A 57,671-nucleotide genomic window follows, 5' to 3' on the forward strand; every position below is an offset into this window, starting at 1 on the left:
CATTCCCGGTCCGTTTTACCACCAACATGGTTTTCACGCCCGGGCAGTCCTCCATGGCCTGGTCTACGATCGCTTTCAGGTCTATGGTCTTCGCTCCCCGGAAAGATCCATCGGAAGTGATCACAACCCTACAATCGCTATCATTGATCCGGGTGGCCAGGGCATTGGCAGAGAACCCGGCAAATACCACCGAGTGTATGGCCCCGATACGGGCACAGGCCAGGACAGATATAGCCAGTTCCGGGATCATGGGCAGGTAGATACAGACCCTGTCCCCTTTCTTGACCCCCTTATCCTTGAGCACATTGGCCATTTTGCATACTTGTTCATGAAGCTCCCTGTAGGTGATGTGCTGTGCTTCTTCCTTTGGATCGTTGGGCTCAAACAAAATGGCTGTCTTATCTCCCCTGGTGGGCAGGTGACGGTCAAGGCAGTTTTCGGTGATATTTAGTTTAGCGCCTTCAAACCATTTTACATCGGGCTTGTTGAAATCCCAGGACAAAACATTATCCCATTTTTTTCTCCAGACAAAATGTTCTTCAGCGATCTCCTCCCAGAAAGCCTCAGGGTCCCTGACCGATTTGCGGTAGACCTGGAAATATTCCTCCAGGTGTTTAATATGATAATTACTCATGTATTTTTGGTTGATGGCCCGGATTCTCAGCAACCGGGCCGTGTATTAATTAATGTTCTACAGCCTTTTCTGCCCCGGAAGGAATCCGGATCAGTTCTACCATGTCCTGTATCTCAGGAGGTGGTGCCTTGGTAAAGGAAGCGACCGTGATAGCCACACTAAAGTTAAGCAACATGGCCACAGTTCCAAAACCTTCCGGGGAAATCCCAAGCCACCAGTCTTCAACTCCTCCGCCGCCGAAGAAATCGAATTTAAACTTGAGCATATAGCCCAGCATAGCTAATATTCCAACCACCATCCCGGCAATTGCGCCTTCTTTATTCATACGTTTATAAAAGATCCCTAAGATTATAGCCGGAAAGAATGAAGCTGCAGCGAGCCCGAAAGCCAGGGCCACTGTGGCCGCGACAAAATCCGGTGGATTAATGCCAAAATAACCGGCAACGCAAACGGCTACTACTGCAGATAAACGTGCAGCGATAAGTTCGCCCTTGTCCGAAATATTAGGTTTGATCTGTTTCTTGATAAGGTCGTGCGAGATAGAGGTAGATATCACCAATAACAAGCCGGCTGCGGTTGATAAAGCCGCCGCAAGACCCCCGGCTGCAACTAAGGCGATCACCCAGTTGGGAAGGTTGGCAATCTCCGGGTTGGCCAGTACCATGATATCTGCATCAACGGTCAGTTCATTGGCATCCTTATCGGCAAGGTATTGAATAGTCCCGTCCCGGTTCTTGTCATCAAATACGATCAAGCCCGTGCTTTCCCATTTGGAGAACCATGCAGGCATCTCGGTATAGGGCTGGTCACTCACGGTTTCTATCAGGTTGGTCCTGGCAAATACCGCGATGGCTGGTGCCGTGGTGTAGAGGATCGCGATAAATAACAAGGCATAGCCGGCTGACTTCCGGGCATCGCGGACCCGGGGCACCGTGAAGAAGCGCACGATTACGTGTGGAAGTCCTGCCGTCCCCACCATCAGGGCTGCGGTGATAAAGAAAATATCGATCATGGGCCGTGATCCTTCGGTATAGGCATTAAAACCCAATTCCTTGGATAATCCATCCAGCTTATCGAGTAAAGAGACTTGCTCCCCTAACACATCAGACCCCATACCTATTTGAGGAATAGGATTACCCGTCATTTGTATGGATATGAATATTGCAGGTACCATAAAGGCAAAGATGAGTACGCAATACTGCGCCACCTGGGTATAAGTGATTCCTTTCATTCCCCCAAGTACCGCGTAAAACAGGACGATCACCATCCCGATCAGTACCCCGGTATTGATGGGAACTTCCAGGAACCTTGAAAATACCAGTCCAACCCCGCGCATCTGCCCTGCTACGTAGGTAAAGGATACCAGGAGTGCGCAGATAACGGCAACAGTGCGAGCAACATTGGAGTAATACCGATCCCCAATAAAATCCGGAACTGTAAATTTTCCGAACTTACGCAGGTAAGGTGCCAGTAATAGGGCCAGTAGTACGTAACCCCCGGTCCAGCCCATGAGATAGACCGATCCGTCATAACCATTAAAAGAAAGCAGCCCTGCCATTCCCAGGAAGGATGCGGCAGACATCCAGTCTGCTGCCGTGGCCAGCCCATTGGCGATCGGGGGCACACCCCCGGAAGCTACATAAAAGTCAGTGGTAGAATTAGCCCTGCTCCAAATCGCTATCCCGATATAAAGGGCAAAAGTGAGACCTACGATCAGGTAGGTCCAGGTCTGTACGTCCATGAAGTATTGGTTTGGATTTGGTTGAGTTTGATTATTTTTCCCGGTAGCCGTATTTCTGATCCAGTTTGTTCATCAGTCTTACATATATGAATATCAGGATGACAAAAACATAGATAGATCCCTGTTGGGCAAACCAGAATCCTAGCTTAAATCCTCCAATGGAGATGGCATCCAAAGTATCCTTTAATAGGATTCCGAATCCATAGGACACCAGGAACCATATGCTTAATAGGACGAGGAGGTATTTCAGGTTGGTTTTCCAATACCCCTTGTGATCAGGTATTTTATCCATTAGTCGGCTATTTTATCTAAATATAGACAATATTGAAAAATGCGGATAAAAGCTACTCAAAAAGTTGAGGTATTGAACCCCACATAAACAGGGCCTTTAACACGAAATTTGCATTTAGGGTTTAATTTTTAAACCTTTGTAAAAATCTGTGTACTATGAAGTTGATCAAAATTGTAAGAAGCACGAAAGAAGAAACCCGGTTTACTCCCAAGATGGGATTACTGCAGACACGGGTAACCTACATCAGGAAATCATTCGCAGGGATACCCCTGAAAACCCTTCACAAATACAGGAATACCTACTACGGTAAAATAAAGGACTGTAAGGCCTGTGAACTAACGGCCTAGAGCTCCTCGTAATTCTCAATTACAAACAGGTATCTTTCATTCTGCTTGTGTAGCATTTCCAGGCAGAACACCCCGTCTTTACATTGATTTGTTAATTGCGATTCGCCATAACCGGTCGCGGAGAGTATACTGCCACGATCTACTCCATTCGCGATCAAGTAGTCCTTGATCGCATCGGCCCGTGCTTGCGACAACCTCTGGTTAGTAGATCTTCCTCCCCGGCTATCGGTATGTACAGCAATGCTGAATTTGATTCCTGGGAACCTGGACATGGCGTCGACCACCTTGTCCAATTCGGTCTGTATTTCCGGAGTCAGGTCTGTACGACCACTGGAGAAAAAGAATTTCCTGAGTTTGAATAAAGTCTTATCATCAGAACGTTCTACAAGGTCATCCAGGGCAACTATTCCCATATTATACCCTATCCCCTGTATTTCTTCCATTTCAGCCGCATCATAGGTTGCCGAGAAAACTGAAAACTTTTCCTTAGTAGCTTGTACGGTCAGTTGCTCCTGCCATGGGATCTCAAATCGGAATGATCCATCGTTGGCTGTACTGAGTTCCGTGAGCACATTACCTTCACCGTCAAGCACCCTGACCTGTGCCCCGGGCACCTCATCGTTATCTGCAATATTCATCACTGTTCCCCGAAGCGCAAATGTTTTAAGTCCGGGTTTCTTGTCGGCTGTAAAGCCATAGAGATCGTCGTTACCGTCTCCGCCCTGCCTGTTGGATGCAAAATAACCCAGTACGCCCCCACTATCCTGGCTACGGATCACCAGGCCAAAATCGTCTACTTCGGTATTGATCCCTGAACCTAAATTAACCGGGATGCTAAAAGTACCGTCTTGTTGTATATCCGACTTGTAGATGTCCATCCCGCCCAGGCCGTAGAAGATGTCGGAAGAATAGAAGAGGCTTCCATCATAGATATACGGAGCGATCTCATTCCCCGGCGTATTGATCCGAGGCCCAAGGTTTATAGGGGCAGACATAATCAACCCGTTGTTGGTATACACAAAATAAATATCGGTTCCTCCCAGGCTGTCATCAAAGTTAGCCGCGAAGTACAGCTTCCCGGATTCAGCATCGTAGAAAGGATAATAAAAAGAGATGTTGAGATCCTTCAGCAGGTAATTGGATGTCCTGTCATCGGAAGCCATGGTAATGGCCAGGGTGTTCTTCCCACTTGGACTGAATTTCAGCTTCCCTTTTTCCACATTGGAACTGATATAGAAGATCTTGTCCAACTCCTTGGAATAAAAAGGTGTGGCCTCGTGGAATTTCGCCTCCGGGATACCGAAGAATGGATTTGGATTAGCCAAGTTACCATCGGGTCCTATACGCGCTACCCAGATATCGAGGAACGATTCCCCGGAAGGGCCGTAAATCGGTTTGGATTCTAAAGCCCTGGCCGTGGTAAAGAGCAACCTGTCTTTGTAGAAGGTTGGTGAAAAATCGGATTGATTGCTGTTCCCATTGGCATGGAAAACTTTATAACCGGGATTGCCGGCATCTTGATCATCCAGTAATACCAGGTTAAAGTCGGCATTCTCTATCAATTCTTTAGGCAGGGTATGTTTTTTGGTATCCAGGAATGCTTTAACTCGTTCTTTACCCGATGCCTTTGCCATAGCCTGTAGCATATTGTTGAACTGGTGATCAGACATGGTGCTATCTTTCTTAAACACCTGCAGGTAAGCTTCGGAGGCCTTGTCATAGTTCCCCACCTTCAGGTAGGATTGCGCCAGGTTCTGCTGTTGCTTTACAGTCAGCGGGCTTCTCCGTTGTTCTTCCAGGTATTCTGATATCGCATCCTGGTAGGCGTATTCAAAGAACAGTATATCTGCCTTAGATCGTTCTTCCTGCCCATGAGTGATGACAGCCCCGCAGAGGAAAAATAATACTGCTAATAATCTTATGTCTGCTCGCATGCTCATATTAAAAGAACCTTGGTGAATCTATTTGCTTTGGTTTTCCTTTTTCGCCTTTCATTCGCTCTTTCTTGCTCTTAGCAAAATCCCTGCCGAGGAAGAATTTAACGATTATCTCGTGAGATCCCTGGCTGTATTCCCCTAAACTGTTGGTGGTATAGTCATAAGAATACCCGATAAAGGCATTTGGTGACACCTGGAAACCTGCCAGTCCGCTTACCGCACTACCCACCCGGTAGGAGGCTCCTGCCGTAAAAGTCTCGTTGATCAGGAAATTGGTCGATAGGTTAAAGGTAACCGGTGAACCGCTGAGATAGTTCGCGAGGACGGCGGGTTTAAATTTCAGGCTTTCGGATAGGTCAAATACATATCCCCCGATGAAATTGAATTGTAATTTATCATCCACGATGGTCGCAACCTCCTCGTTATAAATATCGTCTGTCAGGAAATTGGGAACAGACACTCCCAAATAGCCATCTTCCCCATACATAAAGAGTCCCGCCCCTACCGTAGGGTAGAATTTACTGATGGTCTCCTGGTCCAGTATAGGTTCCCCGGGATTCTCAAAAGTTCCCTTTGAGAAGTCGACGTTCAGGAAAGATCCTCCCACGTCCATCCCGAAAGATAGTTTTACATAATCCGAAAGGTTCACCTGGTAGGAGTAAGCTACGTCTACGAAAGTCTGTGTTGATGGTCCGATCTGGTCGTTGATCACGTTAAAACCCAGTCCCATGGTCTCGTTGTTAAAGGGGTGGTTGATCCCGAACCTGATGGTCCTGGGAGCTCCTTCAATATCGACCCATTGCGCCCGGTAAAGGGCAGCAATATCGGTAGTTTCCACAGAGCCGACATAAGCCGGGTTAAAACTCCCGATATTATACATGTACTGAGTATACTGTGGCTCTTTCTGCGCATTACCAAGGTGTATAGCACCGAAGAACAGCAGGGCCATTAACCAAACTCCGGTTTTTCCGGACATCCGAATATGTTGTGTCATTAATATGCTCATCTTATCAGCTGTATCCAGCCTTTCCTGACTTCTGAACCATCGCCCAGGTCCAGGATATAAAAATAGGTTCCTTCGGCTACGTCAACGTTATTCCGCCTGCCATCCCAGATAGCGCTGTCTGTCATTTCACGGGCTTCGAAAACTTTATTCCCGTATCGATCAAAAATGACGAGGGAATTACCGGGGAACTGTTCAATATTATTGATTCTTAAAATATCATTGGTTCCATCTCCGTTGGGCGAGAATTGGTTGAATATAAAACCGGGCTCATCGCTAGACCTTTCACTAACTACAACACGAACAGAAGCCGAGTTATTTACAATATTCCCATCCACGGGGTTAGAGCTCAGTATAGTTGCTGTATTGGTGAAATCCCCAATCCTCGGCACCAATACCGTAAATGCAAGGCTTGCTTCTTCCCCAGCTGCTAATGACGGGATATTCCAAATACCCGTAAGCGGATCATAGCTTCCATTGGTAGCAAATATGATATTCTGGAAAATAAAGCCTCCTTCCTCTGTAATAATGTCTTCAACACGGATACTGTTAACCACCGTTTCATCAGAAGATTCATTAGTCACAGAAATTCTGAACAATATCTCTTCTCCTACCAATGGCCTGGAAGGTATTACTTCTTTCCTCAGAACCAGGTCTACCCCTTCTACAGGGTCCGGGTTCACTGTCACTGTAGCCGAATTGTTAGCGTCGTTATCATCAACCGGACTGGAAGACAAGAGTTCTGCTGTATTGGTGAATACACCTTCACTACGAACCGTTGCGGTCACTGCCAGGGTAGCCGTACCCATTCCCTCTAATTGATCGATCTCCCAACTACCTGTTTCAACATCATAAGTACCTACAGAGGTATCCGCGGAAATAAATTCGAACCCGGATTCCAGCAGGTCGCCCACCACGATATCAGATGCTGCGCGCATGTCTGTATTGTTCAGGGTAATGGTGAAAACCACTTCTTCCCCGAAAGAAGCTCCAGGGTTATCTACTTCTTTCTGCACTTCCAGGTCTATAGGCTGAGACTGGCAGACTTCGTTGTCGGCATTGGGGACACACGGATCGCTGTTGGCAGGATCCAATTGATCCGTAACGCCGTCGTTATCAGCATCCGTAAGTAATGATTCCAAAGCGTCTATGATGCCGTCGCCATCCTCGTCTGAAGGGTTGTCCAGGTCTGATCCAACCTCGATATTGTCATTAATGAGATCACCGTCTGTATCGATATTATTGGGATCGGTACCCAGGGTGGCTTCCTGTCCATCGAGCAGTCCGTCCCCGTCCGAATCCACATCACAACTGTTTACCGTGATGGTCAGGTCTACCGATTCGTTTACACAGGGTTGCTGTGCTCCTGTAGTGGTATAAGTGAAAATATAGGTGCCTGAAGGGCGATTATTGAAATTAACCGTATTTCCGGATTCGATAGTCAACACCCCGGATGGATCCTGGCTGATACTCCATTCCCCGGCATCGTTCCCGGTAATAAAATTATCCAGGTCCCTTAGACTTGGACCATTCTCCGGCACATTACAGGCCCCGGTATCATTGGTAGTACCGGCGCTGACCGGTGGTACCACGGTTACCGTAACCCCTTCTCTTTCGGAGGTACAGTTGTTAGCTGTAGCTTCTACAAAATAAGTGGTGGTCACCGTTACATTAGGCGTAAAAGTAGCGAAATTACCCAGCACCTGTGTGCTGCTTGCGGTGGCATACCAACGGTAACTGGGGTTCTCCGGGCTGTCCGGGATATCCCCGGTAACGGTTAGAGTCGCCTGTCCGGGACCACAGAGTTCATCTCCCGTAGTCCCAGTAATTACCGGGGTGGTATTTACGGTCAGGGTGACCTCAAGGGTTGGACTCGCACAATCGTTGGTAGCGTCATAAAAGAAGCCGTAATAGGTTCCCGGTGCAGGATTATCAACCTGTGCCTGGGTGAGGTGGTTAGCCACGATCAGCGGATCGGGGTTTGCACTCCATGTAAGGGTTGTTCCTGCAGGAGGCGTGCTGTTGGTATAATCATTCAATCCCTGGGTGATCACATCACAGAATTCGTCTGCCACATCGGTATCCCGTACCGGTGCCGTGTTCCCTGCATCACAAGGTGGGGTACAATCGATCACCGTAATGGTAAGAGTCACCGAATCCTCCGTACATGGTGCCTGGGCATTATCCGTAGTATAAGTAAATACATAATTTCCCAAGGGCTGCCCGGCAAAATCGACATTATTATTACCTGGGATAGAGACATTTCCTCCGGATGGCTGACTGGTAACTGCCCAGTTGCCGGAATCCTCCCCGGTGATCTGGTCGTCCAGGTCAATTTCGCTCACCCCGGGTCCGATCCCGCAGGCACTCGCGCTCTGGGTGGTACCTGCTTCGGGGCTGGTGTTTACTATAAGATCTACTCTTAATGTATTTCCATAGCAATTATTTTCATCATCATAAAAAAATCCGTAATAACTGCCTGCGCTTGTTACAACACTATTTGCTAGATGATTACTGCCATCATTAGCAGGAGTAGAACTCGTGCTCCAACGTAGTTCCGAATTCGCAGGAGGGGAATTGGATACATAGGCATCTAAATCTTGGCTGAATGAATCACAGAATTCATCTGGAATACTATTATTTCTTATAGGTGTGGCGGTACGACAGCTGTCATCATTGTTTATGGTTCCGGTAGCGGTATCAGTATCAATCACATCGGGATTTGAACTGCTTAGTGTAACAGTGAAGGTCTCATTGGGTTCAATTATTCCATCTTCGAAGGTGGCTACAGCAAATGATCTAGTTTCTCCTTGTCCACCAGAAAAATTTATTGGCGCTGGCGGAATATTACGATAATCAGCAGGCAATCCGGCACCTCCAATGGCCGTACCATTTTGAAATCCGATATTTACCGTAAACCCTCCTGTTACCGCAGCGCTTGAGGTAATTGTAAAATTTATTCCGATACCTTCCTCAGCGGAGCTGTTTCCTATGGTTAAAGTCGTAGTATCATTATCATCTTCATTGATCACGGCAACATCTGCGACCTCACCTGCAGTTAATGCATCGTAGGAACTTATACTAGATGTAACCTCACCTGTTTCAATGGTATAACTAACGTCTCCATCCACAATATTATCATTGACACCGCTAACAGTTACGTCAACCCCAGTATAATTACTCCCATTTAATGTGACGCTAGGGGGCACCGTACCCTCACTTGTATCACTGCTTCCTAATGCTATAGTTACGTTACCTTCAGGCTGACTTATCAAGCTAATCACGAAAGTTGCTGTACCCCCTGCTTCGGATGTGTTACCACTAATAGGCCCAACATTGACACCTGCAGGTTCGTTATCCGTGTTGATAATTCCCGTTACATTATCAACATTGGTTCCATTTAAGACATTGTAATTACCATCGTCAGAAATTACGTTTCCAGTATTGATATCATACGACTGATTTCCATCTGCAAGTGAATCATCTACACCGGTAACCATAACGGTTACTCCCGTATCCCATTGCCCAACCGGAATAAGGACGCTCGGCGGCACGGATCCTTCACCAGTATCAGAACTTGTAAGGTTTAATGTAACATCATCAGTGGGTTCCGAAGTAAGGGTGACCGTAAATGTGGCAGTCCCACCCCCTTCGCTGGTATTCCCGCTTATTGCAGACACATTCACCCCTGCGGTATCATTGTCGGCAATATCTATGTCGGCATTGCCACTTCCGGAAATGGTATATGATGCATCCGGATCAATAATCCAGGTGACTGTTTCTTCGTTTCCCTCATCGATAAAATCATCAATCGGGGTTAGGGTTACATCAGTACTCCCACTTCCTAAAAAATTAAGGTTAACAATTACGGAGGGTGGTAAACTATTAAAATCAACCCCGTCGGTTGCCTTATCGATATCAGGATCTACGGACAAAAAAACTTCTAAGGTCCCGTCTGAGGGTCCCCCCGAAACTGTAATTCGATAAGTTCCAGTTGTCGGTCCTGCTTCTGAGGCTTGGGTGTCTGGTGCTGATATAGAAACTGTCTGCCCAAAGGCAAAAGCACTAAATAAAAAGAGGCATCCCAGGAGGAACTTCTTAAATGATGGTATTTTCATAGCTCAATTTTGAATTTTTTAATAAAATTCAGTGCGAGGCTTGGTTTTTAATGTGTAAAAGGATACCAATATTATGAAAAATTCCCACAAAGCTGACATTCATAGGATTAAATAAAGGTATATCGGGTGAACTGCTGCTTTGCAGTTTACCCCTATTCTACCGCGGCCGCAGCGGTCTCAGCACTACGATCTATCTTCTTGACCAGTCCCTGTAAAACATTGCCGGGGCCTACTTCTGTAAAATGGGTGGCCCCATCTGCGATCATCTGCTGCACACTCTGTGTCCATTTGACCGGTGCAGTCAATTGCGCGATCAGGTTTTTACGGATCTCTGCAGGATCTGTTACCGCCGTTGTCGTTACGTTCTGGTAGATCGGGCAACTCGGTGTATTCACCTCCGTCTCCTTAATGGCCGCAGCCAGCTCTTCACGGGCCGGCTCCATCAGTGGAGAATGAAACGCCCCTCCTACCGGTAATACCAGCGCTCTTCGTGCACCGGCTTCTTTCAGTTTTTCACAGGCTTCTTCAATTGCCGGTACTTCGCCGGAAATCACCAACTGCCCGGGGCAGTTATAATTAGCAGGCACGACAATTCCACTAATCTCTTTACATATCTTTTCCACTACATCATCTTCCAAACCTAATACGGCTGCCATTGTGCTGGGCTGCATCTCGCAGGCTTTCTGCATCGCCAGGGCTCGTTTAGATACCAGGCTTAGACCGGATTCAAAACTCAGTGCGCCATTAGCTACTAAAGCAGAAAATTCTCCTAAAGAGTGTCCTGCTACCATGTCAGGCTTAAACGAATCACTAAGAACCCGGCTTAAGATCACAGAATGCAGGAAAATAGCAGGCTGGGTGACCTTGGTCTCCTTCAACTGCTCTGCAGTTCCTTCAAACATAATGTCGGTAATAGAGAATCCCAGAATCTCATTCGCTTTTTCAAACAACTCCTGGGCTTGTGGATATTTTTCGTATAGATCTAGGCCCATCCCGGTAAATTGGGCGCCTTGTCCGGGGAATATGTATGCTTTCATCAATTCGGTTTTAGTGGGGCTAAAATAGGGATTATTTTGCGCTTTCCCGGCCATCCCGGAGGATTTAGCCTCCCTCAGGATCAATCGCTTTAAACCCTAATAGCCACTGCTCCCTTAAGATACGAACTTAATCATGTCTCAGAAGTACAGCTTGCTATATCGGTTCTTTTGTTGATGTGAAAAAGCGTGGAGTCTATTCCTCCTTGAACCAACCGGAATACATCACGTAAGCATTGGCGATACGGTCTATCTCACCGGTACGGAGTTCCGGGCTTACCTCTTTGATCTTACGTGCAGGAACCCCGGCAAATATGGAACCTTCTGTCACGTGGGTCCCCGGGGGTACTACTGCACCCGCGGCTATGATGCTGTGACTTTCCACGATACAGTCGTCCATGACAATACTCCCCATACCGATAAGCACATTGTCCTTGATGGTACATCCATGAACAATGGCATTGTGGCCGATAGATACGTTGTTCCCGATATTCGTGGGTGATTTCTGGTAAGTGGCATGTATCACGGCACCGTCCTGGACATTGACCTTATCGCCCATCCTGATATAATGCACATCACCCCGGATCACGGCATTGAACCAGACGCTGCACTTATCGCCCATGGTTACCTCCCCTACAATGGTGGCATTTTCGGCTATATAACAATCTTCTCCTATCTGTGGGTTTATTCCCCTGACCGCTTTTATCATGGCTGCAATTTTATGAGGAACAAAAATACAGCAATTAGCGAAGCCTTGCTAAAGGCAGGCCCTTTTCAATTGAAATTTGAAAATGAATGGGATTTAATAGTTTGCGGCCGGGCAATAGCAGTTGTAGCGATTCTCGCGTTCCGGGCCAAAGTCGAACCCAAGGGTGATCTGGTGAAACCCACCATTGTCAAAGCGGATATCCCCGCTCTGGTAAGAATAGTTATAAGAGACCAGGAAACGATTAACGGTTACCCCGATGATGGGGGTAAAGAGTTGCAAACGCTGTTCCCCCAGCTGCCCGTTCGACTGGTATTGTGCTCCGTCAAAACTACGGCGATAGGAAAGTCCGCCCCAAACCGTCCCAAAATCCACATCCTTGTACACCTTGGCATTAAAATCCACGGTCTCTTCTTCGGTGAATTCGGTCATCTGGAATAGCACAGAAGGCTCTACCCTCCATTCTCCTTTCCCAAAAACGTGCCCGACAGAAACCAGCCATCGTCTCAGGTTGTCAAACTCGATCGCTGTATAGAGGTCGCGCCCGGTACCCAACAGGTTGAGAATAGCCCCATGTGCGTAAAAATCCATATAACTGTAAGACATCCCGAGATCCACGTTAAAATACCCAACACTATTATTTCCGCCGCTGATAACCGGGTCCGGGATCACAGAACGGAATTCACTTTCATCCAGGCTGCTCTGCAGGAATCCTGCACTAAGACCAAAAGATAGTTGATTCAGTATACGTATATCGCCTCCAAATCTTAGATGGTGTGCATAGGTAAGTTTCATCCCGGTCTGGGAATGGTAACCATTGGCATCATTAAACAGCATAGCCCCAATCCCACTATTGCTTTCCCCTATCCGGGTATGTGCATTTAGTGTCTGGAGACTGGGCGCCTCATCTACATTGAACCATTGTTTCCGGGCCGTTAACCGCACCTTCCCCCCACGGCCAATACCGGCCATTGATGGGTAAACCAGGTAATAATTATCCGATAAATAATCAAAATATACAGGCAGACCTTCCTGGGATAGCACGGACGATGAATACAACAGGCAGCCGGCGAGAAAGACAAGGAATTTTTTCATTCAGGAAGGACAAATATTTGCTGGTTGGGTCCAATATAAACTATAACGGCCTAAAGGCTGTATTATTATATGTGCTCAAAGTGTAAAAATGATTGTATTTTTGCACAAAATGAGGACTATGAAAGAGCATGTGATCACGGTGGTTCCGACAAATAACCCTGCGATTCTGAAATTCGAGACTAACCAGTTTATCGTCAAGGAGGCCGGGTATGAATATCATAATATTGACGAAGCCAAGGATTCTCCTTTGGCCCAGCAATTATTCTACCTGCCTTTTATCAAAACCGTATACATTTCCGGGAATTTTATCGCCCTGGAGCGATATGATATTGTACAATGGGACGATGTAAAGGACGAGGTGGCACAACAGTTGGTAGACTACCTGAATAGCGGTGCGCCCGTGGTTAAAGAAGCTGCGGAAAGCAAACAGACCCCGGTGACCATCTATGCCGAAGTGACCCCTAACCCGGCGGTTATGAAATTCGTCGCCAATAAAAAACTGGTTCCTTTCACCGTTGAATTCAAGAACATCGATGAGGCCCAGGATTCACCTTTGGCACAGAAGCTGTTTCACATCCCTTATGTCAAAGAAGTTTTCATGGACGAGAACTATGTTTCGGTGACCAAATACGAGATGGCCGACTGGAACGAAAAAACCATGGAAATACGCGAATTTATCCGTGAATATATCTCCGCCGGGAATGAAATTCTCAGTGAGGATGCAGTTCAGAAAAAGAACGAGGAAAAGGCCGGGACAGCATTTGGCGATTCAGAACTGGACGACACCAGCCAACAGATCATACAGATCCTGGAAGAGTACGTAAAACCGGCTGTGGCCAGTGATGGAGGAAACATCCTTTTCCAATCCTATGAAAAAGAAAGTCGCACTGTCAATGTTATACTTCAAGGAGCTTGCAGCGGCTGCCCCTCCTCTACTTTTACCCTTAAGAACGGGATTGAGAACATGCTGAAGAATATGCTCGGTGAGCAGGTTCGCGAAGTGGTTGCCATTAATGGATGAAACGATACTGTGCTGTTGTAATTGCATCTTTAATTTCATACCTTAAAGATGAATTTTAAAAACAACACTTATTATGGCAGTATTAAAAGTAATAGAAGTTATGGCAAACTCATCCAAAGGATGGGAAGACGCCGCAAATAATGCAGTATCACACGCATCTAAGTCGGTTAACAATATCAAATCGGTTTATATCAACGAACAGAGTGCTACCGTCAATAATGGAAAAATTGATAACTACCGGGTGAATGTAAAGATCACCTTCGAGGTCAATTAATACGAACAAACAACTCATATAAAGCGCCCAGCAGGGCGCTTTTTTTATGCCCCTGATAGATGTAACTTTGATAAGAAGGAGAACCTGAGAAAAGAATAGTAATCATGGATCATAAATATACCAATGCATTAGCGGGGGAAGATAGTCCCTACCTGCAACAACATGCGCACAACCCGGTCAATTGGGTACCATGGGATAATAAGCTACAGCAAAGAGCCGAGGAAGAAGGTAAATTACTGCTTGTCAGCATAGGTTACGCTGCCTGCCACTGGTGTCATGTCATGGAAGAACAGTGCTTTGAAGACGAAGAGGTGGCCGGAGTGATGAACCAATATTTTATTCCCGTAAAAGTAGACCGGGAAGAAAGACCGGATATAGACCAAATCTATATGGACGCCCTGCAGATGATGACAGGTAGCGGTGGCTGGCCACTCAACGTGGTTGCACTCCCTGACGGCAGACCTTTCTGGGGTGCCACCTTTGTTAAAAAAGAAGACTGGATTCAGGTACTGGATCAACTGGCCACGCTTTACCGTAAAGATCCGGAGAAAATCCGGGAATATGCAGACAAGCTTTCACGGGGTTTAAAAGAGATCAACCTGGTCTCTCGCAACAAGAACGAAGAATTATTATCCGGGGAAGACCTGGACGAGATCATGGCCCGTTGGAAAAAGGGACTGGACATGGAAATGGGAGGCAACAAGAGGGCGCCAAAATTCATGATGCCGGTTAACCTGAACTTCCAGTTGCATTACGCCCATATATCCGGGGACGAGCAGCTGCAGAACTATGTTCACAACACCCTGACCAAAATGGCTTATGGCGGGCTCTACGATCAGCTTGGAGGGGGATTCTCAAGGTATTCCGTCGATATGAAATGGCACGTACCCCACTTTGAAAAGATGCTTTATGATAACGGGCAGTTGATCAGTTTGTATGCCAAGGCTTACGCCCAGAAGAAAGATCCACTCTACAGGGAAATTGTAGAACAAACCGTGGAGTTCGTACAGCGAGAGCTGATGAATCCACAGGGTGGCTTTTATGCATCCCTGGATGCCGATAGTATAGATCGTAATGGTAAGCTGACCGAAGGTGCCTTTTATACCTGGAACCAACAGGAATTGAAAGAGCAGCTGGGGGCCGACTTTGATCTCTTCGCTGATTATTACAATATCAACGATTACGGCCTTTGGGAAGACGGGAACTATGTTCTTATCAGGAACAGCAGTAAGACGACCATTGTGGAACGTTGGAATATCACGGAAACCGAATTAGAACAAAAGTTGCAGCACTGGAAGGATAAACTTCTCCCCTTGCGTGAAACCAGGCCCCGTCCCAGGCTGGACCATAAACTGATCACTTCCTGGAACGCACTGATGTTGAATGGACTGCTCGACGCCTACCGCTACCTGGGTAACCCTGCTTTCCTGGACCTCGCTCTTAAGAATTTCAGTTTTATAAAAACTCATCTACTACTTCCCGATCACTCTTTAAAACACACTGCATCTGAAAGGGGTCCGGGAATCCCGGGTTACCTGGAGGACTATGCAACACTGGCTGAAGCCCTGATCAGTTTTTACGAGGTGACTTTTGATGAAGGATACCTATCCATGTCCCGGAATCTAATAGACCGGGCCATAACACATTTCCAGGATGAAGACAGCGGGATGTTCTTCTTCACCTCGGACGAGGAAGAAGCATTGATCCGGAGAACCATAGAGGTCACAGATAACGTGATACCGGCTTCTAATTCCATAATGGCTCATAACCTTTTCCGGATGTCCCGCTTCTATCCATCAACTGAGTACGAAACCCTTGCCAGGACCATGCTGCTGAATGTCCACCCACAATTTGAGAACTACGCTCCCAACCATGCCAATTGGATGCAGTTACTGCTATTTTTCAGGGAACCTTATTTTGAGATTGCTATTGCGGGGACAGCTTACAGGGAAAAGGCAGCAACACTGAGACAGGAATTTATTCCCAACTGTATTCTTGCCGGCAGTGATGAACAGAGCGGGCTACCCCTACTCAAAGGACGATTTACTGAAGGAAAAACCCTGATCTATGTCTGCAGGAACAACTCCTGCCAACTTCCGGTGGCTACAGCTGCCGAGGCATTGAAGCAAATCAATACAATAACCTAATTTTAACATTAGTTTAGCCCATTCTATTTGACATTGATGCTCATTTTAACATATTTTATCGGCTTAAAAATTATACATGATAAACCTTACAGAATACGAAGAACACGTAGATAACGCCATTAATTTTATGTGGGAGGTCCTCCCCGATGTTCTCATGGCCATTATTCTCCTGGTTGTAGGACTATGGGTCGTAAAAATGATCAACAGGCTGGTTGGCAAATTTTTCGATAAAAAAGATTACGATCCTGCGCTGGAGTCGTTTCTCCAAAGCTTTATTAAGATCGCCCTGAAGATAATTTTGTTTGTCCTGGTGATTTCCCAGCTGGGCGTTCAATCCTCCTCCCTGGTTGCCATTATTGGTGCGGCCGGTTTAGCGGTTGGACTGGCATTGCAGGGATCGCTTTCTAATTTTGCAGGGGGTGTCCTCATACTCATCTTTAAACCCTTTAAAGTAGGCGACTGGATTTCTGCCCAGGGTGCAGAGGGAACCGTAAAGGAAATCAATATATTCTATACCAAGCTCAACACCTTTGGCAACCAACTGGCTATAATTCCCAACGGGCAATTGTCCAATGATAATGTAATAAATTACAGCGCCGAGCCTATCCGTCGAGATAAGGTTACTGCAGGTATTGGTTACGGTTCTGATATTAAAAAAGCAAGGGAGATCTTATTGCAGATCTGTAAGGACCAAGGAAATATTCTACAAGACCCCGCCCCCATGGTGGTAGTGGGAGAACTGGCAGACAGTTCCGTAAACCTCAGCCTGAGGTACTGGGCTAAACTGGAAGATTTCTGGGATGCGCACTGGTATGTGATGGAAGAGATGAAGTACCGCTTTGATGAAGCCGGTATCGAGATCCCTTTCCCGCAACGCGATGTTCATATGATCAAAGAATCCTGATTACATCCCGATAAGTGTAAAGTTAAACCCCGGCAGCAATAAAGTGACCGGGGTTTTATTTTACTTGGATTTGGATTTTTTTCCCTGGAGTATAAAGTCTTTCAGGTAGTAAGGTTCAAAATAAGCCAGGTCTTCAAACAGGCCTTTTTCGTAGCGCTCATAGGAGAGTCCGGTCATCTCGCGGGCAGACGGTACTAATGAATCGCGATATTCAAAATTAGCATCATTAAAAAGCTCCTTGCATTTCTGCGCCCCGCTGCCGGGCAGGTAAACCTTTCCTTTGTTCACATATTCCGTGTATGAATTTTCATTGAGAACTTCGGCCTTTGTCTCCCGGATCTCTACGTAATTATGATCAAGGACCTTAGAATAGACTTCCATTCTCCGTGCGTCCAGCATAGGGATGATAAGACCGGATTCTACACGGACCTGCCTTGCCAGGCTATCCAGGGTTGCGATCGCCAGCAGGGGAATATCCAGGGCGAAACAGAGTCCTTTTGCGGCAGAAACACCGATACGCAAACCGGTATAAGACCCGGGGCCTTTACTTACGGCCACAGCATCCAGGTCAGACAATTTCTTACCGGCCGTCTTTATCACTTCTTCTATAAAATAGTGCAGTTGTTCTGCATGGGAGTATCCTGCACTGTTCTCTTCTTTGAGAGAAAGCAAGTTCCCGTCTTCCGCCAGGCTTACCGAGCAATTGGTAGTGGCAGTCTCTAAATTCAGTATCAGCGCCATAATGGCTGCAAAGATACACTAGTTTAGGACAATCGGAAGCCCAAAATAAAAGTCGAGCACCTTGATCCTGAAGATATAATCATACTTGGTCCTGATTACTTCGGCTTCTGCATTATCCAGGCGGGATTGTGCCTGGCTGAAATCAAAGGCATTCATCAGTCCAACTTCGAATCGATCCCTGGAATACTCCAGCGCCAATTTACGGGCCTCCAGTGTCTTCTGCGCAGCTTCATAAGCTTTTGCAGCATTCTCCACATCCACATAAGCCTGGTTCACATTGGATTCCAGGTCTAGTTTATCTTGTTCCAGCTGCAGTTTTGCACGCTGCACATCGATCTGCGATCGCTTGATATTGTTGCGGGTGGCAAAACCGTTGAATATGGGAATATTCAGTTGTGCACCATAGGAGACCCCGTCATTTAACCATAATTGATCCTTAAACCCGATTTTCTCCCCGGTGAATGGATCCCTGGTCTGGTCAGAGTACCTGGTGTTGTAGTTAAAGAATGCTCCAAGAGTGGGATACAACGCCCCCCTGGCGATCTGCAGGTCCTGTTCGGCCAGGTCTACCCGCGACTCGGAGAATTTAATGTCATTCCTGAAAGTCATCGCCTTATCAAAGATGGTTTTTGGACTATTGGTTAGTACTTCTGCCGGTGGCACGTTAAAATCCTCTTCGGCAATATCAAAATTCTGGTAATCAGTAATCTGCAGTAATTGTGCCAGGTTAATCCTGGAGATTAATACCTGGTTCCGTGCATTGACGATCTGCTGTTCCAGGCCTGCTATAGTAGCCTGTATTTCAACCAGGTCGCCAAGAGGGTTTACCCCGGAATCTACCAGTTCCTGTGTCCTTTTTAAATCCTGTTCAGTCACCGCGTACTGCGCCCGGATCACTTTAAGGGTCTCTTTATTAGAAAGTACCTGCAGGTAAGCAAATGCCACATTAAGCCGTATATCGTCCACGAGATCTTTTAGGCGGTACTGACTGGCAATGATATTCAGTTTGGCCCTGTTAATCCGGTACAGGTTCCTCATCCCATCAAAGATGGTTACCGAAGAAGTGACATTATTGGAAGCCGAGAATATGGTCCCGGTTACCAGGTTATTCGTGGTGGGATCCAGGATAAGACCGGTACTGGCCGTGGTGCTGAGCTGGGCATTGAGGCTGGGCATCAGGTTACCGTAAGCGTCGCTCTTATCGATCTGGGCATTCATCAGGTCCAGTTCAAATTGTTCTATGCTCAGGTTATTCTCTATGGCATAGGTTACACATTCTTCCAGTGTCCATCGTTTCATCTGCCCGCTGCTGACTACCGCGTTCAGCAAAAACACCAGGAGTAACCATACACTATTGTTGTATACTGTTTTCATAGGTACTTGTTTCTGCGATCGATTAATCAATTGAGTTCTCCTCTTCATCTTCATCCCCTATTTTAATAGGTTCTGTCTTATTCCATATTTTCACCTCGTCAGATTCCGTGATCCCGGAAAGCACTTCAACGTTTACCCCGTCAGAAATCCCTATCTCTATATCCCTGCGTTCAAATTCCTGGTCGCCTACAGCAACCTCGACGTATGGATCATCGGTCTTTTTGTCAAACTGCAACAGGGCTTCAGGAATCACCAGTACACTATCTCTTTTTTCCAGTACTAATGAAGCATTGGCACTATAGCCTGCCCTGATCAGGAAATCGTCTTCAATATTTACATCTCCCTCAATTTTGAACTGTACCGCACCGGCTTCTTCAATTCCTTTAGGAGCGATAAAACGGAGCTTGGCATCAAATTTCTTATCCTCGATGGCACCCAGGCTGATCTCTAACGGCATACCTAGTTCCAGTTTCCCTACTTCTCCTTCATCTACTTGTCCTTCAAAGATCATCTTACCGAGGTCTGCAATAGTGGCTATAGTGGTACCATCGTTGAAGTTGTTACTCTGTATCACCTGGTCACCTTCCTCGACCGGGATCTCCAGGATAGTACCGTCCACGGTGGCCCGGATATTGGTATTTGCGCTGGATGAACCCCCGGCCGATCCTCTTCTGATGATCTGGTAATCCGCCTTGGCGTTTTCCAGCTCCTGTACAGCCTGATCATATTGAAGTTTCAGGTTGTTAAAAGCCTGACTAGAGATCACCCCTTTGTCAAAGAGTTTCTTGTTACGGTCAAATTCGATCTTGGAATTCGCCAGTGCGATCTCGGCATTCCGCACTCTTCCCTGGGCCTGGTTCAGTGCCTGTTCATTGGGAACTACCTTTATGGTAGCGATCAGGTCACCTGCTTTTACTTCGGCGCCTTCTTTCATGTAGATCTTCTCAAGAATCCCTGATATCTGCGGCTTGATCTCCACCTCGTCTTCCGGGATCACCTTTCCTGTCGCTACGGTCTTCTGTTCTATATCTGCAATAAAAGGGGATTTTGTTTCATAGGTGATGGCCGATTTACTGTTGGTCTGCACAAACCACGCGGCTGCCCATAAGGCTCCTAATATCAAAATACCCAGGAGTACGTATTTCATGATTTTTTTCATCTCAGTTGGTTTCTAATCGTTATTTCTATTAATTATTATTCTTCTCTTAATGCGTCTATCGGTTTGATGCTTACCGCCCGCTGTGCCGGGATGAGCCCGATAAGGGTCCCCAGTATCACCATTATAGCAAGAGCGGCTAAGACCAATGGTATAGGCACCGTAGGATTGTTATAGGGGAAATCGATATCCTGGGTGGCGTTATTTATGCCGGCCAGTACTAAAGCCCCTAGTATGATCCCTATGACCCCGGATAAGAGGGTCAACACCACAGATTCCATGATGATCTGGTTACGCACCTCTCGTGGTGTGGCCCCTAGGGCTCTTCTTACTCCCAACTCTTTGGTTCTTTCCTTTACGGAGATCAGCAGTATATTCCCAATCCCGATCACCCCGGCCAGGATGGTTGCGATCCCCACGATAAGTGAGAGGAAGGTGATCCCCTTGGAAAAACCAATGATCTTGTTAAAGATCTCCCCCAGGTTAAACGATCCAAAAGCCCTTTCATCTTCCGGGTGTACTTTGTGAATATTCTTTAGTACGGCTTTTACATCTTTTTCCACCTGTATCACATCGGCATCGTTATAGGCTGCAATTGAAAACCACATCACATCGTCACCGGTATTATACAGTTTACGGTAAGTGGTGAAAGGGATAAATATGTCACCATCGCCTTCAAAGCCGCCACCCGGCACAAACTTATGAACGCCTACCACCTGGAAGTATACCTTATCAATCCGGATATACCCTCCTATGGGATCTTCATCTTTGTCAAAAAGTTCTTTCTGGGTACGCTCGCCAATAACACATACCTTACGGGCCTGTTCTATATCCTCGTCATTGAGGAACCGGCCATTGTCATATATTTTCTTAGTGGAGATCTTCGTGAAATCGGGGAAGTCGCCATAGACCGTGTAGTTGCCGGTTGTTCCGCCACGACTGATATTGGCCTGAGGGGTACCAAAGAACCCACGTACATTCCTGGGGGCAATGGTCTCGATTTCGGGAATACGGTTTTTAAGCACCTGCACATCCCCTAACTTTAATTGTATAGGGCGGCCGGTTTTAAAACCTGCATATGGCATACTGGTATTTTGGGCCCAGGCAAACATACTGTTGATGGCCACGGTCTCAAATGCCTCTTCAAACCCATTATCCATACCTTTTGCAGCACCGGAAAGGGCGATATATATAAAGATCCCCCAGGTAACCCCAATCACGGTAATAATGGTTCGCACCTTGTTCTTACGGATAGAGCCGTAGATTTCCTGCCAGGTATTTCGGTCAAATAAGAACTTCATATTATTCGTCTCTAAGGGCTACAATAGGTTTGATCTTTGCTGCACGGTTTGCGGGTACATAGCCGGCAATGGCTCCAAAAATGATCAGGGCTATCGTGGCAAATATGGCGGTGCCTGTATTGATATAAGGATCAGTGATGAAATAATCTTCCAGGGTATCGCCGAGTGAACTTAATAAGGCAACTCCTAATAACATTCCGGTAAATCCTGAAATTGTGGTTATAAACACGGATTCCAATAAAATTGTGCTAATGACATTCCCGGGGGTAGCACCCAGGGCTTTACGGATTCCCAGCTCCTTGGTTCGTTCCTTGACCACGAATACCATGATATTACTGATCCCTATGATCCCGGCGATAATGGTACCAAAGGCCACGAATGCCACGATAAGCTGCAGCACACCCGCAAATTGCTGGTTTTGCTGCAATGCATCGGCCATATTCCGGATGAAAATGCCGTTCTCATCGTCCGGGGCTATATATTTCTTCTCTTTAATAAAACGCTCAAGGCTCCTCTCAAACGCCATGGCTCCCGTATAACCGATCTCCGGCTTAAAACCTACTATGAACTGGTCTATTTTATCATTGTTCATTTCCAGTAACTGCCGCGTGGTATACGGAAGGTAGATCATCCGCTCTTCGTTGTCCCCCCCGTCATCCTGGAAGACCCCTATCACTTTGAACATACTGCCTCCTATATCGATGAATTTCCCGAGGGCTTCCTCATCGTCAAAAAGATCCTGCTCCACTAGCCGACCTATGACTGCATACTTAGTCTTATCTGCGATATCCAGGGTGTTCAGGTAACGCCCTTTCATCATGATGGTCTTTTCGGCAAACTGGTGAGATTCACCAACCGCGCGAGTGGTATAATTATTAGATTCCGACTTGTAACGTACCAGTGATCCCCTGGTGATCCTGGGCGTAATGTACTCCAGCACCATGGGGAAATTCTTTTCAATATCCGCCAAATCGCTGTTGTCAAACTCGATTTGCCTGTCAGATTTATACCCTTTATAAGGTTCCGATGTACGGCCGGGGAAAAAGAAAAATACGTTGGTGGCGTCGTCCTGGAAGAATTCGTCAAATGTATTGATCAGCCCGTTACCAAAACCGAAGAGGGAAACAAAAATGAAGATACCCAGGGCTACGGTAAAGCCCGAGAGGAAGGTCCGCAGCTTGTTCTTGCGGATGGTTTCAAAGATCTCTTTCCAGTTATCCCTACTGAACATAATCCGCAGCTCTTACTTGTTTCACTTTCTTATCCTCTACGATCACCCCGTCCTTTAGGTGGATGATCCGTTTACACATATGTGCGATATCTTCTTCATGGGTGACCACCAGGATGGTATTCCCTGCATCGTTAATCTTCTGTATCAGGTCCATGACCTCGTAAGAAGTGGTGCTGTCCAGGGCGCCGGTAGGTTCATCTGCCAGTAATAACTTGGGTTCTGCAGCCATGGCCCGTGCGATAGCAACCCGCTGTTTCTGTCCCCCTGAAAGTTCATTGGGCAGGTGAGTCGCCCATGGCTTAAGACCTACCTGCTCAAGGTATTTCAAGGCTTTCTCATTGCGCTCTTTACGCCCCATGCCCTGGTAATACAAGGGCAGGGAAACATTCTCCATGGCGTTCTTGTAATTGATCAGGTTAAAAGACTGGAATACAAAGCCCAGGAATTTATTGCGGTATTTAGCGGCCTTGGTTTCGTTCAGGTTTTTAATAGGGATCCCGTCCAGGACGTACTCCCCGGAATCGGCTTCATCCAGCATGCCCAGGATGTTCAGCAGGGTGGATTTTCCGGAACCCGATGATCCCATGATGGCCACGAGTTCGCCATCCTCGGCTTTAAAATTGATTCCTTTAAGAACATGAAGGGAATTGCTTCCCATTTTATAGGACTTGTGGAGGTCTTTTATTTCGATCATTGGTCTGCGCTGTTTGCTCCGGATCTGCTGTCGTCTGAAATGGCAGGAAGTACACCAAAAGGCTTCGGGTGCCCCGGATTTGACAATAAGACTAAAGAAGACCGAAAAAGTTACAGGATATTACGATTTTTTTTAATCCGCTATCCTGATCAACATCAGCCCGGTAAAAAATTCCTCGAAACAAGCAATGGGAATAATGAGACCTGCTCAGGCTCTCATCTTCCTGTATATGAAGTAAAATAATCCACCTACGAGGATATACGGGATAGCCATAAGGTAAACGATGCCGTTATTGATGCCCTCGGCAACTTCGGTATTATCGCCGCTTTCCAATACTGCCCGGCACATGGCACATTGGGCAGAGACCTGGTCCGGGACCAAAAGAAACAACAATAAAATACCGCCCACTAATGGCTTAATCCAATGGTGACTTGCACTTATCTTTCTAATCTCGTACATCTTAAAATACATAATAGGGCGATATCATTAAATAAACAATAACTCCGCTAACAGCTACGTAGAACCAGATTGGAAAAGTGATCCGTGCCAGTTTGCGATGCGATTCATAATTCCCGAGGTAAGCCCTGGCATAAGTTTTCAGGACTAAGGGGATGATGGCTATAGACAGTATAATATGGGTAATTAGGATAAAATAATAAAAATATCGCACAACTCCTTCTCCCCCGTAGTCGGTGGATTCTGATGTCATATGGTAGGCCACGTACATTACCAGGAATAACACAGAAAGGGCAATACAGCTATTCATCAGGTTCTGGTGCATCTTCCGATTGCCGCTTTTTATAGCCCATAGCGCCAGGAGCAGGAGCACCGCAGTGATACCGTTAGTCGTAGCATAGATGGGTGGCAGGAACCACAATGGTTCTGCTCCGGGAATCTTGACACCAAACAAGATAGCTACCACAAGGGGCACCAAAATGGAGACGATAGTGATCCACCTGTTTAATCTTTTCTCTCTTAGCGCAACCTGGTCCATCTTATTCTTCTAAAAGTTTCTGTATATCTTCCTGCAGCATGGTGATCTGTTCCGTCTCCCCATGGTCATTGGTCTGCTGCTCCGGGGTAATAGCTCCCCGGTAATAGATAATGGGGTTTCCGAATTTATCTTTCCGCGACCTGATATACCCTTCTTTATCGATCAGGGCAAATAATCCTGAATGTTCAAAACCGCCGGGCACATCTGCCGCCTCTGCCGCAAATATATTAAAGCCCTCGTTGGCTAGCTTATAGATATCTTCCCGGTCACCGGTCAGCAGGTGCCAGTCCATATCCGTAATACCGTACTGTTCTGCATAAGCTTTCAACACTGAGGGGGTGTCGTATTCGGGGTTAATAGTAAATGATGCAACACCAAATTCGTCATATTCCCGGAATTGGTCCTGCAGCGAAACCAGGTTTCGGTTCATAATAGGGCAGATCGATGGGCAGGAGGTAAAAAAGAACTCCGCTATATACACCTTTCCCTTGTAATCTTCGTTGGTAATCAATAGACTGTCCTGGTTTCGGAACGCAAAAGGAGGCACCTTCCTCCGTTCGCCATTGCGCATTACATAGGCCAGTACATCCGGATCATTCTCTTTACTCATCCGGTCGTTTTCTACAATATCACTCCCTTTAATTCGGTCTACAATACGCGGAATAAAGATGATCCCAAAAACAAGGACCACCAGGGAGACCCATATGTATGTATAATTCTTCTTCTGCATCACTTCTGCCTGTCGGCATTATTTTTCTTGAGGGCAAGACGGTATTCGGCTAGTATAACCTTGACATCATCCTCCATTTTATTATTCAACTCTGCAACGGAAATAGCGTTAAAGCCGTATTTTACTCCTTCATCTTCATCATCTGTCCGCCCCCTCAGTTTCCTGTCCTTGTCTATGATAAAGACATAGGGTGTACCCAACTTCTCATCGAGCTGTAGGTTGGTCTCCAGGGAATTAAAAATACGGTTGATTTCCGCTTCATCCCCGTAAACGAAATTCCATTTACTGATATCCACCAAGGCGCCGAGATCCTTTTTCAATTCTTCTACTTTCTCCTCGGATCCTTCTGGAACCAACATTACCATCTGGAAATCGACGAATTCGTAAAAGGGCTTGTATATTTTCTGGTTCAGGTTAAACGCATTCCCCTTCTTGTATTCCAGGTCTGATCCCAGGAATCCGAGAATTGTGATCTTGTCCCGAAAAGTAGTCCCCGGGTCAAGTGCGCTTACGTCCTCGATATTTTCAGTAAGAACCGGTAATCGTCCAAAACGATTTACTCCGGAGGCAAAAAAGAGATACGCGACCAGCGGGAAGATGAATAAAACAACTAAGACGATCGTCTTTTTCATATGCACTGCAAAAATAAAAAAGACGGTTGTGAAACCGTCTTTTGATACTGTTAATAAAGTCTTAGAAATTCCACTTTACAAAGCCGTCCTTATACACGGTATAAATATAATCCGCCTCAAAGAGAAGGATAAAGATCAGGTAACAGACCAGGAAAATAGGAGTCCATACGATCGCTCTCCTCAGTGAGCTTTTCTCGTCCCTGAGGTGCATAAAATCCCATGCGATATAATAGGCTTTAACCAGGGTCAAGATAATAAAGATCCAGTTAAGCAACTTCATCCCAATAAAATACTTATGCGTCAGGATATAAGGCTTGGTAATACCTAATATCACCTCCACAGCAGTCACCAGGGTTAAGAAGATGAGCACGCCCCAGATCTTCTGGGTGTTCGACTTAAACTTCAGACGACCTCTGAAAATAGCAAGTTTGTGTTCGTGTGCCATGACAATTATTATATGTTTTATTTCCCGAAAACCGGGGAACGATTATACCAAATAGAAAAATGTAAATACAAATACCCATACAAGGTCTACAAAGTGCCAGTAAAGACCAACCTTCTCTACCATCTCGTAATGTCCCCTGCGCTCATAGGTACCCAGGATCACGTTAAAGAAAATAATGATGTTGATCACTACACCGGAGAAAACGTGGAATCCGTGGAAGCCGGTGATAAAAAAGAAGAAGTCTGCAAACAACCTGCTACCATATTCGTTACGAACCAGGTTAGCCCCTTCTACAACGATCCGTGCATCCTTTATCTTTTCCAGCGACTCTTCCCTGGTCAGCAGTGTTTTTTCCTGCTCATCGGTCAGCAACTCTGTCCTGATAAGGATGTTGGAATTACTTTTAAAACCCTCAACAACTTCATTCAGGGAGTAAGAAGGAAGAGAACTCTCGTCCCCGTAATACCAAACTCCGTTCTGTTCCAGGTGTTCCTGTCGAACATCGGGAATACTGGCGGCAAAATCGCCCAACGCAGCACGCTCGCCGGTATCGGCATTGACAAATTGCAGGATACGACCACCCTTGGTCTCCAGTGCACCGTAATCTCCCTTAATAAATGTTGCCCATTCCCATGCCTGTGATCCAACGAAGATCGCTCCCCCGATAATGGTCAGGAACATATACAGTACCACCTTGGATTTCTTCATATGGTGCCCGGCATCAACGGCCAGTACCATAGTTACAGAAGACATGATCAGGATGAATGTCATAAAAGCCACGTAATACATAGGATAGTTCCCATGGAAAAATGGTACGTGGGTAAAAACCTCATCGGCTATAGGCCAGGTCTCGATAAATTTAAATCTGGAAAAACCGTATGCCGCAAGGAAGCCCGAAAATGTCAGGGCATCGGACACGATAAAGAACCACATCATCATTTTACCGTAACTGGCACCGAGGGGCTTGTTGCCGCCTCCCCATACATTTTCTTCCGCAGCCGGAGTAACCGAAGTATCCATAAAGTCTTTTTAAGAATATATTGGCAAATTTACATTTTTTTCCAGCAAACAAAAGTCCAAATCCCTAGGAAAACGAACTTTTGTCGCTTTTGTCAATTAAAGAAATAGAAAAATAAAATCAGGTACAGCCAAAGCAGGCCCAAAAAGTGCCAGAAGGTGATCCCTAACTCCATCCCTAATAAGTTTCCATTGGCGTATTTACCATTCACCTGGCTGTACATTACTACCCCCAGTGAAATGAGCCCTGCCACTACGTGAACGATATGCACCATGGCAATCAGGAAAATATAAGACATGGTGATACTACTGGTTGGACCGGTGAAATAATACCCCTGGGCCACCATTTGTGAAAAGCCGACAAACTGCAGTGCAATAAACAACAGCCCCAGAGCTAAGGTAGCAATCAACCATCTGGTACTCGCACCCTTTGCTTCCCTGGCCTGGCTTCGCTTAGCGAAATGATAAGTGAAGCTACTGATCAGGATAATAACCGTACTGATAAAGAAGGCCGAGGGCAGTGTCAGGTCCTGCAGCCAATCTTCCCTGCTGCTACTAACGATGTAGGCACTCGTCCAACCGGCAAAACCCATGATAAGGCTGACCATCCCGAACCACAACATCATTTTCTTTGCACGGGCATTCTTCTCTTGTGCGGTTCCTTGTGTTAAATCCATGTCCATAAAAATTTATCGATGACATATACCACCTGCATCAGGGTGATGTAACTCACACTGGCGAGCATCAGCTGCCGTGCAGAAGTATTGTCTCTTTTATTGTATAATCTGAAGGCAAAAAACAACATCACCAATCCCATCAGGAAAACGATGATTCCGGCGGTCACTGACAAATGCAATTTACCGGTGAATCCGAAAACCGGGATTATAGAAATCAGGATCATCCAGAAGGTGTAAAATATGATCTGGAAGGCTGTTCCCCTGTCCTTTTTAGCTGTTGGTAACATTTTAAATCCACCCCTTTTGTAATCATCATGAAGCATCCAACCCAGGGCCCAGAAATGTGGGAACTGCCAGAAGAACTGTATCATGAAAAGGGTGCCGGGCTCTATACCAAATTCGTCCGTAGCCGCAACCCACCCCAGCATAAATGGGATAGCACCCGGGATTGCCCCCACGAAAACCGAAAGCGGCGTAACCGTTTTAAGAGGTGTATACACACTGGTGTAAAGAAAGATAGAGATAGCGCCGAACATGGCGGTTTTAGGATTTAAAGTGTATAAGGCCACCAATCCCAGTACAGTCATGAACATCCCCAGGAATAATGCTGTATTTACACTCATTCTTCCAGCGGGGATCGGCCGGTTCTTGGTGCGCTTCATCAGGGCATCAAGATCTCTTTCAATGACCTGGTTAAAAGCATTAGAGGCACCAACGAGGCAATAGCCACCAAAAGCGAGGAGCAGCAATGCCAGGCCGGATATCTCGGTTGCGGCTAGCAGGTATCCCGCAATAGAGGAGAAAACCACGCTGATCGCCAACCTGGCCTTAGTGATTTCCTTAAAGTCGGCCAATGTCATCAACCAGGTTATATTTTTTGCCGCACCGATCGCAGTCTTCATGCGTTAATTTTGAGTGTGCAAAGATAACACCCAATTGATTTGTTTGCAATCTTAAGCAGTTGTTTATCGCTTCTTTATACAATGCGTTGAGGCTATACTAAGTACACTATAGTAATCAGTTGAGGAAATACCATAAAAAAACCCCGGCACTGCTGCCGGGGTCCTGGTATTATAAAGATAATTCTTATTGTAATTTAAATGTGATCGGGATACTGAAAGGAACCCTTACCGGGCGACCCCTTTGTTTTCCGGGAGTCATTTTAGGTAATTTTTCGATGATCCTCAGCGCTTCTGCCTCCAGGTTCTTGTCCGGTCCTCGGTAACGAATGTTCCCAATACTACCGTCTGTCTGGATCGTGAACATCACGTTTACCCTACCTTGAATTCCCATTTCCTGGGCGATTTCAGGGTAACGGAAGTTACGACGGATATGATCCTGCATTTTTTCGTTAAAACATGCTCTTTTATCTTTTGCACCCTCACATCCCGGGAAAACAGGCACATCCTCGATCACTGCGAAGGGTACATCTATATCTTCATCCATCTCATCCACTTCTACGTCTTCCACCTCGATAACTTCTTCTTCTTGGCTGGTTTCCGTAGACTCGATCACTGTTTCCTCTACCTCCTCTTCATCTTCAACAACCTCGATAACTTCGGGTGCAGCAGGTGGTGGTGGTGGTGGAGGTGTCTTGATCTGTTCGGTCATCGGTACTTCCTCATCAAGTTGATCTTCGACATTAAGAGATATATCGTAATTCTGAACTTCATCATACGTTTTCCACTCAAGTGCCACGTAGACCAATGCCATCACGAGCGCAAGCCCTAATACGAAGTAAAGGCTGCTATTTCTTCTCAAGTCAGCTTTTGGATTCTTTTTGGGTTCCATACATTTTGGTTTAGTGTTCGCTAATTTAACTATTTTATTACTAATCCTGCAATTAAATTTTCCACTTTAACTGCCGGTTTCCGGAAAAAAGAAGCTTTAAGAAAGCTGTACCGGTAAGCGCCCCGATGGCATTGGCAATTCCATCCGCCAATTCCCCACTGCGCCAGGTCGTGTAGGTACTTTGTAATACCTCAATAATTATACCAAACAGCAGTGAGAAAAGAAAAGAAACTAGTAAGGCTTTAGAGAAACTCAATGTACCCCTGCTGCGCTCACGGAGCGCAAATCCGAGCGCGATAGCGGCCACGGAATAGAATACAAAATGAACCAGCTTGTCCATAAACGGAATGCTTATCTCATCGTCTACTGATGAAAAAGAAAAAAAGCTGAGCAGTGTTATCATCACCATCCAGCTTATAAATGCTATAGTATATTTGTAAGTGTTAAGCACCTACCAACTCCTTGTAATCATCAGCAGACATCAAACCGTCTACTTCACTGCTATCGCTCATTTTCACTTTGATCATCCACCCTTCTCCGTAAGGATCAGAATTTACTTTCTCCGGCTCGTCCTCCAGTGATTCATTAAATTCTACGATAGTCCCGCTTAAAGGCAGGAAAAGGTCAGAAACAGTCTTCACCGCCTCAACGGTTCCAAAAACTTCCTCCTGATCCAGGGTCTCATCAAGGGTCTCCACTTCTACGTATACGATATCACCCAACTCTCCCTGGGCAAAATCAGTAATACCTACGGTGGCCACATCGCCCTCGATACGGATCCATTCGTGGTCCTTGGTATACTTAAGTTCTGACGGTATATTCATTTTACTTTGTTTTGCTTAGGTGGCAAATGTAATTGTTTCTTCTAAAGTTTTCAAAAATGCACAAAGGAAATACGCGCTAAGATTCAGCACGTCATCATCCACCTGCAATACCTCATGTGGTTGCCTAGTTTCCGAAATTATAGCGGAGTGTGAAACCGGTATTGATCGTGGTCTGCGGGAATGCAGTGGATACGGCAAATTGTGAAAAGGAATGATCGTAAAAGAACAACGCATTCAGGTTTTTACTCAGGGCGTAATCTGCAGTAAACTTCACGGATAATAAATTCTGCCCGGAGGTGATCTGGTTATTGTCTATATCCAGGCTACGGATAATTGTGATATTGTCTCTCAGAGTTACATCCGCTTTAAGGTTAAGATCCCCCTTAAGTCGTTGTTTTTCACCACCGATATTGGTGACAAATTGCACATCCTTAAACCTGTACCCCAGCCCCACCGTGTATTCCTTTCCATTGATCTCCGTCATCAGCTGGTTATCAAAACTCAGGGAAAGCGCACGGTCTGTACGAACTTCCGCCAGCACGCTCAACGAACTTTTAGTTTCAAAATCAACGCGCATCAGAGGGTTAAACTGGTCGGTCAGGACCACGTTATTGATCAGCAACTCAGGTTGAAGATCACCGGTGTCTGCGTCAAATTGGTTATTCTGCCGCTCCAGGTTAGTCTGGAAGGAGTTAATACTGTAGGCTGCCCTGTAGCCATGGCTTAAAGAAAAACGGGTGAATTTCTTACGGAACCATTGGTTACGCATTAAACCGGTATACTTTATGTTCCAGTTCGGGATAGGAATATCCCTGAAGGCATCCAGGTTAACCCGGTCTACATCCTGCCCGGTATAGGCCGCAAAGAATGCAGGTAACAATACTTCCTGGCTGGATTTTCCATACCTCAGCGGGAACCCATCTTCATCCAGTCCTTCATCCGTACCACTGCGGTCAGAAAGCAAGCGGTTTGCAATGGTGATTCGGTTTTCTTTAAAGGTCTCAAAGTTTATGGATTCTGTCTCATCACTGGTATTAAAAAAAGTACTGATCATTACCGTAGAGATGCTGAAATTCCCGTTGGTATTCGGCGTTTGTACGATGTATTCACCGTCCTCAATGTCAAAATTCTCCCTGAGGCTTTCAGAATACTGCCGGTCTGCAGACAGGTCTATGGTGAGATCCTGCATAGGCTGGGCCGTAGCCGTAAGGTTCAGCTGGGTGTTTTTCTGGCGGATGAACTGTTCGTTATACCCATCAAAATCGGTCAGCCATCCATTTCGTGCTGCCTGGAACCTCACATCGGCCTGGCTTCCAAAAACAAAGCCCAGGCTTGGCTTGGTGGTACCGATAAAACCTATAGATGGCAGGTAACCGGGAAGTACTTGCCCATTGTTCTCACTGTAATTTGCATTAAATCGCTTGATCATGGTGACCACGTCTATCAGGGCATTTCCGAAGCCGGAGCTCTTCTTGTTACTATCCTGCTGACCTGCTGCCGGCCTCCCCGCTTTGTCTCGCCTTGCAGGGGCTCTGCCGGACACGGCTTTACTTCCCTTCTTCTTTAAACCAATCTTATCGTAGAAGCGCTGCATACTTAATGAAGCCGTCAGGTTGTGGGTATTGGCATTCTGTACGGTGTTGACATCGTTACCGACCACTTCGCGGATAGCGTCCCCTCCGCGCTGCCATTCAAAATTACTGGTATAGGTGTATTGTGCATTGATAAAGTCGAGTATCGGTATTTTACTGAGCGGTAATTCATAGTTGAGCTGCAGCTGTTGGTTGTGCCGGTTGGGGTCCCCTACATCAAAGAACCCATCCCATAGGGTGAGGGTCGGATCAATGATGGGCTCCGGAGCATCAGGGTCCTCGAAATAATTTCTAACAATACGGTTATTGGAAGCGGTCAGGTTGAGTCTGAGCGACTTTGTCAGGCTATAGTTTACCGCATACTGCCAGTTAAACTGGTAGTTACGCTGTTGCAACAAAGGTAGTTCCAGCCGATCCACTCCGGGCTCTAACACGTCACGGAACCTTTGCTGGTTCAGCTGCCGGTCTATATTGGATTGTAATGCAATGCTGGCCGGAAGCACGTTAAAATTAAGTTCTTTTAACCACTGCCAGTATTTACCGGTTAAGAGAGAATCCTTCTTAGCAAATGGGGCTACTTCGGCAGGCTTAAAATTATGATTGTACACAAAACCGGTGGCCACATCCTGGTCTCTCAAGCTCTCGATCTCAAAATCGCGGTGATCGGTTTCATTATAGGAATAGTTAAAGGTAAAGTTCTCTACGTCGTAGAAATTAGCTTCTGCTTCATCTCCCCTGTTTTTCCTGACCCCTATAAAATTGATACTGGTTCTCTTGGTATAATCCTCGGCCTGTTCCCTGATCTCATCAGCTACCTCTGCCGTAGGCGCAGCCGCGATCCTGTCCTCCAATTTCAGGTCGTCGTAAACCGGGTCAAATTCCGGGGTGATCAATTGCTCAGAAATACCGTAATTGAAAGGGATCTGAAGGTTCCATTGTGGTGGCAATAGCTGTCCCAGCTCTACATTGGTCACTACGTCATAAGCCACCGCATCTTCCCTGGACCGTTCATTCGGCATCTGGTCAATAGCCCCGAAACCCGAAGTGCTTTTACTTCCTGTAGCCGATACATTGGCAAAATCGGCTAGGTTTGCATCCATGGCAGCCACAGCTGCCCATCCCCCGTTATTATCGAGACCGGCCAGGCGTAATTCATTAAACCAAACCTCTCCCCTAGCAGGGACATTATCAATATTCTTAACTCCAACCATCATACTCCTCAGGCTACCGAGGGATGGATTACCACGTATTCCGATACGGACACGTCCTTCGGTTCTGGGCGCATCTTCTGCCACAGGAATCACTTCCCCGTCTACCACTTCGTAAAAATTGATTTCGGTAAGGCTCTGATTCGCTATCCCAAGGGATTTCACCTTGTTCAGGTCGGACAAGGAGACTTCGAGTTCGTTGACCGAAGGCCAAATTTCCGAGGCGGTACTGGCTCCGAATGAAGTAAATTGCAGCGGCAATTCCAGCTGGTAAAAGTTTTCAGAGAAATCGGTTCCAATCCTCAGGAAGCCGACCAGGGGAGTTTCCCCGTCTGCATAATCGGTATCCACGATCTCCTCGGCATGCATGAACATTTTTATGCGTTCGTACTGCCTGATATCGATATTTACGTTTTTAAATACACCCCGTGAATCCTGGGACTCCAGGTTTTCAACCACGAAAGAAAGCGACTGCTCGTTCTGGCGGATGATTGTATTGTTATTGTTTAATTGCTCACGCAGCACTCCAGGAGGCAATACATAAGGGATTGGGATCCTCGAATTATTCTCCTCGATGTTGACGGTATTCACATCTACCACGGTGCCATCATCTGCCGGGTTATCTCCCCCCGTCTCAAGTGTCTTAGTATAATTCCTCCAGTCGCCACGCACCAGGTCCAGGGTAGCAAATCGCAATACTACATCACTGCTAAAACCGGTCATATACATCCTCATAAAACTGATGGAGCGGAAGTCAGATATTCCTCCTACGGCATCCGTGAAGTCGCTAAGCGGGATCTTGTATTGGATCCATCGGCGGTTCAGACGGTCCCCGTTAGGAAGATCCGGAGTGGTACCTTCCTTGATATCCGTCACGTATTTATCATCAATGGTGGTATTCGGTTTTATCTGTATACGGTATTCGTAGTAACTGTTGATGGTATTCATCGTCAGATCCCTGTCTACATCCTCTACATCCGGAAGCGTAGTTGACCCACGGTTGGTATTGGTCACGGTTACCGGTGAGTTTCCCTGGGGGTTATTAAAATCCCTGTATCGCTCCAGGATACCCCCTTCCCTGTTCAGGTAATAGGTGTAGTTATCCAGGGCGGGATCATCGGCCGGCCCGTTGTACCCCTGGGCTGCCTCATCAATATCGAGAAGTCCGTCATAGCCTATATCCTGCAGGCTCCTGTTGGTTTCATCGGCATCAAAAGCGTATACCAATGATTGGGTAGCGGGCACTTTACCCCAGACCGTTGGCGTAGTAAGGTCGTTACTATCTACCCCAGGTAAACCGTTTTCATACTGCTTACGACCATCGGCAAGAATATCTTCAGAGATATTCCCCAAGTTGATCACCAATTCACCCGGGCTGGTCGCTGCGCCATCCACGTAAGGATCCATTACCCAGAACTGCACAAATTCAACATTGCTCTGCTCAAAGTTGGTACTGCTGAGAGAACGCATGATTCCCGCCCATTTCTGATCCGGGGTCTCGGCTTCAAAATTATCATTGGCGTTATACGGACCTTTAACTCCCGGGAGGTAAGCCAGGTCCAGGGTGTTCTGCACCGTCGTCTGCCCCTGGGCGATATCTACCTGTGGAAATACTTCGTCTATAAAAACTCTACGTGTCTGGTTGGTAGAAATATCATTATCGGTGATTGATGCCGGTCTTTGGTTGGTATAAAAAATGGGATCTATCGTATACCAGGCCAACTTGGCACGTTCATACCCGGTCTCTAAACCGGTTTCGCCCTCATCCAGGAATTCCAGGGGGGTACTCGCCAGGGTCCACCCCAGGGAGGACCTGATATCGATCAGGGCCTGCGCTCCCTCAAAGTCGTCCAGGTAGGTGGTGGTCTCCCCCATAAAATCGGCATTCTTGGGAGAGTTTGGTTTCAGGAAGGCCACCTCTCCCCGGAGGGATAAATTAGAAGGCACATCGGTATCGATGTTTGGAAGCATGTTCACCAGGCGTGTGAGAAAGGGAATTTCCGTGGAGAAGTTCCCATTAAATCCAAAAATGGTATTGTTAACCGGCTCTACCCCGAAATTAGATTTCTGCGTCAGCGGCCGCTCGTTCAGGTTCAGCATAGTAGCACCCAGGACAAAATTCTCGTTTACCTGGTGCTCTACATTCACCCCGGTAAAGCGGCGTGTCTGCTGCCCGAAGACGGCATTGTTTTCTACCGAAATATTGATCGGTGTATTTGAAGCTTCCAGGCTTGGATCCAGGATCTGCACTGTGCCCGCCTGGTAGTTAACGGTATAATCTATCCCTTCCTGTAATTGTCTTCCGCCGGCAGTGACCCGGACCGAGCCCTGGGGAACGTTAAAGGCACCGATCGGGATGCCGTTTACCCCCTCCGACTTATAGCGTCCTTTAAGACGGAAGCGATTCTTTTCAGCATCTTCCAGGGAAGCCGCCTTGGTCTGGGCGTACATATCCCGGAAGACATATTTTCTTTGGTTTTCATTATAACCCTGGTCGTCCTGCACGTCGTAGTCACCCCCTCCTAAGAGCTCAAAGAGGTATTCCCCGAAAGGCTCCACGGTGGTAAAGATGATCTGGCCACCACGGGTATCCACGGTGATCCCAGGCACAAAATCAAAAAATCCATCCCCCCTGGGCTGTACATCATTGTAGACATTCAGCCTGTCCAGGTTAAATACGTCCAGTAGTATGCGATCTTCCAGCGGCACGGGATTATCGGGCCATCCCACATCGGGGTTCACAGGCGTGATATAGTTTCTCGGCGTAGGATCAGAATACAGTATATTCAGTTTAAAATCCTCCTGGCTCAACTGGAAAGCCCCGGTAGAATAGATATTCTTCATCATCAGATCCCAGATAGGATCGTTTACATTGGTAATATTACTTTTCAGCAATTTCACCACCAGGGTATTGTTATTGATCTGTTGTTCCGCGGCCGGGTTTACCGTGGTGGCATCTACTCCCCCATTGGCAAACTCACCTACCTGGAAAACCTGTCCATCCAGTGTATATTGAAAAGCGACCCCCAATACCTCATCATTGCTCAGTCTCTGGTTCAGGGAAATATATCCCAGCTGGGTATTTAACTGGTAATCACGGCCTTCTTCAAGCTTCCGGGCATTTTCAAGGATGGCGTAATCAAAGCCCTGGTTTACACTATAGCCCGTATTAATGTCAAACCCGCTATCAACGGTTGCGATATCCCGGATATTCTGGTTAAGTACTCCTTCCGCAGTACCGAGCAAGGCCGGGTCGTAATCGTTGGCATTGTTCCTCGGGGGCGGGTTGGTTCCACTCACGTTGAAGAATCCTGCAGGCTCACCGTTGGTCTGCCCTATCCGGGTACGTTCTTTTACTCCCTCGCCCAGGTCCTGTATGGCGACAATGTTCCGGACGTTCTGGGTTTGCTGGCTCCTGTTGGTCACCCAAACTTCCAGCCGGGTGATCTGTACCTGGCTGCGGATGTAAGGATAGTTGGCCAGGGCCTCGTTATATTGATTCCGGAAATACTGGGCCAGGAAAAAGTGCTTGTCCTCGTCGTAATCGAGAGCGGTTAGTTCAAAATCATTCAGGGTACCGCCTCCCTGCGCCACTACAGTGTTGTTCTGAGACCGCTGTTCAGAGACTACGGCAGTAACCGTGGTCTTTCCAAACTGCAGCTGTGTCTTTACCCCGAAAAGACTCTGGGCACCTGTGATCAAAGAACTGTTCAGGGGCATATTCACATTTCCGATCTCTATTTTCCGGATGATATCGTCTTCCGTAGGGGTAAAATCAAGCTTTACCAGGTTCTGGAAGTCAAAAGTAGCTTCGGTATCATAATTGGCAGTCACCTGTAAACGCTCCCCCACTTTCCCGAGCATACTCAGGCTGATCCGTTGGTCAAAGTCGAACGAAAGGTTAGTCCTGTTCCTGGGAGATAATGCAGGGTTGTCATTTTTTTGCCAGATCACGCCAAGGTCCATGGCTACGGAACCCTGGGGAATCACTTCAATTGTATTGCCTCCAAAAACCGATTCAAAGAAATTATTATTGACATAGAAGTTGGGCAGGAGGTTCTTACGGGCTTCCTCACTACCGGCTTTACGACCGGAAAAGGCATCTATCTTCTCCTTGAAGTAAGATTTCATATTTTCCTGCTCTACCAATTCCAGGTATTGTTCCGGGGTCAGTATCACAGGATAACTAATATCGTATTCTCCTACTTGCTGTGTGTATATATAACGATCCAGCTGGGGGTCATAAGTGTAGCGGGTAACAATACTTTCCGGGTCCTGGAGTTCAATCCGCCCGATAGAAAAGCCTGTCTCGGTAGAGTCGGTTTCCACTTCGGTATCCTGGGCATAGGCACCAGCCAGTGCCGCCAATAATAGTACCCAAAGATGGAGAAGCTTAAATGAAGAAGATTTAAGAATAGACGTTGCCCCTGTTTTCAAACTTGTTACAAATTTTTGAGCGCCAGTTTAATTATGTCCTCAACGCTGCGTGTCGGGTCATCGATCATCGCCTTGTCCACGGCCTTTTCGGCCTGTTTCCGCACGAATCCAAGTACCTCTAAAGCTGATAACGCTTCTTCTTTATTTGTATTGTTCGATGGGGCTGAAACTTCCCCGATATCCTGTATTTTCAGAACTTTGTCCTTTAAGTCAAGGATAGCCCGCTGAGCGGTTTTAGCACCTATCCCCTTGACAGACTGTATGGTAGCCACGTCACCATTTGCGATAGCATCCCTAACCTGTTGTGGCGTTAATGATGATAACATGGTCCTTGCAATACTGGCCCCAATTCCGGAAACCGATAATAAGAGGCGAAAAATCTCCCGTTCTGAAGGTTCCGCAAAACCAAAGAGGGTATGTGAATCTTCCTTTACCTGCAGGTGGGTAAAGAGCATCAGCTGTTCTTCATCCCTGACCAGGGAAAAAGTGTTCAGGGAGATATTGACAAAATAGCCAATCCCCGCGCATTCTATGACAACATGGGTGGGATGCTTCTCGACGAGCTTCCCTTTTAGATGGGTAATCATGGTTGGTTCAATGTTTGGGTGACGGCATGCATCAATGCCGGGTTTTAAATTTTTACGGTCCCTTGCTTGGCTTTCCTGCGTTTCTCCCGCTCCTGGGCATCGATCACCGCAACGGCGGTCATGTTGACCATTTCGTTCACATTGGCTCCTAACTGCAGCAGGTGTACAGATTTCCTCAACCCCAGCATGATAGGCCCGATAGAATCTGCCTTATTCAGTTCCTTGAGTAATTTGTAGGTGATATTCGCCGCTTCCAGGTTGGGAAAAATGAGGGTATTCACCTTTTTACCGGCTAATTTTGAAAAGGGAAACTGACTTTGGTGCAGTTCCTTATTCAGGGCAAAATCGGTTTGTATTTCCCCGTCTACCACCATTTCCGGGTATTTCTCGTGGAGAATCTGCACAGCTTTCGCCACCTTGGTAGCATGTGGGTGATTGGAAGAACCGAAGTTCGCATAAGACAACAGGGCCATTACGGGGTCAAAACCAAAGGCACTGGCCAGGTTGGCTGTCATCACCGCGATTTCGGCGATCTCTTCTGCTGTTGGGTCTATATTGATAGAGGTATCAGCCAGGAATATTGGCCCCCTCTTGGTATTCATTATGTGTACCGTAGCCGCGTTGCGCACGTTGGTAGAGCGCCCGATGACCTCGAAAATTGGTTTTACAGCACTGGGGAAAGCCCTGGTCTGACCGGAGATCATTCCGTCTGCATCGCCTTCAAGCACCATCATGGCCCCAAAATAATTGCGTTCGCGCATCTTGGATTTCGCATTGTGAATGGTAGACCCTTTTCGCTGGCGGTTTTCCCAGTACTGGTTAGCGTACTGCATTCTTTTGTCCTTAGCCTCCGGTGCATTGGGATCGATAACGGGTATGTCTGCATCAAACTCCAGTTCTTCCATCAGTTCTTTGATCACATCCACTTTCCCGAGTAATATAGGATGAGCTATCCCCTCCTCGTAAGCGATCTGGGCGGCTTTAAGAACATCCAGGGTATCCGCCTCGGCATAAACAATCTTCTTAGGATCTGTTTTGGCCCTGTTCATCAGCATTCGCATCACCTTATTATCGTCACCGGAACGCTGCATCAGGGTTTCGCGGTACCCATCCCAATCTTCGATCGGAGCCTTTGCTACCCCGCTTTCCATTGCGGCCTTAGCTACTGCCGGTGGAATTTCTACAATAAGCCTGGGATCAAATGGCTTGGGAATGATGTAATCTCGTCCAAAGGTCAGCCGGGTTTCCCCGTAGGCGATATTCACCTGTTCCGGAACCGGCTCCTTCGCCAGTTCTGCCAAAGCTTTTACCGCCGCCATTTTCATTTCCTCGTTGATCTTGGTAGCCCTGACATCCAGTGCTCCCCTGAAAATAAAGGGAAATCCAAGTACATTATTTACTTGGTTGGGATGGTCAGATCGCCCGGTAGCCATGATCACATCTTCCCTGGTCCTGCAGGCGAGGTCATATTTGATCTCCGGGTTTGGATTGGCCATGGCAAATACGATGGGCCGCTTAGCCATAGACTTCAACATAGCCGGGCTCAGAATATCTGCCACAGAGAGCCCAATAAAAACATCCGCATCCTTTACTGCCTGTTCCAGGGTGTCTATTTTCCGTGCCGTGGCAAATTCCAGCTTCTCCCCGCTTATACCTTCGCGATCTTTGCGGATAACCCCTTTACTGTCTAGCATGACCATGTTCTCTCCTTTGGCTCCAAGTGCTTTGTATAACCTTGAACAGGAAATGGCTGCAGCACCTGCACCGGAGATCACGATCTTCACCTTGTCTAATTTCTTCTTGGCAATCTCAACAGCGTTCAACAGTGCAGCCGCGGAAATGATGGCTGTCCCGTGCTGATCATCGTGCATTACCGGGATATCGAGCTCATCTTTTAAACGTCGCTCAATCTCAAAGGCTTCGGGGGCCTTAATATCCTCCAGGTTGATTCCGCCAAATGTGGGCGCAATCATTTTTACGGTCTCTATGAATTTTTCAACATCCTTGGTGTCTACTTCTATATCCATCCCATCAATATCCGCGAAGATTTTAAAGAGCAGACATTTCCCTTCCATAACAGGTTTAGAGGCCAAAGGTCCGATATCTCCCAGGCCGAGGACCGCTGTTCCGTTGCTGATCACCGCCACCAGGTTACCCTTGGAAGTATAGCGGTAAGCATTTTCCTTATTTTTCTCTATTTCAAGGCAAGGCTCTGCTACTCCGGGAGAGTATGCCAGCGCCAGGTCTCGCTGGGTTGAATAAGGTTTGGTAGGAACTATTTTAATCTTACCGGGCTGCGGTTTTGCGTGGTATATAAGGGCTTCTCGCCTTTTCTTTTCTGCACTCATAAAAATGGGCTTTGAATGACAAATTTAGTAGTATTTCTTTGGAATAAGTCCTAAGCAGCTGAAACAAATATGCAGACACCTAAATACCGTTGCCGGCTGCTATAAGAATCGCGCACAAAGGGGCCTATCCTTGAGGAGTGGATTCTTAGCTGCAAAAATCAAGTCCTTATTCATGTTCAGTATTATCCTCTTCAATAGTTAACCTGGGCGGAGGTGTCGGCGGCACTACTCTTAACCTCATGGCCAGGACCGCCGCGATCAAAAAGAAGGCTCCCCCGAACAGGATGGCGTTTATCGCGTTGTTACCAAGAAAATTTTTGATAATAAATCCAAAAGAAAGCGTCTGTATCAACATTGGTATAACGATCATCATATTCACTATACCCATGTATACACCCCGGCGCTCTTCGGGGATCACCTTAGACACCATGGCATACGGGATTCCCATCATGGCCGCCCAACCGATTCCGAAAAGGATCATTGGAATCAACAAAGCGATCCTGTCGTTAATAAATGGCATACTGAGCAGGGCAAGTCCGGTGAGGAATAAACTGAGTACGTAAACTATTTTAGAGCTGTACTTCCTGGCGATCGGCACTAATGCAAGAGCCACCAGCATAGTCACCATATTATAAGTCCCGTTCATCAGCCCGGTCTGGGCCAATGCCTGTTCTGACATTAACTGCACATTCTGGGCAAAGGTCATATCCTCGGTGCCAATCACTTCCCCGGACCTGCAGGCTTCCATAATGGTCTCAAACCTGGAGGTATCGCTATTGCTGATCCCGAATAAACTAGACCTCAACATGGGGGTAATGAATTGCCAGTACACGAACAAGGCATACCATTGGAAGAAATATACGGCAGCGAGTTTCCACATCAGTTTAGGCATACTGCCTATAGCATGGGCTATCTCCACGATAGGCTCAAAAGCGCGTTTCATGAAAGAATCGTTCTGCTTCCGCTCCCTGATATAAGCTAACTCCTTGTCGGTTGGAGGGATCTCGGGGGTCTTCCAAACAGACCAGAGGATGGTCGTAACCGAGGCTATCGCCCCTAAAAAGAAGGAGTAATACACCCATTTAGGAATAGCAGTCACTACCTCTGTCCCCGTGCTGCATAATTCTCCTGCGACTGCCGGGACACTGAACCAGTCCTGGAAGAGGAAGAGTGAAAAGTTGGCCAGCGTGATCCCGGCACCGACAAAGAGACTCTGCATCTGGTATCCGTAAGTCAGCTGTTTGTCCGGCAATTTATCCCCTACAAATGCCCTGTACGGTTCCATCGCGGTATTGTTTGCCGCATCGAGGATCCAGAGCAATCCTACCGCGAACCACAATTCAGGACTGAAAGGAAATGCTACAAGACACAAACTGGCAAGGATAGCACCAATCAGGAAGAAAGGTTTCCTGCGTCCGTACTTCGGTGACCAGGTCTTGTCAGAGATAGCTCCAATAATTGGCTGAATCAACAGGCCTGTTACAGGGCCTGCGAGGTTCAGCAGTGGTAATTCTTCATGATGAGCACCCAGGAAGGAAAAAATGGGATTCACCGCGGTCTGTTGTAATCCGAAACTGAACTGGATTCCGAAAAATCCGACATTCATATTCCATATCTGCCAAAAACTTAACTCGGGCTTCCTGATCTTCATGTGGTAATGAGATAGTGTATTAGTTGGTATTCGATTGGTTTACAGATGATTGATCAACGCACAGTCGAGAGAGATTCAACCCCTAGATCACAAACAAGTGTGGAATATAGTTATTAATGAGCTTTCCTAACAAATTCTTAACATATTAATCTGTGCCATGAATAAGAGCATTATCCTAATGCTTAGGATTTTAAGAATTTTATGTTTCGCTTAAGGCCCGAAAATTTGGTCCGCTTCACCGCAGATTTCCGAAACACCTCCCGGAAGACATCTTCAGTAATCTCTTCCCAGTCCTTTTTACTCATCTGCAGCAGTTCCGGGTGCGGGTCAAAGGCAGGTTCGTGATGCGGTTTAGAAAAACGGTTCCAGGGACAGACGTCCTGGCAGGTATCACAACCAAAAGCCCAATCCTCAAACTGCCCCTTTACCTCAGTGGGAATTTCATTTTTCAGTTCTATGGTGAAATACGAAATACACTTACTGCCATCCACAACGTAGGGCGCCACGATGGCCTGGGTAGGACAGGCATCGATACAGGCGGTACAGCTACCACAATGATCGGTTACCGGGGCATCGGCTGGCAGCTCCAGGTCTGTGATTAATTCCGCAATAAAATAATAAGATCCCACCTGCCGGGTTAGGAGATTAGAATGCTTCCCCATCCAGCCGAGACCACTGCGCGCCGCCCAGGCTTTATCCATAACCGGGGCAGAATCCACGAAGGCCCTGCCGTTAACTTCTCCTATATGATCGGTTATAAATTCTTGCAGCTGCCGAAGTTTGGATTTTATGACATGGTGGTAGTCCTGTCCGTAAGCGTACTTAGAAATTTTATAGGTCCCGTCTTCTTGCTGTTCTTCCGGGTAGTAATTCAATAAGAGCGATATGACAGATTTAGCTCCATCCACCAGCTTAGTTGGGTCCAGGCGTTTGTCAAAATGGTTTTCCATGTATTGCATCTCCCCATGCATCCCCTGCCGAAGCCATTGTTCGAGGCGGGGTGCTTCTTCCTCCAAAAAACCGGCCTTGGAAACGCCACAGGACAAAAAACCGAGGCGCTTGGCTTCGGTTTTGATCATTTCTTTATAGGTGTTTTGCTGCCGCATCTGCTCTTGGGAAGTATAAAGTGAAGGTACAAATCTAAAAAAGAAATGCCGCAGTGCGTTTATTTATAGTTACCAAGATTAAAAAGGTCTTGGATAACCTAAATCTTGTTCAGCAACCTTGAGCTGGAAATCAAAATCGTATGCCGGGGAAAGAGGCCCCGGCATAACGTAAAATAGAATTAATAGCTCAGTATATCAAGGTACCGCAGGTACCGCCGGATTGTGAGCGGCAAAAATACCATTACTATTTTCCAAGGCAATCCAGACATGTAAGGTCCACATTCCTATTGCGGGATTAAAGTACCACTCATCCTCGGTACCGGTGAAGCCTTCTGGAGGAGGCGGAGGACTTGAAGGATCATCAACAGTTACCAGGTATTCAACGGCTACAAATGTCATTCCTCCCTCGTCATTCGGGACATACAACAGGACTTCCGGTTTTTCTAATTCAAAAATTTCATCTATAAGCCCAACTTTTCCATAGTGATGGCCCATATGAGGCACATAACCGGAAAGGTCCGTGTCATAACCCTGTGCAAGGGCTACTTTGAAATTATGAAACCGTCGCATTTTTTTGGTGAGACGGATTACTTCTGCTTCCCATGGTTCCAGTTCCGCTTTCACAGCGTGGGTTTCAAAAGTAAAATCCTCTTGGGTGGTCAATTCATCGGGAGTACAAGACGACAGGAACAAGGAAATTAAAAACACTCCCAGTAATCCGCCAACCCCTGCGAATTTGATCGACCTTAACACTCGATACTTTTTTTGCTCATCTTTCATAATAAAACAATTTAGGTTAAACAATAATCTCCTTTATAACACAATGAAAGAGATAAAGTTTCCAAAAAATGTTGAAGGGGGGATGGGAATCTGAATTGCATTTATGGCATTTAGTAAACCACTATATCCACAATCCTACAATGACATAAAGTTAGCTAGGTAACATATCATTTAGGTGCTTCAATAAACCCACATCTAATTCCAGGGATATTTATCCCAACCATTAATCAGACAGGAGAAACTTTGTAAATACAATTAAAAAATATGGGAACTGTAAACTATGCATATGACCAAAAGGCGGTCATCTAATCAAAGCTAAGATATTATTCTCAAACACTTGATGATGAAATTGTTAATATTATATTGATGGTGAAAAGACGCGCCCTTAGCTTCGGTTCAGCCATTTTTTTCAAAGTATTTTGTGGCTGCATTTGGTCCTGTGTAGTATAAGGCCTAGGTACAAATATTTACTGTTTCACAGCCAAATACCCTATGCCATGTACAATTTTCAACTTCTAAGACGTGTTCCATCTCTAGTAAAAGCTTCAGCTCGGTCTTTTAATCACGGAATAGCTGCAGTGTACACCCCCTGTTCCGGAGCCCGGGGAACAAGGTCCGGGATGCGTGTCGCAGGTCTTTGGCGCCTTAAATTGTAGCTCAATGAGTACAATAGCAAAACCGGGTGCCAGGCCGGTTATCCTGATATCCCCTGCAGAACGCAGTAAAAATGCCCCGTCCTCTGCTGATCTTTTTACAAAATCATGAAGTAGCTCGCACCAGTTCTTATTTCCCATTTGTCCCATGTGGTCATGGCCTAGCATTTCAGATTCCGCTTGCAACTCTGCTTCCCCGGTGGGGAGATCAGATATAAAACGTTGAATTGCGAATAAAAGCAATACCATCAGTACTACTGTGAAAAAGAAGGGCACCCACCTCATGTCTTTAATTTTAAATGGACAGGGGAACAGTCAATTTTATAACTATAGCTGCCAAAAGACAGAAACTAAAGGGATCAAAGAAATGTTACAACTATGGGAACTCTGGCAAAGACAAAGCGGATGCTTTGTTGAGGAATTACTACAATGTACGATTTTATTCGCAACTAATTGATATCGTGGCCATTATTTACTATTGAAAAAAAACCGGGGCCTGAACCCCGGTTTATTCTTTCTCTTCCAATGATCTCCTCTCATTCCTTAGGGCGAATATTCTGGTTCACCCTGAAAAGGTTTTGTGGATCGTATTTGGTCTTGATCTTTACAAGTCGATCATAATTCTTTCGATAGGATGCCTTGACCCGTTCCTGTCCTTCGTCCATCATAAAGTTAGAATATGCTCCTCCCATTGAATGCGGATGCAGTGCATTATAGTAATCCTTACACCACTGGGTAATCTTTTCTGCATTGGCCGGATCAGGGTCTACTCCCACAATAACCCCTGCATACTTAGCATCCCGGTAAGACCAGGGTGTTGCGTCTTTGGGAACCCGGGCAGCGGCACCGGTCAGGGGATATAAATGCATCTGGGATAAAGGTGTCGGGATCCTGGACCCGTACTTGCGGTGCGCGGCCCTGGCATCCGGGCTTAGCTGATCAAAGAAATCAGCTCTCCAATACCATTGCAGTCCAGGGGGCATCATCCCATCAAATAAAGTCTGTATAGCCGGGTAAGGCATAGGCCCAACGTGCTCAAATAGCGGATCCATGCTACGGACTTCCTCGAATAACTTATTGAATTTTTGTTCGTCCTCCCCTGCATAGCACCAGACAATACCACAGAATTGTTTATTATGCAGATGGTCCGGGAATGGCGGCCCGGGGATGATCATGGTAGCGGCAAATCCATTTAGCTCGTCCGGCGCATTATGAATAAATCCGTGGTACCACTCCAGGATCTCCTCGGTTTTTTCAATGGGCCAGAGGGTAGGTCCGCCTATGACATTCTCGAGTGGGTGTGCTTTAAAAGTAAAAGAGGTGACGATGCCAAAATTACCGCCCCCACCACGGATAGCCCAGAATAGGTCCGGGTTCTCATCTTCATTCACGGTGACGTAAGAACCATCGGCCAGGACCATATCGGCCTCTAGTAAGTTATCGATGGTTAGGCCATATTTCCGGGTCAGGTGCCCTATCCCGCCACCTAAGGTAAGCCCGCCTACGCCGGTTGAAGAAATAATGCCGGCCGGGACGGCCAACCCAAAAGCATGGGTAGCATGATCTACTTCTCCCCAGACGTTACCCCCACCTACGCGGACCGTCCTTTCTACGGGGTCTACCAATACATGCTTCATCAAAGACAGGTCTATCACCAGTCCCCCATCACAAAGCCCAAGGCCACCACCATTATGACCGCCGCCTCGCACAGCGATGAGTATATCGTGTTCCCTGCCGTAATTCACCGCACTGATCACATCAGCCACGTCCACGCATTTGGCGATCATGGCCGGCTTCTTGTCGATCATCGCGTTGTACACTTTCCTGCTTTCATGGTAATCTTTATGCCCGGGTTCTATCAGTTCTCCGCGGAGCATTTCCTTTAAATCCTGTAAAACGGTTTCCATAGTATGTAGAATTAATTGTTTGCATGCGCATTGACAGCTGTATTCGGTAAAGGAGGAACAATACAGTAAATCTGCAGAAATCGCCCGGCAGATCCAGGCTTTGGGGAACCATTGAGATGTGTTTATCTCCCAGAAGAAATCCTGTCGTAGGTCACGGCAGCCAGGGATGTAAACAAATTAAGGATGCGGATTTTAAAGGTAAGTAAAATTATCCATAACCCACTCTAAAAGAGATTGTTAAAATAAAATAAAAATGCATTTTACCACTTATTAACGCCGGGTAAACTCGAGTAATACCGCTCCGGGTTTCATGGAGATCAGCGGGTTTAATTCCAGGGTTTGCTGAGGGGTAGAAATATGGTAATCCTTCAGCAGCATACTCAGCACAATCACCATTTCGTACATGGCAAAATTATTGCCTACACACATACGGGGGCCCGCACCAAAGGGGTAGTAATAAGCCGAGTAATTTAACTTTTGTTCAGGATCAAACCGTTCCGGAATAAATTCCCCGGGTCGGTCCCAGAATTCTTTGCTGCGGTGCAACTCATATATGGACATCAGTAATAAGGTATTTGGCTGGAGACGGACTCCTTCTACCTCATCTTGTTCATTGGCTACCCTGTCAATAACATAGACCGGGGGATATAGTCTCAGGGCCTCTTCGATACATTGCTTGGTATACGGTAATTTCCCGAGCAGTTCCAAAGAATCATTATCCTTCCAATCTATCACTTTAACTTCCCGGTATAACTTTTCCTGTTTCGCCGGGTTGGATGCCAGCAGGAAAAGGACGAAACTCAGGGCATTTGCCGTAGTCTCGTGCCCGGCAGTAAACAGGATAAGAACCTCATCTATCAGCTGCTCCCTGCTCATCGCACTACCATCTTCATACCTGGCCTGCAAGAGCATATCGAGCAAGTCGTCTCTCTCCTCACCGCTTTCAATGCGTTCTTCAATGATACCGTTCAGGATATCGCGTCCCTGTTCTGCCAGGTCCAGGTGCTTACCGATCTTCCCACTAAGACGAAAATACCATTTTAAGTAGGGCTGTCGCATTTCACGGATCAGCATCTGCTGGTTGCGCTCGGTGATCTCCTGCAGGCGATTCATCCGCTTTCGGATATCGTCCCGGCTGAACAAGGATTGCGCTACTACCTGGAAGGCCAGGTCGCCCATGAGGGGAAATATGTCCTTGACTTCACCGGTTTCTATCCGATCCAGTTCCTTTCGGATCACTTCTATCATGGTACCTAATAGAAGATGTAGTTTCTTTTTGTGGAAAGCCGGCTGTATCATCCGCCGGTGTGCTCTCCAGTGTTCTCCTTCTGCAGTCAGTATCCCCTTTCCAATGTAGCGGGCCAAATCCACGGTCTGCAGTTCGGATTTCCTGTAATTCTTATGATTCTGTTGTAAGGCGTGGCGGATGATATTGGCATTGCGGGTAAAGATGACATTCCTGCCTAAGCTTACCTCAACCTTAAAGATATCGCCCAGTTTTTCAAAATGTTTCCTGTGAAATGGGAGAGGGTTCTTCAGAATCTGTTTCCGATTCCTGAACACTTCGTATTTGGATACTGTTGGTAGTTTCTTGCTCACTTAAAACAGGCCAGGTTGATTCCCCCCTTTTATTCTTCCAAGATGGGTATAAGCCAATTCTGTAACTTCCCGTCCCCGTGGAGTTCGCATGATAAACCCCTGCTGTATAAGAAAGGGTTCGTATACTTCTTCTATGGTCTCTGCACTTTCAGAAACAGCAGTCGCCAGGGTGGTGATCCCAACCGGGCCGCCTTTAAATTTATCGATAATAGTGGCCAGGATCTTATTATCCATTTCATCCAGGCCATAGGTGTCTACATTCAGGGCCTTTAGACCAAACCTGGCAATGGTCATATCTATTTTACCGCTGCCTTTGATCTGTGCAAAATCGCGTACCCGGCGCAACAGGGCATTACATATCCTGGGTGTACCCCTGCTGCGGCCGGCAATCTCTATGGCGGCCTCCTGGGTAATTGGCACTTTTAGAATTTCGGCACTCCTTTCCACGATAGTGGATAAAAGCTCGGTGTTGTAGTATTCCAGTCGACTCGCAATCCCGAATCGTGCCCGCATGGGCGCTGTAAGCAAACCAGACCTCGTAGTGGCCCCGACCAGGGTAAAAGGGTGAAGGTTGATCTGTACGGACCTGGCATTGGGCCCGGTCTCTATCATGATATCGATCTTAAAATCCTCCATGGCTGAATAGAGGTATTCTTCTACGATAGGGCTAAGGCGGTGGATCTCGTCTATGAACAGTACATCTCTTTCTTCCAGGTTGGTCAGCAGACCTGCCAGGTCCCCGGGTTTGTCCAGTACCGGACCCGAAGTGATCTTGATGCCTACCCCTAGCTCGTTAGCCAGGATATTGGCCAGGGTGGTTTTACCCAGGCCGGGAGGGCCGTGAAACAGGGTGTGGTCCAGGGCTTCGCCCCGGAGATTCGCCGCCTGCACAAATACTTTCAGGTTTTCCAGGACCTGTGCCTGTCCTGTAAAATCGTCAAAGGAAGCCGGCCTGAGGGCTCTTTCAATATCGAGGTCTTCTTGGGAAAAGTTCTCCGCGCTTGGGTCCAGGTGCTCGTTCATATGCTTACAAAGATAGGGGAAAATGAACAGTAACAGCTTCATCAAAATCTATATGCCTCCAGTATAAAATCAAAGACCTTTTTGTCTATCTGATGTTGCTTTCCACTCATTCCTAAACCTTTACACCATCTTTTTGGTTCTGACCAATGTGAATTTTTGTTAATTTTAGACTAAAACGGAAGAATATTTAACATATTTGCAGAAGTGTATCGATTATCGCATAAAATAACAGCTTTAACTTTGACCTTGGTGGTCATGCTTTCTACGGTTTCATTTACCGTAGATATGCATTTTTGTGGCGATAACCTGGTAAGCCTTTCGCTGTTGAAGGAAGCTAAAAGCTGTGGCATGGAAATGCAACAACACGCATCTTCCTGCGAAGAAATGGTTGCTTCCAAATCTTGTTGTACAGATAAAGAATTCGTCAAGGAGGGGCAAAAAGACCTGAAAAAATCCTATGCCCAGTACGCCGCTGACAAATTCACGGCATTCTTTCCCCACTACTCTGCTTACCTTCAGGTTATCATAACGAATGACAATAAACCTTTACGATTAGAAGATTATTCTCCTCCCCTCCTCAGTGTAGACCTTAAAACGCTATACGAGACTTACCTCATCTGATATTTATACAGTTACAAGCCGTCGACTCCGCTAGTTAGACAATAACGTGTACCTTTTGGTTAACTGTTTAAATTATATACAATGCTGGATAGAAGCATTAAATTCCTGATCGAAAATAAATTAGTCGCCTTTCTCCTCTTACTCCTTTTTGTAGGCTGGGGTATTGTAAACGCACCCTTCAACTGGAACACCGGTATCCTTCCTTCAGACCCAGTTGCTGTAGACGCTATCCCGGATATCGGTGAGAACCAGCAGATCGTTTTCACGAAATGGGAAGGGCGTTCACCACAGGACATTGAAGACCAGATTACCTACCCGCTTACTACCTCACTTTTGGGAATCCCCGGTGTTAAAACCATTCGGAGCTCCTCCATGTTCGGGTTCTCCAGCATTTATATAATTTTTGAGGAGGATGTGGAATTCTACTGGTCACGAAGCCGGATCCTGGAGAAGCTCAATTCCCTTCCGTCCGGTTTATTACCCGAAGGGGTTAACCCTGCACTTGGACCAGATGCAACCGGATTAGGGCAAATTTATTGGTATACCCTTGAAGGGCGAGATGAAGCGGGTAATGTAACCGGGGGCTGGGACCTGCATGAATTGAGGAGTGTACAGGATTATTACATTAAATATGCCCTGTCGTCGGCCAGTGGTGTCTCTGAAGTGGCTTCCATTGGTGGATATGTACAGGAATACCAGGTTGATGTTGACCCGGAATTACTCCGGCAATACAACATACAGCTGGCTGAGGTGGTCAAAGCCGTCCGGCAATCCAACCGGGATATCGGGGCCCAGACCCTGGAGATAAACAAGGCTGAATACCTGGTTCGCGGACTTGGGTACGTTAAGTCGGTTGATGACATAGCCAATACCGTTGTGGCATCAGAGGACTTCACCTCTATCAGGATAAAAGATATTGCCCGGGTTCATTTAGGACCCTCTGTTAGGAGAGGGATATTAGACAAGGAAGGCGCAGAAGTGGTTGGTGGTGTAGTGGTAGCCCGCTATGGGGCAAACCCACTGGAAGTGATCAATAATGTCAAAGACGAAATTTCCAAGCTATCGTCCGGGATGCCATCTAAAGTACTGGAAGACGGGCGAACATCGCAATTGACCATCGTACCCTTTTATGATCGGACCGAATTGATCAAAGAAACTCTGGGTACCCTGAACGAAGCCCTTACTATGGAGATCCTGATCACTGTACTGGTGATCGTAATCATGGTATTCAACCTCAGGGCATCGCTGCTTATTTCCGGATTATTACCGGTTGCCGTATTAATGGTGTTTATCAGCATGAAATATTTTGGTGTTGACGCTAATATTGTAGCACTTTCAGGGATTGCAATTGCTATCGGCACCATGGTCGATGTGGGGGTCATCCTCGTGGAAAATATTATCCGGCATTTGGAAGAGGATGAGGGCAAGCTACCGATAAACAACATTGTCTATAATGCCTCCGCCGAAGTCTCCGGGGCTATAGTCACCGCGGTACTCACCACCATAATCAGTTTTATCCCTGTATTTACTATGATAGGAGCGGAAGGAAAATTATTCCGTCCCCTGGCTTTTACCAAGACGATGGCCCTTACGGCCTCGATTATCATTGCCTTGTTCCTTTTACCCCCATTCGCAGCATTTATTTTTAAGAAGAGGAAGATCCGTCTTTACCCAAGACTTATTCTGAACATTTTTTTAATCGTATTGGGGTTAGCCGCAGTCATAACGGGATATTATATCGGACTTACCTTGGTCGCTTACGGACTGCTGACTGCTTTATATATTGTTCACGACCTGGATAATTTTAATTTCAAGCTAAACCCGATATTTTTAAAACGAAAGAATGCGCTTAATGTATTACTGACCATAGTAACTATCGTCTTTTTGTTGGCAAACTACTGGCGTCCCCTTGGTTTTGACCGTTCCGTGGCCATCAACCTTTTGTTCGTTTGTCTGATCTGTGCGCTTATCCTGGGATCTCTTTGGGCGCTGCGGTATTACTATACCCCCATTCTCAAATGGGCGCTGGATCACAAATTGGCCTTCATCATGATCCCCATCACTATTGTGACTTTGGGGACCATTATCATGTTTAATACGGGCAAAGAATTTATGCCCTCTTTGAACGAGGGGTCCTTTTTACTGATGCCCACCTCCATGCCCCACTCAGGTGTTGAGGAAAACAAGCGGGTTGTTCAGCAATTGGATATGGCTGTTGCTGCGATACCTGAAGTTTCCACGGTAGTGGGGAAAGCCGGGCGGACCGAATCTGCCCTGGACCCTGCGCCCTTATCGATGTATGAGAATATCATTCAGTATTACCCGGAATACCAGCGCAATGAACATGGAGAACGTCAACGATATAAGGTTAATGACGATGGATACTTTGTGCTAGCCAACGGGAAACTGGTGGCCAATCCGAATTCCCCGCTAGAAAATGAAGGGGATCAATCAGAAGAAATACTGGTGGACCCATGGAGTTTTAACAGGTCAGCCCTGGTGCCTGACAAAGACGGGGAATACTTCCGGAACTGGCGTCCGGATATAGGATCTCCGGATGAAATCTGGGATGAAATCGTCACTGCTACCCGGCTACCTGGTGTTACATCTGCCCCTAAACTTCAGCCTATTGAAACAAGGCTGGTGATGTTACAGACCGGGATGCGGGCCCCCATGGGGATTAAAGTAAAAGGCCAGGACCTGGAGCAGATCGAAGCCTTTGGCCTGGAACTGGAAAGTTTACTCAAAGAGGCAGAGGACGTAAAAGACCAGGCCGTTTTTGCAGACCGTATCGTGGGAAAACCCTATTTGCTCATCGATATACAAAGGGAGCAGTTAGCGCGTTACGGGGTTACCGTAGATGACGTACAACAGGTGCTGAGTATTGCCATTGGAGGTATGCCGCTGACACAGACCGTGGAAGGCCGTGAAAGGTATTCAGTCCGGGTGCGCTACCCCAGGGAGCTCCGGGATAGCCCGGAAGACCTGAAAAAGATCTATGTGCCGGTCAAGGACGGCAGCCCCATACCCTTGGGGGACCTGGTGGAAATCCGTTATGAGAGAGGTCCAATGGTCATCAAGAGCGAAGACACTTTCCTGGTGGGTTATGTGCTTTTTGATAAAATGGACGGCTATGCAGAGGTAGATGTGGTAGAGAATGCACAGGCTTTGATTCAAGCTAAAATAAGCAGTGGAGAATTAGTAGTTCCTAAAGGAATCAACTATGCCTTTACAGGAACTTACGAGAACCAGCTGAGGGCAGAAAAAACCCTGTCGATAGTTGTCCCATTATCCCTGCTGATCATCTTCCTGATACTGTATTTCCAATTCCGTTCCGTAAGCACCTCGCTTATGGTCTTCAGCGGGATAGCCGTAGCCTTTGCCGGAGGTTTTATTATGATCTGGTTATACGGGCAGGATTGGTTCCTGAATTTCAGCCTGCTGGGAGAGAATATGCGCGATCTGTTCAATATGCATACTATAAACCTCAGTGTGGCTGTATGGGTTGGATTTATCGCCTTGTTCGGGATCGCCACTGATGACGGGGTGATCATGGCTACTTACCTTACCCAGTCCTTTAACAGGAACGAACCGGGAACCCGGGAGGAGATTCGTGCTGCTGCCCTGGAAGCGGGAAACAAAAGGATAAGGGCCTGCCTGATGACCACGGCAACCACTGTACTTGCCTTACTACCTATTCTTACCTCGACGGGCAGGGGTAGTGATATTATGATCCCAATGGCCATCCCCAGTTTTGGTGGGATGATTATAGACGTCACTTCTTATTTTATCGTCCCGGTGTTGTACAGCTGGCACAAGGAAACAAAATTAAAATTTCGCAAGTCATGAGAAATCCGTTACTAACATTCCTGCTTATCCTGGTCTGCTTTAATGTAAAGGCACAGGACTTACAGACGTATATCGGGATCGCAGTCGCGGAAAACCCGGGTTTAAAGGCCTATGAAACCCGATATAAAATTGCCCAAGAAAAAGTGGAAGAAGCAAATTGGATTCCGAATACAGAATTAAGCACCAGTTATTTTATGAGTGAACCGGAGACCAGGACGGGCCCTCAGCGTGCCAGGTTCGCTGCACGCCAAATGTTCCCTTGGTTTGGAACCATAAACTCCAGGGAAAAGTATGCCACCGTGTTATCGGAAGCGGAGTATACAGATTACCAGGTAGAGAGACGAGAACTGATCCTGAAAGTTGCCCGTTCATTTTACCAGTTGCAGGCTTTAAAGGCACAAGATGCTATCCTGCAGGAAAATATCGATCTGCTGGAAACCTATGAGCGGCTCGCTATTACTTCGGTTGAAGTGGGAAGCGCATCAGCGGCCGATGTACTTCGGCTTCAGATCCGCCAAAACGAATTGCGACAGGAGTCACGAACCATACAGCAGGAAATCCTGGCCGAGACTGCTGGTTTTGACGCGCTTCTGAATCGCAAAGGAGAAACCACTTATAATTTTCCCGATTCTCTTGGTATTCCGTCACATGACCCGGAAATAAGTAACGAAGGCCTGCTATTGAATCCTGAGCTCGTACGTTTTGACAAATTATATAAGTCCGTGATCCGGGCGGAAGCTTTAAATCGAAAAGAGGCCGCACCCATGTTTGGGTTTGGTGTTGACTACATCCCAGTGGCTAACCGGACGGATATGAGCGTCCCTGAGAATGGGAAAGACATTTTAATGCCGATGGTAAGCTTATCTATCCCCATTTTTAATAAGCAGTTCCGCTCCAGGACCGTTCAGAACGAAATGCGGCAAACAGAGTTGGAGTTGCAGCGACAGGAACGACTGAACCAATTACAGTCTGCCCTGGCCAGGGCAATCCACGAAAGAAATGCCGCCAGGGTCACCCATGGCCTCCTGGAAGAAAACCTGCACCAGGTGAGGCAGGTAGAAGATATCCTGTTAAAAAATTACGAAACAGGAACAATAGATTTTAACGAAATCCTCGATATTCAGGAAATGCATCTGCGATTTCAGAACAAACTGACAGAAGCAGTCAGAACTTATTACGAGAAGAGTGCAATTATTAATTATTTAACCCAATAAATACTATAACAATGAGAAGAACTATTGCAACTACAGCTTTCCTTTTAACCCTGGCCCTGATCGGCTGTAAGGACGACAAAAAACAACAGGAAGTTGAGTTGAACAGCCCTGAGGAAGTGAAGAAAGAAGAAAAAATGACAGCAGATATAGCCGATCAGGAGTTTGCAGATGGCATGACCGGGAAGGTCTGGCACAATTACCTGGAAACAAAGATGGCATTAACCCAGGACGACGCTAAAGCAGCATCTACGGCGGCAGGCAATATGGCAGAGGGATTTGGTGAGGCCAAACCCGAATTAAAAACCCTCGCAGAACGTTTAGAAACCGCTGAAAACATAGAAGAGCAGATAAAGGTTTTTTCTGAGATCACTGAAAAAGCAGGCCCACTGTTTGCAGAGGCCTTATCTGGCGGTACCATTTATAAACAATACTGCCCTATGGCATTCAACAATAAAGGAGCCTACTGGTATTCTGATGTTCCGGAAATAAGGAACCCTTATTTCGGCAGCAAAATGCTGAAATGCGGAAAAGTAGAAGAAACGATCAAACCAAAGCAATAATATACTTAACCAACCAAACTATTTTTAACAGATGGTAAAACGAAAGACAGCAATCCGCATCCGAAAGACACACAGGTATCTAGGGATATTCCTCGGGATACAATTCCTGATGTGGACGATCAGCGGTATGTATTTCAGCTGGACAGATATTGATGAGATACACGGGGATCATTTCCGGAGAGAAGAGCCCCTGCCACGTAACTTTTCCGATCTAATGGCTGCACCCAATATGCCCCAGCTTGATACGATCAGCAGTTTAAGACTTTTAAGTGTAGCCGGCATCCCCCATTTCTGGATCAATCAATCTGAACTGTACAATGCCAGGACAGGTGAAAAGCGCAATGGGATAACCGCACAGGAGGCTTTAGTTATAGCAGACAGGTTTATGTCCCCGGAACTTGAGGTCGCAGAAATAACCCGGATCGAGGAAGTGGATGCTCACCACGAGTACAGGGGAAGACCACTACCTGCCTACGAGATATCCTATAATTCGGATAACAACCTGAAAGCCTATGTGGCCATCGCCAATGGAGAATTCCAGACGGTGCGCTACCGGGACTGGAGGTGGTTCGATTTCCTGTGGATGACCCATACCATGGATTACCAGGGAAGGGACAATTTTAATACCATTATCCTGAGAGCTTTCTCCCTGCTGGGATTAATAACCGTATTCAGTGGATTCCTTTTATGGTACACCAGTTCACCAACCATGCGTAAATGGAAGAAAAAAGTGTTAACCTAAAAATCACTAGTAAAAATGAATACAGAAGATAAAAACAAGAACTCCAAAAAGCCATATGCTAAGTTCGGCTTGATGATGGCTGTGTCCTTTGTAATCATGTACGCCGTTATGTTTCTCAACGCCGATGTATTTGATCATGTGATGCTCAGTAATACCAGGACCTATATGACAATACTGATGATAGCTCCCATGGCAATTTCCATGATGTTATTCATGTGGGGAATGTACAAGGACAAGAAACTGAATTACATTATCCTGGGTGGCTCAGCTTTACTCTTTATCGCTACTTTATACGGGCTGCGTCAACAGGTATTCATCTCCGATGTGCAGTGGATGAAGGCGATGATTCCACATCATTCTTCGGCTATTATGGTTAGCCAGAAAGCTGACCTTAAGGACCCCGAAGCACGGAAACTGGCTAAGGAGATCATTGAAGCCCAGGAACGGGAAATCGCCCAGATGAAAAAAATGATCTATCGTTTGGAAAACAGTGACGAATAATAAAAGTATGACCGATAGGTTCGCTTTTCAATATCTAAATAATGAATAAAAAAGTAATTGTCATAATTCTGACCCTCGCAGCAGGTTTATTCTTAGGCTACCTGATCTTCGGAACTGCTGCCTCCACCGAGAAAAACGGTGAAGCAGCAGACACCCATGAACACGACAGCACGAATGAGGATGGTATGTGGACCTGTTCTATGCACCCCCAGATCCAAAGTCCTGAACCGGGAGATTGTCCTATTTGCGGCATGGATCTCATCCCAGCCGATTCCGGGGATGCAACTGCAGGAGCACTGGAATTCCGAATGACTGATAACGCTATGGCCCTTGCCAATATCAGGACTAGCCAGATTGGTAGCGGGGCCGATACAGGTGAGAATACGGTCCGACTTTCAGGAAAGATCAGGAAGAACGAGGAAGCCAATGCAAT

General features: G+C 46.6%; 48 protein-coding genes (2 of these 48 running past the window's edge). 12 read left to right on the forward strand and 36 right to left on the reverse strand.

Annotated elements, in window-relative coordinates:
• The 3 genes in view from acs to PP178_RS01070 are tightly spaced (at most 34 nt apart) and all read right to left on the reverse strand, a layout consistent with a single transcriptional unit that may run on beyond the window.
• Window positions 1-649, reverse strand: partial view of an acetate--CoA ligase gene (acs, locus tag PP178_RS01060; protein WP_272593603.1) — the start only. Its footprint begins 1,274 nt before the window's first position; 649 of the gene's 1,923 nt are visible here — the first part of the coding sequence; it begins with the start codon at window positions 647-649; the stop codon falls past the left edge of the window.
• A 34-nt stretch (window positions 650-683) separates the two neighbouring features.
• The gene (locus tag PP178_RS01065; protein WP_272592455.1) at window positions 684-2,375 is read right to left on the reverse strand and encodes a sodium:solute symporter family protein; all 1,692 of its coding nucleotides are present in this window, start codon (window positions 2,373-2,375) and stop codon (window positions 684-686) included.
• A gap of 31 nt (window positions 2,376-2,406) precedes the next feature.
• Window positions 2,407-2,667 (reverse strand): DUF4212 domain-containing protein, encoded by a 261-nt coding sequence (locus PP178_RS01070; RefSeq protein ID WP_272592456.1) that lies wholly within the window; start codon window positions 2,665-2,667, stop codon window positions 2,407-2,409.
• Between the two features lie 155 nt (window positions 2,668-2,822).
• Here PP178_RS01070 and PP178_RS01075 point away from each other — a divergent pair, with 155 nt between their 5' ends.
• On the forward strand, window positions 2,823-3,014 hold the full coding sequence (locus PP178_RS01075; RefSeq protein ID WP_272592457.1) for a hypothetical protein: 192 nt from the start codon (window positions 2,823-2,825) through the stop codon (window positions 3,012-3,014).
• Here the strand turns inward: PP178_RS01075 and PP178_RS01080 are convergent.
• The 6 genes from PP178_RS01080 to PP178_RS01105 all read right to left on the reverse strand — a co-directional run bounded on the left by PP178_RS01080 (window position 3,011) and on the right by PP178_RS01105 (window position 12,907).
• On the reverse strand, window positions 3,011-4,948 hold the full coding sequence (locus tag PP178_RS01080) for an OmpA family protein (RefSeq protein WP_272592458.1): 1,938 nt from the start codon (window positions 4,946-4,948) through the stop codon (window positions 3,011-3,013). The genes PP178_RS01075 and PP178_RS01080 overlap by 4 nt on opposite strands.
• A 7-nt stretch (window positions 4,949-4,955) precedes the next feature.
• On the reverse strand, window positions 4,956-5,927 hold the full coding sequence (locus PP178_RS01085) for a PorP/SprF family type IX secretion system membrane protein (RefSeq protein WP_272592459.1): 972 nt from the start codon (window positions 5,925-5,927) through the stop codon (window positions 4,956-4,958).
• A 26-nt stretch (window positions 5,928-5,953) separates the two neighbouring features.
• The gene (locus PP178_RS01090; protein WP_272592460.1) at window positions 5,954-10,072 is read right to left on the reverse strand and encodes a gliding motility-associated C-terminal domain-containing protein; all 4,119 of its coding nucleotides are present in this window, start codon (window positions 10,070-10,072) and stop codon (window positions 5,954-5,956) included.
• 152 nt (window positions 10,073-10,224) lie between these two features.
• Window positions 10,225-11,109: an ACP S-malonyltransferase gene (fabD, locus tag PP178_RS01095; protein ID WP_272592461.1), complete on the reverse strand. Its 885-nt coding sequence runs from the start codon at window positions 11,107-11,109 to the stop codon at window positions 10,225-10,227.
• Window positions 11,110-11,302: 193 nt separating this feature from the next.
• Window positions 11,303-11,815, reverse strand: coding sequence for a gamma carbonic anhydrase family protein (locus PP178_RS01100; protein ID WP_272592462.1), 513 nt, complete (start codon window positions 11,813-11,815; stop codon window positions 11,303-11,305).
• Between the two features lie 93 nt (window positions 11,816-11,908).
• On the reverse strand, window positions 11,909-12,907 hold the full coding sequence (locus tag PP178_RS01105; protein ID WP_272592463.1) for a PorP/SprF family type IX secretion system membrane protein: 999 nt from the start codon (window positions 12,905-12,907) through the stop codon (window positions 11,909-11,911).
• Window positions 12,908-13,025: 118 nt separating this feature from the next.
• Between PP178_RS01105 and PP178_RS01110 the strand changes: the two genes are divergently transcribed.
• The 4 genes from PP178_RS01110 (at window position 13,026) to PP178_RS01125 (ending at window position 17,253) form a co-directional block, all read left to right on the forward strand.
• Complete coding sequence (locus PP178_RS01110; RefSeq protein WP_272592464.1) at window positions 13,026-13,928, forward strand: NifU family protein; 903 nt, start codon at window positions 13,026-13,028, stop codon at window positions 13,926-13,928.
• Window positions 13,929-14,001: 73 nt separating this feature from the next.
• A complete protein-coding gene (locus PP178_RS01115; RefSeq protein ID WP_272592465.1) occupies window positions 14,002-14,202 on the forward strand; it encodes a dodecin family protein in 201 nt (66 codons plus the stop codon).
• Between the two features lie 104 nt (window positions 14,203-14,306).
• Entirely contained in the window at window positions 14,307-16,349 is a 2,043-nt protein-coding gene (locus tag PP178_RS01120; protein WP_272592466.1) for a thioredoxin domain-containing protein, read from the forward strand.
• Between the two features lie 76 nt (window positions 16,350-16,425).
• On the forward strand, window positions 16,426-17,253 hold the full coding sequence (locus PP178_RS01125; RefSeq protein WP_272592467.1) for a mechanosensitive ion channel family protein: 828 nt from the start codon (window positions 16,426-16,428) through the stop codon (window positions 17,251-17,253).
• A gap of 60 nt (window positions 17,254-17,313) precedes the next feature.
• On the opposite strand, the gene tsaB is transcribed toward PP178_RS01125, so the two are convergent.
• From tsaB to ruvB, 27 genes are all read right to left on the reverse strand, one after another.
• Entirely contained in the window at window positions 17,314-17,994 is a 681-nt protein-coding gene (gene tsaB, locus PP178_RS01130; protein ID WP_272592468.1) for a tRNA (adenosine(37)-N6)-threonylcarbamoyltransferase complex dimerization subunit type 1 TsaB, read from the reverse strand.
• An 18-nt stretch (window positions 17,995-18,012) separates the two neighbouring features.
• Window positions 18,013-19,368 (reverse strand): TolC family protein, encoded by a 1,356-nt coding sequence (locus PP178_RS01135; RefSeq protein WP_272592469.1) that lies wholly within the window; start codon window positions 19,366-19,368, stop codon window positions 18,013-18,015.
• A gap of 22 nt (window positions 19,369-19,390) precedes the next feature.
• Window positions 19,391-20,527, reverse strand: coding sequence for an efflux RND transporter periplasmic adaptor subunit (locus PP178_RS01140; protein WP_272592470.1), 1,137 nt, complete (start codon window positions 20,525-20,527; stop codon window positions 19,391-19,393).
• 35 nt (window positions 20,528-20,562) lie between these two features.
• Window positions 20,563-21,825 (reverse strand): ABC transporter permease, encoded by a 1,263-nt coding sequence (locus tag PP178_RS01145; RefSeq protein WP_272592471.1) that lies wholly within the window; start codon window positions 21,823-21,825, stop codon window positions 20,563-20,565.
• Window position 21,826: 1 nt separating this feature from the next.
• Window positions 21,827-23,056: an ABC transporter permease gene (locus PP178_RS01150; protein ID WP_272592472.1), complete on the reverse strand. Its 1,230-nt coding sequence runs from the start codon at window positions 23,054-23,056 to the stop codon at window positions 21,827-21,829.
• Window positions 23,046-23,750, reverse strand: a complete 705-nt coding sequence (locus PP178_RS01155) for an ABC transporter ATP-binding protein (RefSeq protein ID WP_272592473.1) — start codon at window positions 23,748-23,750, stop codon at window positions 23,046-23,048. Before PP178_RS01155 ends, PP178_RS01150 begins: the two co-directional genes overlap by 11 nt.
• Window positions 23,751-23,957: 207 nt before the next feature.
• Window positions 23,958-24,209 (reverse strand): hypothetical protein, encoded by a 252-nt coding sequence (locus PP178_RS01160; RefSeq protein WP_272592474.1) that lies wholly within the window; start codon window positions 24,207-24,209, stop codon window positions 23,958-23,960.
• Window position 24,210: 1 nt separating this feature from the next.
• Window positions 24,211-24,744, reverse strand: coding sequence for a DUF420 domain-containing protein (locus PP178_RS01165; RefSeq protein ID WP_272592475.1), 534 nt, complete (start codon window positions 24,742-24,744; stop codon window positions 24,211-24,213).
• Window position 24,745: 1 nt separating this feature from the next.
• Window positions 24,746-25,474: an SCO family protein gene (locus PP178_RS01170; protein ID WP_272592476.1), complete on the reverse strand. Its 729-nt coding sequence runs from the start codon at window positions 25,472-25,474 to the stop codon at window positions 24,746-24,748.
• Entirely contained in the window at window positions 25,474-26,106 is a 633-nt protein-coding gene (locus PP178_RS01175) for a hypothetical protein (protein WP_272592477.1), read from the reverse strand. Before PP178_RS01175 ends, PP178_RS01170 begins: the two co-directional genes overlap by 1 nt.
• Window positions 26,107-26,167: 61 nt before the next feature.
• Window positions 26,168-26,551 (reverse strand): cytochrome C oxidase subunit IV family protein, encoded by a 384-nt coding sequence (locus PP178_RS01180; protein WP_272592478.1) that lies wholly within the window; start codon window positions 26,549-26,551, stop codon window positions 26,168-26,170.
• Window positions 26,552-26,593: 42 nt separating this feature from the next.
• A complete protein-coding gene (locus PP178_RS01185; RefSeq protein ID WP_272592479.1) occupies window positions 26,594-27,571 on the reverse strand; it encodes a cytochrome c oxidase subunit 3 in 978 nt (325 codons plus the stop codon).
• Window positions 27,572-27,663: 92 nt separating this feature from the next.
• The gene (locus PP178_RS01190; protein ID WP_272592480.1) at window positions 27,664-28,245 is read right to left on the reverse strand and encodes a cytochrome c oxidase subunit 3; all 582 of its coding nucleotides are present in this window, start codon (window positions 28,243-28,245) and stop codon (window positions 27,664-27,666) included.
• Entirely contained in the window at window positions 28,236-29,147 is a 912-nt protein-coding gene (gene cyoE / locus PP178_RS01195) for a heme o synthase (RefSeq protein ID WP_272592481.1), read from the reverse strand. The genes PP178_RS01190 and cyoE overlap by 10 nt, the downstream gene beginning before the upstream one ends.
• 184 nt (window positions 29,148-29,331) lie before the next feature.
• Window positions 29,332-30,036 carry an energy transducer TonB gene (locus PP178_RS01200; RefSeq protein ID WP_272592482.1) on the reverse strand — a complete coding sequence of 235 codons (705 nt, stop codon included), beginning with the start codon at window positions 30,034-30,036 and terminating at the stop codon, window positions 29,332-29,334.
• 52 nt (window positions 30,037-30,088) lie between these two features.
• Complete coding sequence (locus tag PP178_RS01205) at window positions 30,089-30,439, reverse strand: VanZ family protein (protein ID WP_272592483.1); 351 nt, start codon at window positions 30,437-30,439, stop codon at window positions 30,089-30,091.
• Between the two features lie 40 nt (window positions 30,440-30,479).
• Window positions 30,480-30,860 (reverse strand): glycine cleavage system protein GcvH, encoded by a 381-nt coding sequence (gene gcvH / locus PP178_RS01210; protein WP_272592484.1) that lies wholly within the window; start codon window positions 30,858-30,860, stop codon window positions 30,480-30,482.
• A gap of 124 nt (window positions 30,861-30,984) precedes the next feature.
• Window positions 30,985-38,097, reverse strand: coding sequence for a T9SS outer membrane translocon Sov/SprA (gene sov, locus PP178_RS01215; protein ID WP_272592485.1), 7,113 nt, complete (start codon window positions 38,095-38,097; stop codon window positions 30,985-30,987).
• A 5-nt stretch (window positions 38,098-38,102) separates the two neighbouring features.
• A complete protein-coding gene (ruvA, locus tag PP178_RS01220) occupies window positions 38,103-38,684 on the reverse strand; it encodes a Holliday junction branch migration protein RuvA (RefSeq protein WP_272592486.1) in 582 nt (193 codons plus the stop codon).
• Window positions 38,685-38,728: 44 nt separating this feature from the next.
• Complete coding sequence (locus PP178_RS01225; RefSeq protein ID WP_272592487.1) at window positions 38,729-41,032, reverse strand: NADP-dependent malic enzyme; 2,304 nt, start codon at window positions 41,030-41,032, stop codon at window positions 38,729-38,731.
• Between the two features lie 166 nt (window positions 41,033-41,198).
• Window positions 41,199-42,683: an MFS transporter gene (locus tag PP178_RS01230; protein WP_272592488.1), complete on the reverse strand. Its 1,485-nt coding sequence runs from the start codon at window positions 42,681-42,683 to the stop codon at window positions 41,199-41,201.
• A gap of 182 nt (window positions 42,684-42,865) precedes the next feature.
• Window positions 42,866-43,762: a tRNA epoxyqueuosine(34) reductase QueG gene (queG, locus tag PP178_RS01235; protein WP_272592489.1), complete on the reverse strand. Its 897-nt coding sequence runs from the start codon at window positions 43,760-43,762 to the stop codon at window positions 42,866-42,868.
• 222 nt (window positions 43,763-43,984) lie between these two features.
• Entirely contained in the window at window positions 43,985-44,569 is a 585-nt protein-coding gene (locus PP178_RS01240) for a hypothetical protein (protein WP_272592490.1), read from the reverse strand.
• A 545-nt stretch (window positions 44,570-45,114) separates the two neighbouring features.
• Window positions 45,115-45,507: a hypothetical protein gene (locus PP178_RS01245; RefSeq protein ID WP_272592491.1), complete on the reverse strand. Its 393-nt coding sequence runs from the start codon at window positions 45,505-45,507 to the stop codon at window positions 45,115-45,117.
• A 251-nt stretch (window positions 45,508-45,758) separates the two neighbouring features.
• Window positions 45,759-47,129: an FAD-binding oxidoreductase gene (locus PP178_RS01250; protein ID WP_272592492.1), complete on the reverse strand. Its 1,371-nt coding sequence runs from the start codon at window positions 47,127-47,129 to the stop codon at window positions 45,759-45,761.
• Window positions 47,130-47,399: 270 nt separating this feature from the next.
• Window positions 47,400-48,728 carry a cytochrome P450 gene (locus PP178_RS01255; protein WP_272592493.1) on the reverse strand — a complete coding sequence of 443 codons (1,329 nt, stop codon included), beginning with the start codon at window positions 48,726-48,728 and terminating at the stop codon, window positions 47,400-47,402.
• On the reverse strand, window positions 48,729-49,751 hold the full coding sequence (gene ruvB / locus PP178_RS01260; RefSeq protein WP_272593604.1) for a Holliday junction branch migration DNA helicase RuvB: 1,023 nt from the start codon (window positions 49,749-49,751) through the stop codon (window positions 48,729-48,731). It lies immediately after the preceding gene.
• A gap of 204 nt (window positions 49,752-49,955) precedes the next feature.
• Between ruvB and PP178_RS01265 the strand changes: the two genes are divergently transcribed.
• The 7 genes from PP178_RS01265 to PP178_RS01295 all read left to right on the forward strand — a co-directional run.
• Window positions 49,956-50,372, forward strand: coding sequence for an HYC_CC_PP family protein (locus tag PP178_RS01265; RefSeq protein WP_430974683.1), 417 nt, complete (start codon window positions 49,956-49,958; stop codon window positions 50,370-50,372).
• 81 nt (window positions 50,373-50,453) lie between these two features.
• The gene (locus PP178_RS01270; RefSeq protein WP_272592495.1) at window positions 50,454-54,221 is read left to right on the forward strand and encodes an efflux RND transporter permease subunit; all 3,768 of its coding nucleotides are present in this window, start codon (window positions 50,454-50,456) and stop codon (window positions 54,219-54,221) included.
• Window positions 54,218-55,435: a TolC family protein gene (locus PP178_RS01275; RefSeq protein ID WP_272592496.1), complete on the forward strand. Its 1,218-nt coding sequence runs from the start codon at window positions 54,218-54,220 to the stop codon at window positions 55,433-55,435. Before PP178_RS01270 ends, PP178_RS01275 begins: the two co-directional genes overlap by 4 nt.
• An 11-nt stretch (window positions 55,436-55,446) precedes the next feature.
• Window positions 55,447-55,995 carry a DUF3347 domain-containing protein gene (locus PP178_RS01280; protein ID WP_272592497.1) on the forward strand — a complete coding sequence of 183 codons (549 nt, stop codon included), beginning with the start codon at window positions 55,447-55,449 and terminating at the stop codon, window positions 55,993-55,995.
• Between the two features lie 31 nt (window positions 55,996-56,026).
• Entirely contained in the window at window positions 56,027-56,737 is a 711-nt protein-coding gene (locus PP178_RS01285; protein WP_272592498.1) for a PepSY domain-containing protein, read from the forward strand.
• Between the two features lie 15 nt (window positions 56,738-56,752).
• Complete coding sequence (locus PP178_RS01290; protein WP_272592499.1) at window positions 56,753-57,238, forward strand: DUF305 domain-containing protein; 486 nt, start codon at window positions 56,753-56,755, stop codon at window positions 57,236-57,238.
• A 41-nt stretch (window positions 57,239-57,279) separates the two neighbouring features.
• Window positions 57,280-57,671 carry the start of an efflux RND transporter periplasmic adaptor subunit gene (locus PP178_RS01295; RefSeq protein ID WP_272592500.1) on the forward strand. 1,342 nt of this gene lie beyond the right edge of the window, so only the first 392 of its 1,734 coding nucleotides appear in the window; it begins with the start codon at window positions 57,280-57,282; its stop codon lies off the right edge, out of view.

It is taken from the genome of Zeaxanthinibacter sp. PT1, from assembly GCF_028464225.1.
In the GTDB taxonomy this organism is placed as follows: domain Bacteria; phylum Bacteroidota; class Bacteroidia; order Flavobacteriales; family Flavobacteriaceae; genus Zeaxanthinibacter.

What these genes read in the sequence shown, in the direction of transcription:
- PP178_RS01090 (WP_272592460.1), bottom strand. Translation starts at nt 10,072, where the DNA reads ATGAAAATACCATCATTTAAGAAGTTCCTCCTGGGATGCCTCTTTTTA.
- PP178_RS01185 (WP_272592479.1), bottom strand. Translation starts at nt 27,571, where the DNA reads ATGGATACTTCGGTTACTCCGGCTGCGGAAGAAAATGTATGGGGAGGC.
- PP178_RS01205 (WP_272592483.1), bottom strand. Translation starts at nt 30,439, where the DNA reads ATGATAACACTGCTCAGCTTTTTTTCTTTTTCATCAGTAGACGATGAG.
- PP178_RS01290 (WP_272592499.1), top strand. Translation starts at nt 56,753, where the DNA reads ATGAATACAGAAGATAAAAACAAGAACTCCAAAAAGCCATATGCTAAG.
- PP178_RS01115 (WP_272592465.1), top strand. Translation starts at nt 14,002, where the DNA reads ATGGCAGTATTAAAAGTAATAGAAGTTATGGCAAACTCATCCAAAGGA.
- PP178_RS01100 (WP_272592462.1), bottom strand. Translation starts at nt 11,815, where the DNA reads ATGATAAAAGCGGTCAGGGGAATAAACCCACAGATAGGAGAAGATTGT.
- PP178_RS01145 (WP_272592471.1), bottom strand. Translation starts at nt 21,825, where the DNA reads ATGAAGTTCTTATTTGACCGAAATACCTGGCAGGAAATCTACGGCTCT.
- PP178_RS01070 (WP_272592456.1), bottom strand. Translation starts at nt 2,667, where the DNA reads ATGGATAAAATACCTGATCACAAGGGGTATTGGAAAACCAACCTGAAA.
- PP178_RS01160 (WP_272592474.1), bottom strand. Translation starts at nt 24,209, where the DNA reads ATGTACGAGATTAGAAAGATAAGTGCAAGTCACCATTGGATTAAGCCA.
- PP178_RS01225 (WP_272592487.1), bottom strand. Translation starts at nt 41,032, where the DNA reads ATGAGTGCAGAAAAGAAAAGGCGAGAAGCCCTTATATACCACGCAAAA.
- PP178_RS01105 (WP_272592463.1), bottom strand. Translation starts at nt 12,907, where the DNA reads ATGAAAAAATTCCTTGTCTTTCTCGCCGGCTGCCTGTTGTATTCATCG.
- tsaB (WP_272592468.1), bottom strand. Translation starts at nt 17,994, where the DNA reads ATGGCGCTGATACTGAATTTAGAGACTGCCACTACCAATTGCTCGGTA.
- PP178_RS01230 (WP_272592488.1), bottom strand. Translation starts at nt 42,683, where the DNA reads ATGAAGATCAGGAAGCCCGAGTTAAGTTTTTGGCAGATATGGAATATG.
- fabD (WP_272592461.1), bottom strand. Translation starts at nt 11,109, where the DNA reads ATGAAAGCATACATATTCCCCGGACAAGGCGCCCAATTTACCGGGATG.
- cyoE (WP_272592481.1), bottom strand. Translation starts at nt 29,147, where the DNA reads ATGAAGACTGCGATCGGTGCGGCAAAAAATATAACCTGGTTGATGACA.
- PP178_RS01135 (WP_272592469.1), bottom strand. Translation starts at nt 19,368, where the DNA reads ATGAAAACAGTATACAACAATAGTGTATGGTTACTCCTGGTGTTTTTG.
- PP178_RS01065 (WP_272592455.1), bottom strand. Translation starts at nt 2,375, where the DNA reads ATGGACGTACAGACCTGGACCTACCTGATCGTAGGTCTCACTTTTGCC.
- PP178_RS01140 (WP_272592470.1), bottom strand. Translation starts at nt 20,527, where the DNA reads ATGAAAAAAATCATGAAATACGTACTCCTGGGTATTTTGATATTAGGA.
- PP178_RS01200 (WP_272592482.1), bottom strand. Translation starts at nt 30,036, where the DNA reads ATGGAACCCAAAAAGAATCCAAAAGCTGACTTGAGAAGAAATAGCAGC.
- PP178_RS01150 (WP_272592472.1), bottom strand. Translation starts at nt 23,056, where the DNA reads ATGTTCAGTAGGGATAACTGGAAAGAGATCTTTGAAACCATCCGCAAG.
- gcvH (WP_272592484.1), bottom strand. Translation starts at nt 30,860, where the DNA reads ATGAATATACCGTCAGAACTTAAGTATACCAAGGACCACGAATGGATC.
- ruvB (WP_272593604.1), bottom strand. Translation starts at nt 49,751, where the DNA reads ATGAACGAGCACCTGGACCCAAGCGCGGAGAACTTTTCCCAAGAAGAC.
- PP178_RS01155 (WP_272592473.1), bottom strand. Translation starts at nt 23,750, where the DNA reads ATGATCGAAATAAAAGACCTCCACAAGTCCTATAAAATGGGAAGCAAT.
- PP178_RS01175 (WP_272592477.1), bottom strand. Translation starts at nt 26,106, where the DNA reads ATGAAAAAGACGATCGTCTTAGTTGTTTTATTCATCTTCCCGCTGGTC.
- PP178_RS01245 (WP_272592491.1), bottom strand. Translation starts at nt 45,507, where the DNA reads ATGAGGTGGGTGCCCTTCTTTTTCACAGTAGTACTGATGGTATTGCTT.
- PP178_RS01285 (WP_272592498.1), top strand. Translation starts at nt 56,027, where the DNA reads ATGGTAAAACGAAAGACAGCAATCCGCATCCGAAAGACACACAGGTAT.
- PP178_RS01085 (WP_272592459.1), bottom strand. Translation starts at nt 5,927, where the DNA reads ATGTCCGGAAAAACCGGAGTTTGGTTAATGGCCCTGCTGTTCTTCGGT.
- PP178_RS01165 (WP_272592475.1), bottom strand. Translation starts at nt 24,744, where the DNA reads ATGGACCAGGTTGCGCTAAGAGAGAAAAGATTAAACAGGTGGATCACT.
- PP178_RS01190 (WP_272592480.1), bottom strand. Translation starts at nt 28,245, where the DNA reads ATGGATTTAACACAAGGAACCGCACAAGAGAAGAATGCCCGTGCAAAG.
- queG (WP_272592489.1), bottom strand. Translation starts at nt 43,762, where the DNA reads ATGATCAAAACCGAAGCCAAGCGCCTCGGTTTTTTGTCCTGTGGCGTT.
- PP178_RS01170 (WP_272592476.1), bottom strand. Translation starts at nt 25,474, where the DNA reads ATGCAGAAGAAGAATTATACATACATATGGGTCTCCCTGGTGGTCCTT.
- PP178_RS01110 (WP_272592464.1), top strand. Translation starts at nt 13,026, where the DNA reads ATGAAAGAGCATGTGATCACGGTGGTTCCGACAAATAACCCTGCGATT.
- PP178_RS01280 (WP_272592497.1), top strand. Translation starts at nt 55,447, where the DNA reads ATGAGAAGAACTATTGCAACTACAGCTTTCCTTTTAACCCTGGCCCTG.
- PP178_RS01275 (WP_272592496.1), top strand. Translation starts at nt 54,218, where the DNA reads ATGAGAAATCCGTTACTAACATTCCTGCTTATCCTGGTCTGCTTTAAT.
- PP178_RS01250 (WP_272592492.1), bottom strand. Translation starts at nt 47,129, where the DNA reads ATGGAAACCGTTTTACAGGATTTAAAGGAAATGCTCCGCGGAGAACTG.
- PP178_RS01125 (WP_272592467.1), top strand. Translation starts at nt 16,426, where the DNA reads ATGATAAACCTTACAGAATACGAAGAACACGTAGATAACGCCATTAAT.
- PP178_RS01080 (WP_272592458.1), bottom strand. Translation starts at nt 4,948, where the DNA reads ATGCGAGCAGACATAAGATTATTAGCAGTATTATTTTTCCTCTGCGGG.
- PP178_RS01075 (WP_272592457.1), top strand. Translation starts at nt 2,823, where the DNA reads ATGAAGTTGATCAAAATTGTAAGAAGCACGAAAGAAGAAACCCGGTTT.
- PP178_RS01270 (WP_272592495.1), top strand. Translation starts at nt 50,454, where the DNA reads ATGCTGGATAGAAGCATTAAATTCCTGATCGAAAATAAATTAGTCGCC.
- ruvA (WP_272592486.1), bottom strand. Translation starts at nt 38,684, where the DNA reads ATGATTACCCATCTAAAAGGGAAGCTCGTCGAGAAGCATCCCACCCAT.
- PP178_RS01120 (WP_272592466.1), top strand. Translation starts at nt 14,307, where the DNA reads ATGGATCATAAATATACCAATGCATTAGCGGGGGAAGATAGTCCCTAC.
- PP178_RS01240 (WP_272592490.1), bottom strand. Translation starts at nt 44,569, where the DNA reads ATGAAAGATGAGCAAAAAAAGTATCGAGTGTTAAGGTCGATCAAATTC.
- PP178_RS01180 (WP_272592478.1), bottom strand. Translation starts at nt 26,551, where the DNA reads ATGGCACACGAACACAAACTTGCTATTTTCAGAGGTCGTCTGAAGTTT.